Origin of the sequence: Granulosicoccus antarcticus IMCC3135 (genome assembly GCF_002215215.1) — a bacterium.
Classification (GTDB): Bacteria; Pseudomonadota; Gammaproteobacteria; order Granulosicoccales; family Granulosicoccaceae; genus Granulosicoccus; species Granulosicoccus antarcticus.
Map to the genome: position 1 here is coordinate 2863798 of NZ_CP018632.1, position 57671 is coordinate 2921468.

Here is a 57671-nt window from a genome sequence, read left to right on the forward strand (position 1 = left end):
AGAGTATTCGCGACACTCGGGTTATATCCGAGCAGATCGGTGACGCATTTACCAGCAAGCGCGTGGATCTAGCCAAGCCCTCCATATCGAATGTTTTTAATGGGGCAATAAATCTGAATGACCTTTTTTCATTTGCCGAACGTCAGGATGTTCAGACCCTTGCAGAGCTGGCGAAGGAGTTTGAAAAGCAGCGTGAGCAGATGGAGTCGCGTGAAAATTTCAACACCGCGGTGGTTGGCTCATCAATCACGTTGAGCTCGGGTTTGTCTGTGGGTTATCTGATTTATCTGATTCGTGGTGGCGCAATCGTCAGTAGCATGCTGAGTTCACTGCCCGCATGGCGCTTTGTCGATCCGTTACCGATTCTGAATTCCATGGGAAGCGGCTCAGATTCAGATGGGGAAACGCTGGCATCCATTGTCAGTCAGGACGCTGGTAAATAGTCCGGGGAGTTTCACTGTTCAAGCTGATAGGTATACTGGTTGGACGCCCGTTTCAAGAGTGTCAGTTTCATGCCTGAATTTTCAACACGTCCCATTGGTAATACCTCCATTGCGGTAACCGAGCTTGGCCTGGGGTGTGCGGCCATGGCCGGTAATCACAGGCCCGTCGAGGATGTCGATATCGCCGGTGCTATTGACGAGGCACTTGAAAACAAGGTCGGGTATGTGGACACCGCGCCATTCTATGGTTTTGGACGCTCTGAGCATTTCGTTGGTAATGGGCTTCGTCACCGGGATGACTACGTTCTTTCAACAAAAGCCGGTCGGTTGCTTGCTCCAGGCTTCCCGACGGACTCATCAGCAGGAGAGTGGCCGGGCAGCTTCCCGTTTCACCAGATTTACGATTACTCCTACGAGGGCGTCATGCGTTCCTACGAGGACAGTCTGCAGCGGCTGGGAGTGAGTCGTATCGATATTCTTCTGTTACATGATATCGGAGCCATGCAACACGGTGAAGAGGCAAACAGGGCGTTGTTCAATGACGCCATGACAGGAGGCTACCGTGCATTGGACGAGTTACGACGAGCAGGGGATATCAAGGCGATAGGCCTGGGAGTCAACGAGCAGGAAGTTTGTCTTCAGGCAATGGAACACGGACATTGGGATGCTTTCCTGTTGGCTGGACGTTACACCTTGCTGGAGCAAGCACCTCTGGACAAGTTGTTTCCAGCCTGTGCTGAAGCAGAGACGTCCATTATCCTGGGAGGTCCATTCAACTCCGGTATTCTGGTTGGTGGAGAAACCTGGAACTATGCCAAGGCACCGGCAGACGTCGTCGAAAAAGTGCGTCGGATCAACGAGATCTGCCAGTCCCACGGTGTGCCGTTGCCGGCAGCTGCATTGCAGTTCCCGTTGGGGGCCACCCAGGTTGCCAGTGTCATTCCGGGACCGCGCTCACGCAGTGATATGCGACAGATCCTGGACTGGTTCCAGCTGGATATACCAGCCAGTCTCTGGAGTGATCTGCAAAATGCGCAACTACTTGCGGAAAACGCCCCCTTACCGGGCTAAGGGATTGTTTCACGATCCCTAAGGCATAATTCCTTGTCTTGAAATGCAAGAAGCCCCGTACTGGACGGGGCTTCTTGTTGTGTCTGACTGGAAGGCTAAAACGGGGAGATCAAGTTGTTCTGCCAATCCTGTGTTCTGTCAGCTTTTTACGGTGACAAAAGACCCTGGTGCAGGTTCAATCACGTCCAGTTTGCCTGAGCCAGGAATGCGCTTGGCAACCTTCTTGCCGGAAAGTGGAGCCAGCCACTTGTCCCAATCTGTCCACCATGAACCCTTGAACTCTTCAGCACCTTCCATCCAGGCGTCCAGATCCTTGGGTTGATCTTCGTTGATCCAGTAATTGTATTTCTCGGCCGCAGGAGGATTGATGACACCTGCAATATGACCTGAGCCTGCCAGCATGAAGCGAACAGGTCCGGCATAGAGCCCTGTGGATTTGAAGACTGAGGGGTAGGGGGCGATGTGATCTTCCTTGGCAGCCTGCAGGTAAACTGGAATTGTCACTTTCGATAAATCGATGGGAATTCCTTTCAAACTTATGCCGCCTGGCTTCGAGAGATTATTGTTGATGTACATTTCGCGCAAATAGAACAGATGTGTCTTTCGCGGCATACGGGTTGAATCCGCATTCCAGTACAGCAGGTCAAACTTCATCGGCTCCTTGCCCAGCAGATAGTTGTCAACGTAGAACGACCAGATCAGGTCGTTGGCGCGCAACATATTGAAGGTTGAGGACATGGAGCTGCCGTCCAGATAGCCTTTTTCATCCATCATGCGCTCAAGGTTGTTGACTTGAGCCTCATCGGTGAAGATCTTCAGATCACCTGCTTCAGAAAAATCGGCTTGCGATGCGAAAAAGGTCGCTGCCTTGACGCGATCGTCACCCGTGGCTGCCATGTATGCCAGGGTTGCGCTCAGCAGTGTTCCGCCAATGCAGTAACCGATCATGGACACTTCACGTTCGCCAGTTGCCTCTTCAACAGCATCGAGTGCATCCAGGATGCCTTCCTGCATGTAGTCTTCAAATGTCTTGTTACCCAGCTCAGCATCCGGGTTAACCCAGGAGATGACGAAAACCGTGTATCCCTGTGACACTGCCCAGGCAATGAATGAGTTCTTGGGTTGCAGGTCAAGGATGTAGTACTTGTTGATCCAGGGTGGCGCAATAACCAGCGGTCGCTTGTGAACCTTATCGGTCGTCGGTTCATATTGAATCAGTTGAGCGAGCTCATTCTGAAAGACCACCTTGCCCGGTGTCGTTGCAATGTTTTCACCCAGCGTAAACGCATCGGGATCGCTCATCATGATGGTGAGCTGACTGGTTTTAGGATCCAGGTCACGTTGCAGGTTCTGCAGCCCCTTCATGATGCTCTGACCACCTGTGTCGAACATGGTGCGAATGGCTTCAGGATTGGTGAGCAGAAAGTTGGATGGAGAAAAGGCGTCGGCCAGCAGTTGAGAATGGAATACGATCTTTTTCTTGTCCTGCTCACTGAGTCCCTCTATGGACGTCATGGTGTTGACCATCCATCGGGACGTGATGAGGTACGACCTGCGAATGTAATCGAACATGGGGTTGTTGGTCCAGGCCTCATGCTTGAACCGGCGATCGTAATCGCCCTTGTCAGCTCCATCGCTGCCAGCACCTGTTTTCATCAGGTCTTTCATGACTTGCTGCATCAGCTCGACGTGCTCTTTCCAGAGCTCATAATTGGCCTGCATCAGCTTCATCGGATCGCTGGCCATTAACTTTGTCGCGCTGTTGAACGCGGGTCCGACATTCATCGGATCCATGCCCTTCATCGGGTCCATGGACTGTGTTGCCATCTGATGGGACTTGTTCAACAAGTCGCTCATCATGGTGGTGTTCTTTTGCCACATATCGGCAAATGAGCGAGTGATGTCTTCCATCTGGTCCTGCATGCGGTCTTCTTTATCGGTCACTATATTTCTCTGTGTCGTTGCGAGATGCTAGAGCTGATGAAAAAATACGGCGTACCATCCAGGAAGAAGCCCTGTCGTCGTAAGATTCCCGGATGCCGATAAGCCGGACAGCATCCTTGAGATCCTTTTTATTCCTTATTGTGTTCGCCGTTACCGTCTCTGCCATCGGTATTTTCGTCACCTACGGGAACAAACATGGTTTCCCAGGATTTCATATTCTTGGTTACCAATTCTCTCATAGTGTCTATGGGAGTGTTTGACAGCATATCCTGCATTTGAGTTTGCACGGTTCGTTGCTGGCTGACGAAGGTGCCGACGCTTTTTTGAAGATACTCGGCCATCATGCCTTGCATGGGATTGCCGTAGAAGCGAATCAACTGGGCAAGGAGCAGCTCGGTAAGAATGGGCTGGCCGCCTGTCTGTTCCTGCTCGACAATTATCTGGAGCAGGAGGGCACGAGTAATATCTTCTCCACTCGTGTCTTCGACTATCTGGATGTCAATGCCATCGACGATCATCTCCCGAATATTTTTCAGGGTGACGTGCTTGCTCGCTTCTGTGTCATACAGACGACGATTCGCGTACTTTTTTATTATTCTTATGGCTTTCACAACACTCTGCTACAAATTAGAGAAACTAACATTCTACACGCGCGAGTGGGCAGGGTGCCCCGTCAACTACTGGAACCCAACCCTTAAACTCGCTTTTGCAGGACTAACCGCTCGTTGGTAATATGACTACTTCGCTTTAGCGGCTGTTTTCTTGGCAGGTGCCTTCTTCTTGGCAGCAGCTGCTGAAGTAGCTGGCTTGCTAGCGGCCGCTTTGGCTGGCGCTGCAGTTTTAGGGGCAGCTGTTGTCTTCGGCTCAGCAGCTTTAGGGCTGGCAGTTTTCTTGGCTGCGGCAGCTTTAGGAGCAGTAGCTTCCTTAGCGGCGGCGGCTTTAGGAGCGGCAGTTTCCTTGGCGGCGGCAGCTTTAGGAGCAGTAGCTTCCTTGGCGGCGGCGGCTTTAGGAGCGGCAGTTTCCTTGGCGGCGGCAGCTTTAGGAGCAGTAGCTTCCTTAGGCGCGGCAGCTTTAGGAGCAGCGGCTTTAGGAGTTGCAGCCTTGGACTTGGCCATATCACCTAGTTCACCAGCAAGAGCAACATATTCTGCAGCACGTGCGTTGACTTTTTCGGCGAAAGCCTTGGTCTCAACGACACGTTGCTCGTAAGTTTCTTGAGGGTTGGAATTATTCGGAGTCTTGACTTGAGTTACCGCGTAATCAACCAGATCACCCATCAGGTCGTAGTTTTTTCGAGCAATACGCTCAAAAGCTTCGGCGGCTACAGAGTTCATGTTCTGCATTGGCTCGAGGCTGGCGAGTGCTTTTTTCTGCATTTCTGCAAATTGTTCGTTTACAGATTTCATCTGTGACTCCACGTATAGATAAGTTGTAACCAGGCTACCCGGTGATAGAGCATCACTCGGGTAGCCTAGACGCACAGTGACTAACTATGCGTGATGCTCAAGACGCTGCAGTGCAGCGTCAACAGAAAAATTACTTGCTGAAAGAAGCTGAAAGGCTTTCAGATGCTTCTTTGAACTTGGCAGAGAACTGCTGAGTCATTTCTGAGTACTCACTGGCACGGCTGTTCATCAGCTCAACAAAAGCGTTGGCTTCAGCAGTTTGTGCAGAAGTAACGTCGTTCAGGTTATCACTGGACAGTGGCAGGTGAACTTGCTTTGCAGAGAATTCAAGTACGTCACCAGCGATTGCGTAGTTCTTGCGAGCAACTTGCTCCATTGCATCAGCAGTAACAGTGGCGAAAGCGCGCATTGGCTCGAAGCCGCCAGTTTGCATGCCGCCCATCATCTGGTTGAACTGCTCAGTCATTTTGTTAGTTACTTCTTTCATGTTTTCAGTTACGTCGTTCATGCTTTCTGTTACGTTTTTCATGGTCTAGCTCCGGGTTGGTAGTGAAGGACAGTTGTCTGTCTTGTTGCAGTGCAGTATAGAGATCAATATTTTGCAATGCAACATCTGGCGGCAACTATTTTTAACAAAATAGGGGGCTTTTTTAAAATTTAATAAAAACAGATACTTGCAATGTTCACAGGTATTGTGAATATATGTAAATCAGAGGATTTTCGCTATGAACAATGCTCTATGTTGCACCGCTCAGGCATTATTGTTCTTGTGCCCAGAGTGCAGAAAAGTCTTGGGCTGCGGAGACGAGGAAAATTGCAGGTGAGAGGCGGTTCTACAGCGGTTCTACCAGCACTGGAAACGGGGCGTCAGGAGCGTTACAAGCAGGAGCGTGGGACTCTCGGTCTTATTCTGGGGCGGCGAAACACAGCCCTTGTCCGCCGACCCGCTGGCTCGAAAGCGGGTTATCCGGCGAACACAAGCCAGCTGCTTAACCGATGTGGTAGCCGCCATTCACTGACAGGTCGGTGCCTGTTATGTAGCCACTATCGGTGTTGGCCAGAAAGCTGACTGCACGCGCGATCTCTTCGGGTTCGGCAAAGCGACCGACGGGTATCTGTTTGACGATCTTTGCGCGAACGGCTTCTGGTACGGCCTGAATCATGGGGGATTGCACATAGCCTGGCGATACGCTGTTGACCGTGATGCCATCACGGGCCACTTCTCGGGCCAGGGCTTTGGTAAAGCCTGTCATGCCGGCTTTTGCGGCGGAATAGTTGGTCTGCCCAATCTGTCCACGTTGCCCATTGACTGAAGATATATTGATGATTCGGCCATATTTACGCTCGATCATGGGAGTAATCACCGGGCGACTGACGTTGTAGACACCGTCCAGGTTGGTTCTCAGAACGGATGACCACTCAGCAGGTTCCAGGTCGACCAGCTTTGCGTCTCGTGTAATACCAGCGGCGTTGACGAGGACGCTGATTGGGCCAATGTTGGCTTCAATCTCTGTCACTGAAGTCTGGCAGGCCGCCGCGTCGGTGACATCGAAGGCAAGCAGCTGGACATTGACACCTTCCGACTTCAGCGTCTTGATGACTGCAGTGCTGCGTTCGACATCAGTGGGGTGGCAGTTCGCTACAACCTTATAGCCTTCCGAGCTGAACTGTCTGCAAAGAGCTGTGCCGATTGCACCAGTTCCTCCGGTAATCAGAACGATGGTTTCACTCATGGTTTACTTTCCTTCGGATGCGCGATTGACGATGTTATTGGTGTAAATACTGCACTGCAATATACTGGAAATTATTTTTTTCGTACCGTGTGAACTTTGATGTGAAGCAATAAAATGTACAAATAACCCCTCATTGTTCACAAATAACCCCCTATTTTCACTAAATGAGTCGATTTTTGCATTATAGACACACTGTTTTATAATTCAAAAATGCTGCACTGTGCATATCGTCTATCCTTGATGTTCATGCAACGGCAAATCGCTCGGACAAAGATTATAGTGAGTGTAACCTCCAATATCGATGCCTTATTGAGTCAGGATACGAGCATCGCGCCGAAAGGCCGTTCTGTTGACTTGGTGCTACCCAAATCTGCTGGTCAGATTCGTCGTAGTCGTGACTATCGCGTATATCTTCCCGCAGGTTACGACGGTCAAACAGCCATGCCCATGGTCATGGCACTGCACGGCTGTAAGCAGAGTCATCTGGAGATTCAGGTTGTTGCCGGTTTGGATCGTATTGCCGACAGGGAAGGCTTTATCGTGGTCTACCCCAGTATCACCAGCCACACCGCATTCAGATCCAGAAACTGCTGGGGCTGGTGGATGCATCGGCAACGCATTCGTGGATCAGGTGAAGTGGGGGATCTATTGCAAATAGTTTCCGCTGTCAGCCGCGATTATGCGATCGATCAGGACCGGTTGCATGTGTGTGGTCTGTCTGCCGGCGCCGCCATGAGTGTTGTGGCTCTGGCTAATTATAGTGATGTGTGGAAAAGTGGAGCCAGTGTCGCCGGTTTGGCTTTTGGTGAAAGTGCGAGGGCTGTCAAGTACGCCAAATTCGTGCCCGTGAAATACAAGCCAATAATGATGCTGAACCGCCTGTTGAAGAGAGCACTGGTGTGCGAGGCGCCGGATCTGTTGATTATCCAGTCTGCGGCGGATAAGCAAGTAGATCTGAAGGCATCTGAAATCCTTGCGCAAACCTGGCGAACGGCAACCTCATTGAGTGATGAGCCGACAGAAACTGCCAGTGGAAAAACGCAAAACACGCCTTGGCGATATGCTCAGTACGCTGATAATGAAGGCCGTGTTCGACTCGGTTATTTTACGGTGGAGGGTATCAAACATGGCTGGATCGGAGGTAATGCCGGAAAGTACAGTACGACTGAGGGGCCGAATGTGTCCGAACTCATTTGTGCGTTTTTCAGCGCCTCACAACAGGCCCTTAGTCCAGTTGAATCGTACTGTCGTCCTTTAGTAGCTCAAGAACAACATCTGAGCGTACTTCGTTGACGTCCGGATGGGCGAGCAGTTGCTCATTGATGAAGGCTGCCAGAGCTTGCAAGTCCTTCAAGCGCACATGCAGCAGATAGTCAGCATCGCCGGTAATGGCGCAGGCAAGACGAACAGCTGCGAGTGAACTCACGAGTTCGCGAAAATTGACTGATGATGCCTTGCTGTGGGAGTGCAGTCGAACCTTCACGAAAGCGTCCAGTCCCAAGCCAACGGAGGCTGGGTTGAGTTCGGCACGGTAGCGGCTGATAACGCCCTGCGTCTCCAGCCGCGTGCGTCGCCGGGAAATCTGAGAGGCAGATAATCCAATGCGATCGCCTATGGCAGCATTGCTCATGGATGCGTCGGCTTGCAGGTGTCTTAGCAGTTCTTTGTCAAATCGGTCCATGGTGGAATTATGCCTGCAAGCAGACCGGCAGGCGGCGTTCACTGGACGTGGTGACACTGTTCTTTTGCTGGAATTCAGGCAGCCAGCAATGCACCGTCGTGTTCTACCAGCAGAAAGTGAATGTCCAGCGGCAGGCACATCAGGTAAGAACGGGCGTTCCATTCCAATGTGCTTGACTGAAAGTGACGAGAGTTACCCGGCAGTTGTCTGGCTTGCCTTTCCAGATTGCGCGTCAAACGCAGTAATTGAAGCTCGTCCTGCTGGCCGGCCTCCACGACACAATTCGGTAGATAGGATTGGGTCAATAGCAAGGCAGCCGGATGGTGAGTGTTGTTTTGACTCTCGTAGAGACGCTGGCGAATTGCCTCGCACTCAGGTGCCGTCCGGTAACCGTTACGAATGCATAGATCGTGAACGCGCTCGAGCTTCTGCTCGTAGGGCAGGCGAGTCACCATTGATGGCTGCTCTCCAACAATGATGTAGTCTGAGCGCAACACCTGCGTGCGCAGGAAGTGCCTGACAGTGCTTGATAATTCCTTGGCCATCGCGCGTGTTGAGTAAAACCAGTCCGCTTAAATCGGGTTCATTACAGACCGGATAGCGGCGTGGTAGTTCAGAAACTTTAGTCGAATCTGGCAATTCGGAATTCACTGTTTGCTCAATCTACAGACATTTCTCCAGAACCTGTACTGGGTGAAGAAGGTGCTCTTGCGTGTAATCATTGATTTGCTTGTGACAGCTGAATCCGTTGGCCACGATGACTGTCTCTTCGCTACACGAATCCAGGGCAGGTTTGAGTGCTCGTGAAAACAGAGTCTGCGCCAGGTGGCGCGTTTTTTCCCGCATGCCAAAGCTTCCTGCCATACCGCAGCAGCTACTTTCAGGTTCTGACAAGGAATCGAAGCATTTTTTCATCCAGTCGCGTTCATGCTGCTCGCCAGAGGCCTTGTCGTGACAATGCAGGTGCATGAGCCCGGTGGGCAAGGTTCTTTGCACTGGAGTGTCTCGCTGGCTTAACAGCGCAGTCAGGGTCATGGCACGGGCGTGCAGATCTGCGGCGCGTTGATCTGACGGGTATTGTCGAATCATCTCATCTCGGAAAACCGACAGGCAAGATGGTTCGATGACAACAACCGGGGCTGCATGGGGCAGGTGTGGATAGAAGTGATCAAGCATCTGGCTTAGTTGCTGGCGTGCCTTTTCAAGAAACCCATACTCGTACAACGGGCGTCCGCAGCAGAAATGTGCACGGGTGACAGCGACCTGAAAACCTGCTTTTTGCAGGACTCTGGTGGCGCTGATCAGAATATGTGAATGGTAATTGGAATTGACAGAGTCAGCCCAAAGTACCGCGGCAGGTAATGCTGCATCACCAAACCAGTTGAAATAGTCATCATGTCGATCAGCATTCTGATGGGCCCATTGTCCGAAGGACTGGCTGCTCAGTACCGGCAACGATGCTTCCTGACTGATGCCCAGTACTCTTTTAGCCAGTGCGCCTAGTGGACCTTTTTGCAACAGATTGGTCAAAGCAGGGGCTTTGGATAACCATGGCAAGGTGGTACCTATATATCCCATGGCGTAATGATGCAGAGGCCGGCGTCGCTGGTCGTAGTGTTTTTCCATGAATTCAGACTTGTAGGAAGCAATATCTACTTGTGTCGGGCACTCATGTTTGCAAGCTTTGCAGGAAAGACAATGTTCAAGAGAATCGGCGATGTCCGGATTGTCCCAGCCGTCGGTAATCAGCTCTCCACGAACCAGCTCGTGTAACAGATGTGCGCGGCCACGAGTGGAGTAGCGTTCCTCACCACTTGCCTGGTAACTTGGGCACATGGCTCCGGACTGAGACCGGCATTTTCCCATGCCGATACAGCGCTCCGAGGATCGGGCAAAACCGCCCAGATCTTCCACGAAATTGAGTGTCGTACTGATATCGGGACGTTGGTAGTCTGGTCCGAAACGCAGGTTCTCATCCATGCGGTAGGCATCGATAAGCTTTCCCGGATTCATGCGCCTTTGCGGATCCCAGATGCTCTTGAACTGCCTGAATGCCTCCATAAGGCGATCGCCGAACATGATGGGCAGAAACTCGGCCTTGGCCTGGCCATCTCCGTGTTCGCCTGACAAGGATCCACCAAACTTCACCACCAGGTGGGCAATTTCCTGGCTGAATTTACGCCACTGCGCAACGCCTTCAGTCGAGCGCGTATCAAAGGTAATACGTGCATGTATGCAACCGTCGCCAAAATGTCCATACAGGCTGGTGGTATAGCCGTAGCGATCGACGAGTGCCTGGAATTCGCGTAGATAGTTGCCCAGTTGCATAGGGTCGACGGCCGTATCCTCCCAACCGACGACAGGGTCGGGGGCATGTGGGTCAAGACTCATGGAGGTGGCCGAAGCGCCTTGCTCACGGATGCTCCATAAGGCAGCTGTATCGCCTGCGTCCGGTACTTGCAGTACTGATAGAACTCTGCTGGATTTCTGCATTGCCTGGACAAAGGTGCTGCAGTGTTCTTCGAGTGACTCCAGAGTGCTTGCTGCCAACTCCACCAGTAGCCAGGCACGTCCCTCTGGCAGCAGGGCAACTTCGCGTTCTTTGAGCTTGCGTGCCTGCAAGCCGCCGATGATGTTCCAGTCAAGCCCTTCCATGGCGATGGGTTTGAACGGCATTAACTCCGGCACACTGTCACCGGCAATGTAGATATCACTGAAGCCCAGCACCACCAGACGCTTGTGCGCAGGGTTTTCAATGAGGTTCAGACGAGCTTGCAGAATGCTGATGCAAGTCCCCTCCGAGCCCACCAGAGCACGTGCCACGTTGAAGCCGTTCTCAGGCAGTAGTTGATCAAGGTTGTAGCCGGACACGCGCCGTTTGATATTAGGATAGCGCTCCCGAATGTCTGCCGCATACTCATCACGCAGTTCCTTGAGCTGGCGGTAGATGCGCGCTCGGGCATCACTACCTGCGATGATGGTGTCCAGCTCTGCCTCGCTGGTGGGCCCTACCCAGAAATGCTCGCCTTCGCTGGTCAGAATTTCCAGTTCAAGAACATTTTCCACAGTCTTGCCTGCCAGCATGGAATGCGGTCCGCAGGAGTTGTTACCGATCATGCCACCCAGCGTGCAACGACTGTGTGTGGCGGGGTCGGGACCGAACGTCAGGCCGTGAACTTCGGCAGCCGCCTTCAGTGAATCGCAGATGATGCCAGGCTCAACCAGTGCCCAGCGAGCGTCGGTATCAATGGACAATACGCGGGTCATGAAACGTGAGCAGTCAAGAATGACGGCCTCATTGACGCATTGCCCGTTCTGGGAGGTGCCACCACCACGCATCAGAACCGGTAGATCATGTTCACGGCAAAGCGCGACTACCTTATGGATGTCCTCAGCATTTCTCGGGTAGACAACACCGAGTGGAATCTGTCGATAGTTGGACGCATCGCTGGTGTACAGCGCAACCCCTGCGGAGGAGAAATCACACTCACCTTCCAGTGTCGACATGAGTGCGGAGTGGAAGGGGGCAAGTCTTGTGTGGTGGGTTTTGTTGTGAGGCATCGTTGGATCGTGTCTGCCCGGTGTACTGGGGCAGAAGGTCTGGGTGTGTATCTGCCAGTCATGCATGCGAGATTGTCGCATCTACTTTAATGTCTACAGGCAGGGGTGCAAGGAACTCTGACACCCCAAGCCTGTTTTGTCCATATTATCCGTACCATTGCACCCCTGATGCTATCGTTTGGCAGCTACCTGTATGGCAGGATCGCTTGAGTAGTCGTCAATGTGAGGGCTAAACGGTTGCATCCTCACCCCAGATGGCCTCAAGGCGTCGGTCCCGACCACAACTGTAGCGATACGCCTTGTAGCGGATCGGGCTTTTCTTGTAGAAATCCTGATGATGAATCTCATTACCCGTGATGGGGTAGAAGGTGGTCAGTGGCAAAATAGGGGTGACGACGTTCTGGTCGGGAAAGCGCTCCACCACAAGCTGACGGGTCTGCTCTGCCAGTTCCAGCTCTGTATCGTCTGAGGTGAAGATGGCGCTCAGATAGCTGGGTCCTTTGTCACAGAACTGACCGTTCGCATCAAAGGGATCAACATTGACCCAGAAGTGATCGAGAATGTCCCGGTAACTGACAACATCCGGGTCATAGGTGATTTCCACCGCCTCATAGTGCCCAGTGTGGTCTCCACGGTAGGTGGGATTCTCGGCAGTTCCGCCCGTAAATCCACTGACTACCTCACTGACACCATCGAGTGATTCGAAGTCCTTCTCCATGCACCAGAAGCAACCGCCTGCAAGAACAGCGGTGTCGGCGTGAACGGCGACGGGCAGCACAGAGGCTGCGGCAAGAAATAGACTGGCAAGTGTGCTTTTCATCAACGGTTCCGGCTGTCGGTTGCAATGGATCTCATAGTGATACAGACCGCCTACAGCCAAGGTAGTTCTTCTGAATGCCGGAACAGACTCTCAATTAGCCCAGTCGAGGTGGGTACATTTTTGACATCCTCCCCTTCCTGAAGAAAGGGGATTCCTACGGCGTTCAAGCACATGCCTGAATCGCTTCGACGGAAGGCCGCCCCGTGGGTTCCTGCTTCACTGGGGCTGCCTTAACTGCATGTTCGTGCAATTCAGGTCTGACGTCCCCTCCACAGGCCATCACGGCGTGTCCCGCCGCTACGATATTCTTTGCCGCATTGACATCGGCGTTCTCTGCATGTCCACAAGAGACGCAGCAGAAGCTCTTCTGAATTTTGCGGTTCTCTTGCGCTATGTGACCACAGCTTGAACATTGCTGGCTGGTGTACTGAGCTGACACCACAATCAGATCACCACCTGCCCACTTGAGCTTGTAGCCCAACTGTCGACGGAACTCACTCCAACCTTGATCGAGAATTGCTCGATTGAGGCCCGATTTCGCCTTGACGTTTTTTCCTGGATCTTGTCGGGTACCGGAAGCCGAACGAGACATATTGCTGACCTTGAGGTCTTCGATGCACACCACCGCGTGATTTTGGCTAATGAGGTGTGATTTCTGATGCAGGTAGTCTGCTCGGACATTGGCGATTCGAATATACAGGCGGGCGATTTTCGCTTTCTGTTTTTTCCAATTGCGGGAATACTTGCACCGACGAGCCAGGGCTCGCTGTGCGCGTGCCAATTGTCGTCGAAGTTGTGCAAAACTGTTCTTCGGCAAATGAATGACACCGTCGCTTTGTGCTGCAAAAACGGTGATGCCCAAGTCGAGACCAATCGCTGTTGTGGATGGGTGTAGAGGAGTCTCAATCTGTTGTGCAGTCTGGACAGAAAAAAACCACTTACCCCCTCGCTCACTGACGGTGATATTACGTAGCGTGCCGATGACATTACGGCTGTTTCGGTAGCGCATCCAGCCTAACTTGGGTAGAAAAATACGATTGTTGGCCTGATCAAGCTTGAACTGTTTGGGTTCCGGAAAGCGAAAGCTATTCCCTCGGCCTTTCTTTTTGTACTTAGGGAAAGCAGCGCGTTTGGCAAAGAAATTCTGATAGGCCCGATCAAGATCTTTGAGCGATTGCTGCAGCGTTTGAGCGGGTGCGAGTTGAAGCCACAGCGTGTCTAGATCTTTACGCCAGGTTGTCAGGCTCTTGCACATCTGGACATAGCTGATGTACTTCAGTTCGGCCTTATGGTTCTCTTGCTGAAGTGCCAATGCCTTGTTGTAGACAAACCGAGAACTGCCTGCAAACTGCCACAGCTGGCGGGTTTGTTCACCATTGGGGCGTAGCTCGAATTTGAAGGCTTGTAGACGTTCCATGGAATGAAGAATACACTGGACCGATAGAGATCATGCCACAGATACTCAAAATATACTGTATTTATATACAGCCATGCAGGAATGTATAATTACTATCGAATCAGGGAAGAGAAACCTTCGAGCTAGGCGAGCAAGAGGCTTCGCCTCTAGCGCTATCCATCCCCGCCCTGAAGGACGGGGCTTTCCGCGCGTAGGGGTAAATTACTTGCTGGCAGCCTTCCGGCGAGAACGCGGCAGACGGTGGCTGATGAAGGTTGTAAACCCACTCAGGCCAATGTAGGTCATGCCAATACCGATGATTGAAAGAAATACATCATAGAGCCAGCCATCGAACCCGCCCGTATGTACGGTACGCATCGCCTGATAGGCTTTTTCTCCTAATGAGGATGTGCTCGCATCAACGCGCAAGCCCATCATGCCGTCAAATGCAGTGATGTGTACACGGCTGTTGCCGTGCTCGGCCCACTCACTTGTCGTACGCATTTGAATGACTTTATCCTCCGCGGCGCTGGGCCAGACCAGGCCTGTGATGTGGGCCTGTGGAAATACTGTCATGGCTCGCCCCAATGCCCGCTCCCAAACGGCTTCGCTTTGACCGTCGAGCGCATCCACTCCTTCACCAAAATCAGCCCCATACGTATCACTCTCCGGGGAATAGAAGAACGATCTTGATGTGTCCGGGAATGTGATTACCACGCCGCTTAGTAGAACGATGGCAAAGGGCAGGCTCGACAAAAAACCCAGATTGCGATGACTGAGCAGAATGTGTGGACGTATGAGTTTTCGGGGAATAAGTCCTACTCGCCAGTGACGGCGTTTGGGCCAATAGGCCACAAGCCCGGCCAGGATCATGAGCAGTGATGCCAGACCTGCAGCGCCGACGACATACAGGCCGGCGGTGCCGCTCAGCAATCGGTGGTGCAGGTCCAGTAGCCAATCTTCCGGACGGCCATTGGGAGCCCACTCTTCAAGCACACTGCCATCTGCCGCAATATAAGCGGCATGCTTGTTGACAAGATCTATACGGCTGATTCCAACGTTTTCGTCCCCAAAGCGGATATGGTTGATGGTATGAGCACCAAATGCGGATTCACTTGATTCAACGATACTGAGCAAATCATTCACATTGCGATCCAGCCCCTGTGCCTGTTGTGCAAACGCCAGGCGAACATAGGCGTCTTTCCAGATCAGAGCCGTACCTGTTGAGGCGATGAGAATCAGCAGCAGGGCCAGAATTGCCCCCATCCATGCATGGATAAAACGGGCGCTAGAACTCAACATTGTTGATGACCTTGCCGTCCACTGCGCGATACATCTCTTTGTGTTCACTGTAATAGCCGCTTACGGTCAGCTCGATCTGGATAGGGCCTTCTTCCAGATTCATGAAATACCAGCCGTGGTAGCCAGGGAAGGCTGCCGTGAAGGATCCGTTCTGGCCACGGCCTTCGCCCTTGCTGTAGGCCATTTCAAAACCATCCGGATAGTTGCTGGCATCCGCTGTTGAGGGATGGCCGTGAAACTCATAGAACACCCCGTCACCTTCCGGGTTCAGTAGCTTCCATGAATAGACCAGCGTGGAATTCTCGGGGATAATGAATTTGTGTTCAATCTCGCCCAGGTCATCTATCTCCAATACGATTGTTTCAGACATGAACGGCGCATCTTCCAGCTTTAGCATGCCGCGAATAGAGCGATTGATCTCCTCGGCTTCCAGGTCATACTCTTCAACATTGAAACTCAGGTTCTGTCCGAAATCAGTGCCCGCTTTTTCAACGGTAGTGCTGGCAAGAGCGTTGATTCCGGTCAGCTTGCCGAAGCCTGTCAAGTCTACGCCGTGCTCTGCTGGCAATACGAACATGACCAGTAGCGCCCCTGCCGCGGCAGCAGCCATGACAAGTTTTGGGCCATTGGATTTTTTTCGCTGTGATGACTTCGACATGATTTAGCTCAACTGAAATAGAAACCGATGCTTTGCATGCCAAACAGGAAGAGTCCGGCGCCAAAGAGAAAAATGTTGGTAGAGCGAGCAATCCGCGGAAAATCAGGCAGGCCTCGCAACCATCCGAATAACAAGATAAGTAGCGTCAGTGCGATAAACTGTCCCAGTTCGACCCCGATGTTGAACGAGATCATATTCTCCACAAGACCATCCTGAGACAAGCTGATGTCTTGCAGTTTGGTGGACAAGCCAAGGCCGTGGACAAGTCCAAAACCGAACACGGCAATTCGTGGATCGAGAAAATTGATAGACTCCAGATTCTCCAGAGCCTTGTAGCAAACCGACAGGCCGATGATGGCATCGATCAGATAGGCATTGACATCGATGCCGGAAAGCACGCCGAACAGCAAGGTAATGGAATGACCAATGGCGAACAGGCTGACGAACTTCAGCACATCCTTGAAGGCCCTCAGAAAGAAGATCACACCAGCCAGATAAAGCAGGTGATCGTAGCCTGTGACCATATGCTTGGCACCCAGGTACATATAGGGGAATATATGCACCCCTTCAGCATTGGCCAGAAAAGACTGATCACCACTGGCTACACCATGGGCGTAAGCAGGGCTGCAGGCAAACATCAGCCACACAATGGGTGCGGCTGACAAGAGTTTATTGAGGAGTCTCATTGGCAGTATGGATACTTCAGTCCTACAAGTCTTCTACGTAGGGGATAAAGCGGCCGAGTACGATGATGCTGGTCCACAGGCACAACGACAAGCCTGTCGACAGTTTGGCATTGAGGCTTAAATCACTGAAGTTATTGGCTCCGGCCTGTATTTTTGGACGCACCTTGAAAGTAAAGTAGAGGGCGTTCAGACCGGCGATGATGATAAATAGTATTTTTATCCTGAAGGCAATGTTGATGAAGTAGCGCCCCGGATCGCCCACGACAAAAAGTGCACCTGTGATGAGGTTGATGGCAAATCCGATCAGCGTTGCAATGATGAATTTGTCGACCAGTCTCAGGGAAATGTTGGGAGCAAATCCAATAACGCTCAGGTCAACGATCAATAGCGATCCCAGTAGCAGGCACAGTCCGAGAAAATGAAACATCTCCAACGTCGGCCAAACCCAGCTATGGCTGGTGATGAACTGGTTAAGCGCAGAATTGCTCAGTAATTCAATGATTGTTTCCACCGGTCAGCTCCTAGAATATGTAGCCGATGAGGCGGCCGAAAATGATCGTGACGACCCATGAACAGATTGCAGCAATTGCCAGGCGTCGATCCGTTTTGGTGACATCACTCTGGGTTCGATACCCGACCTTGACCATTCGGTAGGTCAGAAAGAGTGAAAGAAACAGGCAGGCGAACTTTGCATAAAGCGCCCAGTTATAACCGAGCGACGTTGCACTACCCATGAACAGAGCAGTGCCGGAAATCAGATTGACTACAAAGCCTGCCTGCGCAAGTCGCCAGTACGGCATGACTGCCGATCGGGGGATCGCGTCGGCGAACCCGAGGATGCGTAATGCAAGCATGACGGAGATACCGACCAGAACGCCCATTCCCAATGCATGCAGGGAGAGGGCTATTGGATAACCCCAGATGGATGATGAAATCATCATCCCGATGGAGGAATCCTCTAACGCTAGTAAAAAGTCCATAAGCCATCTCTTGCGACACGCATTGCTTGACGGTGCATATTGTCCGTATATTCAGATGTTTTGATGAGAGCTGTGGATCCCGAGGGGATCCACAGTGGGATCACTGTTCTAGCGTCCTTCTTCGACGGTCAGGTCATCGCAGTTGAATGGCGCATACTGACCATCCATTTTGACGGACTTCTGCAAGTGCGAATTGGGCTCTGCAAGGTAGACCGGATCGGTGATGGTGTATTCATGCACCAACTCGTTCTTGTCATCAACATAGAAAGTCTCGGCGATTTCCATCTGCTCGCTGTAGGGCACGGTACGTTCAGTACGGCCGCCGATCACTTCGAGAAAGCCCGGAGAAAAACCTTTGGTCATGACGTCAAGCTTGTTACCTGTCCATTTACCCACCGAATAACCGGCCATCGTAGGTTCGATCTGCTCTGGAAAGTCACCGTCGATATGAATAGTGCGTTTGGTATCCATAAAGCCATAGGTCAAGGTCACCTCGGTTGGTGTCTGCTCGATCTTGTTGACCATCTGGTCAAAACGGTAATCAAGAATGATATTGGTGGGCTGGCAGCTGAAACGCGGATTGTCTTCAGAAGTCCAGTTGCCGGATATATCCAGGGCTGCCTGGGTTAATACAAAGGCTGGTGCCGGACCTGCATAAGCCGCTGGTGGACCACTGGGGATGGGCTCTCCCCACTCGCCAACAATGGATGCCCCATCGGTGGCTGTAGCACTATCGGTCTTTTTATCGTCGCCTGTGGGAGCCTCGTCCTGTTCCGGATTGATGAACTCGCCGTTGTCACCGATTTCACCGTAACGAATGAGCGTTCTTCCATCGCTGAATGTAACGGACTCGGTATAGCAGGTCGTGGGTTCGGTGCGCGCAGGAGAACCGAAAATCTCGATTTCCGTGCCGACCTCGAACATGGACGTTTTCCAGCCCTTGCGTTTCAGCAGGCTGCCGGAGCGCAACTCACAGCGCCAGTTGACGACTTCGTTGTTTGCCTCAGGCACGTCGAAATAGACATAGGAGTGAGGGTTCGCGAATCTGACCTTGGTGACTACGCCTTTTTTTGTCAGAGTCTGCGACAAGTCGAATTGTCCGTTGACGCCGTGGTGAGCGTAGGTTGCAGCGGGAAGAGCAGTCCCCCCACACAACGCGACAATCGCACTAATCATGAGTTTCTTACGCATCGTTATTCCTCTGAAATCAACTGGAAATCGGTGGTTTTTAGCCGGGTGTAGAGAGCGTCGAGCCATTGCTTCCTGTTGTCTCTTTTCCAGAGAAATACCGGACGCGTTCGACACTGAGCATCATTTAAAACGATAATTAGTGATTTAGCAACATAATATCTATGATATTAATTAAATACATATTATTTGCACAATTGGTTTGCGTCATGATTCTGGGCTGGACTTGCAGAGCTAGGCCGCTACAGGTCACTTGAACGAGTCATAATTCCAGCAACCGATTCCAATACCTGTTTATGAGAACGTTAAAAGAACTACTGAATACCTTGCCTCAGCAAGGTCGTGTCGAATGGATCGGTGTGCGCACAGTTCGCCGTACGCCCATGACTGAGCTGAATGAAGTGAGGGCTTGCAGCGCAAGTGGGCTTGAGGGGGATCGGTATGCCGGACGTACCGGGGAGCGGCACGTAACCTTGTTGCAGGCTGAACACCTGCCAGCAATTGCCGGCTTTCTGGGCAGGCAGGAGATAGCTCCAGAGTTGTTGCGTCGCAACCTCATTGTCAGTGGCATCAATCTGTTGGCATTGAAAAACCGCTATTGCCAGATAGGCGAGGTCATACTGGAAATCACAGGTGCCTGTCACCCCTGTAGCCGGATGGAAGAACTACTGGGTGAGGGCGGGTACAACGCCGTACGGGGTCATGGCGGCATGACTGCCCGCGTGTTGCAGGACGGAATCTTGCGAAAGGGCGATACCGTGATCATGCTTGAGTCGCATGCTGATGCATCAGAACCCTGAGCTGGGCGAGTCGGCAGAAATATGACAGGCAGGGCAGACAACTCACAGTTCAGTATGATGTGTGCGTCACTCTAATAAATTCAGGAACCAAGCCATGAGTTACCAACCTGCTGACGATCGTTATGCAACTATGCCGTATCGTCGCTGCGGTCATTCAGGATTGCTGCTGCCGGCCGTTTCTCTGGGGCTTTGGCACAATTTCGGCCACGATGTTGCCTACCAGACGCAGCGTGCCATTTGTCATGCCGCCTTTGATGCGGGTATCACGCACTTTGATCTGGCCAACAACTACGGCCCGCCACCGGGCTCTGCTGAAACAGCTTTTGGTCAGATCCTGGCCAGTGATTTCAAAGGCTACCGAGATGAGCTGATCATCTCCTCCAAGGCCGGTTACAACATGTGGCCCGGACCCTATGGTGAGATGGGAAGCCGCAAGTATCTGATTGCCTCTTGTGATCAAAGCCTGAAACGCATGGGGTTGGATTATGTGGATATCTTCTATTCACACCGTTTTGATCCCAATACACCATTAGAGGAAACCATGGGTGCGCTGGATCATATCGTTCGATCCGGCAGAGCCATGTATGTGGGTATCTCATCGTACAATTCGGAACGGACGCGCGAGGCGGTAGCCATCTTGAAAAGCCTGGGTACTCCGTGCCTGATACATCAACCCAGCTACAACATTCTCAATCGCTGGGTCGAGACAGATGGTCTGAAAGATACTCTCAAGGAGTTGGGTGTCGGCTCGATCGCCTACACACCATTGGCGCAGGGGATGTTGACAGACAAGTACCTCAACGGCATTCCCGAAGGCAGTCGTGCCACTCAGGGGAAGTCTCTCAAAAAGTCATTTGTGTCCGAAAAAGCGGTAGAGAGTATTCGCGCCCTTAATGAAATAGCACTTGGTCGGGGTCAGAGCCTGGCGCAGATGGCGATTGCGTGGGTGCTACGTAACGAAGGCATCACAACAGCGTTGATTGGTGCCTCAAAGCCTGAGCAGGTGGTGCAGTGTGCAGCCGCTGTCAACAACCTTGAATTTACTCAAGAGGAGCTGACAGCTATTGATGCGAGTGCGAATGAAGAGGATATTAACCTCTGGGCAAAATCTTCAGAGTCCTGATCTCTGGGGTCGCTTCACTGGATGATGGTAGGGGCGGTGCGTGAGTGCACCGCTCTAATTCAATCTAGAGGGTCAGGTCATGGCGGGTGGTTGGTCAAAAGATGGGGCTGTACAGGATCAGATTGATGCCAGTGTCGATGAGGCCGTCAATCGGGCTCGGCAACAACTGCACAAGGGTGAGAGTCTGGTTGATTGTGAGGAATGTGGAGAGCCCATTCCGGAGGCTCGTCGGCGTGCTGTCAGTGGTGTTCGATTGTGTGTAACCTGTCAGGAAAATGCTGACGAGCATCGCAGCGAGCAAGCCGGCTTCAACCGGCGAGGCAGCAAGGACAGCCAGCTGCGTTGATCGGGCGGCACGGTATTCTGAGAGTTATTGATGAAGATTTTGATTGCCTGTGCCCCGGGTATTTTTTTACTGCTCTGGTCGGGTGGATTCACTGTGGCCAAGATAGGCATCAGCGACGCTGATCCGCTAACGTTGCTCGCCTTGCGTTATGCCTGCGTTGTCGTGATATTGCTGCCTTTTTGCCTGATCATCAAGCCGCCTTTGCCCAAGGGCAGGCAGCAATGGTTGAACCTTGCCCTGGTAGGGTTTCTGATACAGGTTGCCTATTTTGGTACGGCCTGGATGGCATTCTACAAGGGCGGTTCGGCAGGCACCGTGGCACTGATCACCTCACTGCAACCCATTCTGGTCGCCTTGATCATGCCGATGATGTCCAGCGAGCGGGTGTCTATCAAACGCTGGCTCGGCCTCGCTCTGGGGCTTGCAGGCACCAGTCTGGTATTGGCGGGCAATGCCGGGATCGAACCTATCAGCCTGACGGTGCTGGTATTCTCGACATCTGCCTTGATTGCGTTCACGATAGCGACGGTGTGGGAAAAGCGTTTTGGTGTTGCGCATCATCCGTTGACGTCAAACATGGTTCAGTACACCGTGGGACTTGCGGGTACCTTGCCGTTGGCGTTGCTATTTGAGCCCATGCATATTGAGGTGACTGTGCCGTTTCTGTTTGCACTGGCCTACCTGGTACTGGGTAACTCCCTGCTTGCCATCAGTTTGCTGCTGATGATGATTCGTCGAGGTGAGGCTACGCGTGTGTCCGCCTTGTTTTTTCTGGTGCCGCCAGTCTCTGCGCTCATCGCCTGGCTGGTTCTGGATGAGCACATGAGTTCACTGGCCTGGCTCGGTATGGCTGTGGCTGCTATCGGTGTCTGGATGACGACTCGCCGCGTGGTGTGAGCGGCAGGGAAGGGTCTGACTCAGCTCAGGACTTGCTTGTTAGCATTGATCAGTTGGCGCAACTGCCCCATGTCTATCAGTTTTATCTGTTTGCCTTGCGCCTCTATCAGCCCTTGTTCGTGAAACTTGGAAAACGTGCGTGAGACAGTTTCGAGTTTCAAACCCAGGTAGCTGCCAATCTCCTGACGAGTCATGCGTAGCACGAACTCAACGGAGGAATACCCCAGATGGCGATAACGTTCCGAGAGATTCAGAAGAAAGGCTGCTACGCGCTCTTCGGCCTTCATGGTGCCCAGTAACAGCATGACATTGTGTTCGCGCATGATTTCACGGCTCATGATGCGGTGTAGTTGGTGCTGCAAAGGTGGGAACTCGCGGGCGATGCGTTCCAGGTCGGTGTAGGGAAGGATGCAGACCTCGCTGTCTTCCAGAGCAATGGCATCGACCCCGTGCTGCTCTGTTGCTACGCCTTCAAAGCCGAGTAGCTCGCCGGGAACCTGGAAGCCGGTTATCTGGTCACGCCCATCGGTGGAGGTGATGCGTGTTTTGAAAAAACCGGCTCGCACGGCATACAGTGAATTGAAATCATCACCGACACGAAATACGTATTCTCCTCGCTTGATCCGTTTGCGCATTGACACCAGATTGTCGAGTTTTGCCAGATCAGTGGCTGGAATTCCACCCGGCACGCACAGGGTTCGGAGGCTACAGGTGGCGCAGGCGTCAGTGAGAGGCTTGTGGACGTGTATCTGAGGGCACTCATTGCACTGGGTCGAGGGATTGTTCATGTTCCTATACGTCGCTCATGTCTTTAAGCCCTTCGTCATTGATCGAAAGATCGTTGACATTAATCAAATCCGAATTTGACCACTTCGGTGATAGTACCATTATGAAAGAAGTCGACATTCGTGCCCCTAGATATACCAGTTATCCTACAGCTGACCGATTTGTCGAGGCTTTCGGGCCGGAAGACTATATCCGGCATCTGCAAGCTCGGGAAATGCGTCCGGCGGTACCGCTGTCGGTCTACGTTCACATCCCGTTCTGCAGTGCTCTTTGTTACTACTGTGCGTGCAGCAAGAAGATTACTCGCAATTACGAGAAGGCCGAACGCTATGTGAGACATCTTGTGGCAGAGTTGTCGCTGGTAGACGCCAGGCTTGGAGGTGATCGACGCCTGTTGCAACTGCACCTGGGTGGTGGCACGCCAACCTTTTTGAAAGAAAGAGAGCTGAGAATACTCATGAGTGCTCTTCGTGAGCATTATGCGCTGTCATCTTCCGGTGAATACTCCATAGAAGTGGACCCACGCACGGTTGATGATGAAAAAATGGCGCTGTTGAGCGAGCTTGGCTTCAACCGTATCAGTCTGGGGGTGCAGGATTTTGATCGTCAGGTGCAAACGGCCATCAATCGAGTGCAACCTGAAACACTGGTGCAATCTGTTCTGGATCGAGCCCGGTCACTGGGTTTTGAATCGACCAATTTCGATCTCATCTATGGCTTGCCCAGGCAGACACTGGCCGGGTTCGAGAAAACGATCGACTCTGTCATTGCCATGCGTCCCGATCGAATCGCGTTGTACAGCTATGCACACATGCCTTTAGTGTTCAAATCGCAGCGACTCATCAGTATCAATGACATGCCGAACGTTGCAACCAGTCAGGCTGTTTTTCGGATGGCCAATGAAAGGCTGGAAGCGGCAGGTTACGAGTATATCGGTATGGATCACTATGCTTTGCCGGATGACCCATTGGCAAAGGCGCATCGTAACGGCCTGTTGCACCGGAATTTTCAAGGGTATACAACACAGCCAGATTGTGACCTGGTCGCTCTGGGGTCCAGTTCCATTAGTCGCATTGGCAGTTGTTACAGTCAGAATCAAAAGAGTACCAACGATTACAACGACTGTATCTCGCAGGGCATATTGCCGACTCAAAGGGGCCTTGAGCTATCCCGCGACGATATGCTCAGACGGGCGATTATCATGGCCATCATGTGCCAGGGAGAAGTCGACAAGGAGACTTTCGAAGTTAACTACCTGATTGATTTCAATCAGTATTTTGCCGAAGAGTTGTTGGCATTGGAGCCATTGATGCAAGCCGGTATGGTTGATGATGAATCAAGCCGCATCGTGGTAACGGCAACGGGCCGGCGTGAGGCGCTGCGTCTCATCAGTGCCTGCTTCGATCGTTACCTGAGCGATCAAAAGTCAAGGGCGCGTTATTCAAAGGTGCTTTAGTCCTGCGCCTCCCGGGAAGCTGACCCAGATATGTGACATCAGTAGGTATCGGTGTGGGTATCCAGCGACAGACGATCGGGTACAAACTCTCAGTAGTCGAATTACTGAAGCAATGTTCTGGCGGGTCGCTGATAGAATAGTGACTAGACGTCGTATGTATCACCAAATGCAATGGACGCCGCCTGTTTTTTCCGGCTACCGTGCCGTGTGAGGTATGTATATGGCTAGAACATGGTTGGTACGACTTTCAATGGTACTTGCGTGTTTCTCGTTGCTTAGTTGCAAAGTTGAACCAGTATCCCGGTTGTCTGGACAATTAGAACCGTTTTACGGTAAGTACACCGGAACAAGCGAATCACCAGAAGGTAGAGGCGAGGTTGCCGATCGTGACCTGACGGTATCTATCCAGCCCTTGGAGAAGAACGGCTTTTCGGTCAACTGGACGACCGTGATTCACACTGCCGACGGGCAGAAGAAAAAGAGTGCGCCTTCCATTGATTTCTACCCGTCTTCCAGGCCCGGCCTTTTTGTATCTGCAATGAAAACCGATGTATTTGGACATACTGTGCCCTACGATCCTATCGCCAAGGACGGAAACCCCTATGTATGGGCAGGGCTGGATGACACGACACTGACGGTATCGGCGTTGTATATTCTTGATGGCGGTGGTTACGAAGTACAGGTATACAAGCGCTCGCTCAATGAATCTGGCTTATCTCTGGAATTTGAAAGGATAAAAGATGGTGAGCCAATGACCCGAATTTCCGCTCAGCTGAACCCCGTACCGCGTTGACACCTATCTCATGAAACTGAGCTGTCGGTTCTTGTGAGCATATGGGATAGAGGGTGGGGGCTCTCAGCGGCCAGCCTCATGACAAGGCTGGCCGGCGTGCTACCGCTTCAAAATATTGACTGATCCGTCAGGTTCTGCCCGACCAGCTCAGGCTTCCGGGGCGAGTTTGTCCTGTGTATTCGTATCAAAGTCGCTGGCATCGTGGCGTTCATGCAGCTGAGAAGAAGGCTCACCAAACGTGCGGTTGACCATACGACCACGCTTAACGGCTTCACGCTCAGCGATTCGTTCGGCCCATGCCATGACGTTCTTGTATGAAGGGGTGTCCAGAAATTCAGCTGCTTCATAAACAGTGTTCAGCACCAATGCGCCATACCACGGCCAGATGGCCATATCGGCGATGGAATATTCGTCGCCTGCCATGTACTCATTGTTTGCCAGATGGCGATCCAGAACATCAAGCTGGCGTTTGGTTTCCATGGTGAACCGATCGATGCAATATTCAATCTTTACCGGCGCGTAAACATAGAAATGGCCAAAGCCGCCGCCAAGGTAGGGGGCACTGCCCATGAGCCAGAACAACCAGTTCATGCACTCGGTGCGCTTGGCAAAATCTGTCGGCAGGAATGCCCCGTATTTTTCTGCCAGGTACAGAAGAATAGAGCCGGACTCGAAAACCCGGGTAGGAGGCGTGGTGGTGTGATCCATCAGAGCAGGAATTTTCGAATTCGGGTTGACGTCGACAAAACCACTGCCGAACTGGTCTCCGTCACCGATTTTGATCAGATGTGCATCGTATTCGGCGGCACTGATGCCCTTCGCCAGCAGCTCTTCGAGCATGATGGTTACTTTCACCCCATTGGGTGTAGCCATTGAATAGAGCTGCAGCGGGTGCTTGCCGATCGGCAGTTCCTTGTCTTGTGTAGGACCTGCAATCGGACGGTTGATGCTGGCCCATTTACCGCCGCTGGCGGCATCCCAGGTCCAGACCTTGGGTGGGGTGTAATCAGGTAAATCGCTCATTGTTCTGTTTGTTCTGCGTTGGAGTTTGAAGAAGCACTCAAATAGAGAGACAGACTGTAGCAGGAGCTCATGGCACTAATGAAGCTACCTTACGGCGAATTAAAGTTGCATCAGTCAGGATGTGCGTTTCGTTTGCCAGATGCTGCCACCTCGACACCAGTCTGGTTTACACTAGCGGGTTCCCCGTCACTGGCACACAGCACCGATTTCCATGAACGCAGGCGGTATTGATTTCGGCACATCCAACTCCAGTGTCGGTTATTTGAAAAGCGGTGAGCCCACCCTGTTAGCGTTTGGTGAGGACGGCTATTCCGTGCCCACAGCCATCTTCTATTCGGCAGAATCTGCTGAGGTCTACTTCGGCAAACAGGCGGTTTCGCAATACACCGAAGAGGTTGAAGGTCGGTTGTTGCGTTCCTTGAAATCCATCCTGGGTTCCTCCCTGATGGGCGAGAAGACTGCGATCCGGAACCGGCGAGTTGCTTTCAGTGACATCATTCAGGACTTCTTCGGTTTCCTTCGAGTCACCCTGGCGAGTCAGGGGCAAGCGGATATGAACCAGGTCGTGTTGGGCAGGCCTGTGCACTTCGTGGACGATAATCCGGAAATGGATCGGCTGGCAGAGCGGCAATTGCGCGAAATTGCCGAAAAGTCAGGATTCGAGCATGTGGAGTTTCAGTTCGAACCCGTCGCCGCCGCACTCACCTACGAGAGCAAGCTGCAGGATGAGCAACTGGCTCTGGTTGTCGATATTGGCGGTGGTACGGCCGATTTCAGCATTATCCGCCTGTCTCCCGAGAGGCATCGGCAGGCCGACAGGACAAGTGATATCCTGTCCACGGTGGGTATCCACATTGGTGGTACGGATTTCGACCGATTGCTGAGTCTGCATTCCCTGATGCCATTGCTGGGGATGGGGACGCTGGTCAAAGGCACCACAAGACAGTTGCCGAATTCTACCTACTACGATCTGGCTACCTGGCACCGTATTCCGCTCTTGTACAACAATGCAACTGAGCAGAAAATTCGCCAGATTCAGCTCGATGCGGCCGAAGCCGACAAGGTGCGCCTGCTTGGCGAGGTCGTATCGCGCAAACTGGGGCATGCGCTGGCAAGAAAGGTGGAGCAATCCAAGATCAAGCTGTCTGCCAGTGGCATCAGCGAATGTCTGTTACAGGGGCTATCCCGCGATTTGCAGACCGTTATCAGTCGCGATGAATTCGAAACCGCCATCGGTTCGGTGGTTGAGCGTCTGAGCCACTGTGTGTCGACAGCATTGCTTGACTCACAAATACGGCCAGAGGCCATTACCCGCGTTTTTTATACGGGAGGAACCTCTGCCGTACCTTTGCTACGGCAGCAGTTCGGTGAAATGTTTCCCTCAGCTCAACATGTGCAGGGGGATACCTTCGGCAGCGTGGGTCTGGGGTTGACTATTGATGCCGCCAGACGATTTGCCTGATTGTTTCACGAACCCTAAGAGCAGGGCTCAGGAAGCCTTTGTCAGCAGCGCGTTGATGGCGGTTGGGTCCAGTTTGAATCGATCTGCAATATCCACGATCTGACGTACTGTTTCATCATCGACTGGAATGCCATGATCGGTACGTTGCTGACGGTTCTGATGCTCTGTCTCGCCAGGCAGGAGTACCGCGGGGGTGCCAACAGCGGGTTGCCGGGATTTGATGAAGTTGTAGAACTCCTCTGTTCGCTGTTCGATAGCCTTTCTACTGTCGAAAGCGCTGGGATCGATAATGATGGAAAACATGTTGTTGATGACCCCATGGGGCAGGTGTTCCATCGTGGCTACCGTGTCGGTGCTTGACAGGGCACCTGCCAGCAGTTCGACGAATATTCCCAGTCCTGATCCCTTGTGTGCACCGAATGCGCTGAGAGATCCCTGTCTTGATTGAGCCATGGGGTCAGGGTCGAGAGTCTCCAGGCCTTGCTCATCGATCAGACAGCCAGGCGGCACTTTCTCACCCTTGTTGCTTGCAACTCGGACTTTTCCGAAGGCAACGGTACTGGTTGCAATATCCAGCAAAGGTTTGGCCTGACCTTTGAGCGGCATTGCCATGCTGATCGGATTGGTTGAGAAGCCACTTTCGCGTGCACCGAAGGGGGCAACAATAGGGGCATGGCCTACGACATTGACCATGTGAATGGAGACATAGCCACGGGCTGCGCAGTACTCTGAATAGGTGCCGACACGCGAAACATGACCTGAGTCTCGCAAAGCCAGAATAGCCACCTTGTGTTCTGGCACACACTTCATTGCATGGTCCAGTGCCAACAGAGCCATACGGTGACCGAAGCCACGTTTGGCATCGACAACGGAAATGGCGCCCATGGGAGCATGCAGCAATGGTTCCTGATTGGGGACCAGGTTGCCGTCGAGTATCTGCTCGCCATATAAGGGCAGCATGCCGATACCGTGCGAATCATGTCCGGTCAGATTGGCATCGGTGAGGTGGCTGGCAACGATGTCAGCTTCGTTCTCATTGCAACCGAATCCTTTCAATACTGCAGTGGCGAATTGTTTGACCGACTGGCTTGTATAGTTTGATGCAACAGGCATAAGGGACCCTTGAATGTAGTGTGCTTTTCAGTTCAGCAATGAGTGTACTTGTTTGCCTGTCAACAGGGACTGTCTCAAGGTACACTAGTGCTTGTTATTTTTAATGAACGCTACATGTCATTCAACGCATTTGCCATGCCCTCCAGCCTGACTCAGGTACTTGATCAGCTGGGGCTGCAAGTACCAACGCGAGTGCAGCAAGAGCTTTTTCCGGTCGTTGTCGAAGGCCGTGATGTGCTGGTATCAGCCAACACGGGCTCGGGCAAAACCCTGGCCTACTTGCTGCCACTGCTCAGTCAGGTTCTGGCGAGTGCTGGCAAACAGCGTGCCTGCACTCTGGTTGTCGTGCCTACTCGAGAACTGGTCGGTCAGCTGGCAAAAGTGCTCGGCGACTTTGCCCAGATTCCAGGTGGCTGCAAAGTGGCTACGCTGGCTGGTGGTTCTTCGATCAATACGCAACTGATGCAATTGCGTGGCGGGGCTGATTTCATTCTGGCCACACCTGGACGATTGCTTGATGTCATCAAGCACAACGGCATTGATAAAAGCAGTATCGATGTCCTGGTACTGGATGAGGCCGATCGTTTGCTCGATGAAGGCTTTCAGGATCAGCTGGATGAACTCATCGCAGAGTTTCGTCCTCGTCAACGTTTGATGGTCTCAGCAACCTACTCAAGGAAAGTTCGCGCAAAAGCGGGCTGGATATTGAAAAATCCGGTTTTTCTGGATCTGGCAACAGCGGTTGAGCAGGTGCGGCACCGAGCGGTGGAAGTTGATGAGCAGCGTCGAAAAGAATTGCTGTTGTTTCTGTTTGAACAGGACCTTGCAGCACCTGCCCTGATTTTTGCAGCTGACAGAAGAGGTGCTGAAAAGCTGGCAGAAAACCTGTCCAAGGCTTCAATAAAAGCCGCTGTATTGCATGGCAAATTGTCCATGGCGCAGCGCGCCAACGTGCTCAGACAGTTGGAAGATGGCGATTTACAGGCATTGGTCGCAACTGATCTTGCCGCGCGTGGCATCGATGTGCCCAGTCTGCCGGTGGTCATCAATTATGATCTGCCCCGATCGGTCGAGTTATATACCCATCGAATCGGACGCACGGCACGTGCAGGTCTGACGGGCGAGGCCATCAGTCTGGTCGACATTAATAGCGAGGCTCATCTGGCGTTGATCGAGAAGCGACTGAATATCAGTATTCCCCGAGAACAGATAGAAGGATTTGAACCGAAAAATGCGCTGCAAAGAGTCGTACCGCTGAACGATGGCAACGGTGGGATCAAGGGCAAGCGCATGAGCAAGAAAGACAAGTTGCGTGCCGCTGCCGCACGCTCTGCGGGCCATTCCGATGAGTCCGATTCAAACTGAAGCCGGTATGTAACTGCGGCCACTTCATTACCAGGGCCCCACCGGGCTTCCACCTACTCAAGGAGTCAGTCATGTTGAATTTTGGAATCATGTCTACCGCGAAGATCGGTAGAGATCATCTTGTTCCGGCCATCCAGCAGGCCGACGGCGCACGCCTTGAAGGCGTTGCTTCTCGCGATGGTGGGCGGGCAGCGAAGATGGCAGATCATTTCAATGCACCGCAGTCTTTTGATAGCTACGAGGCCATGCTGGAATCGAAGGATATCCATGCTGTCTATATCCCGCTGCCCACCTCACAGCATGTTGAATGGGCGCATAAAGCTATTCTTGCAGGCAAACATGTCCTGGTTGAAAAGCCACTGGCACTCAAGGCCAGCGAGATAAACAAGCTGATCAAGGCACGTGATAAAGCCGGAGTGATCGTCTCGGAGGCCTATATGGTCACCTACCATCCACAGTGGCTGAAGGTTCGTGAACTGCTCAAGAAAGGCACGATTGGTACGTTACGTCATATAGATGCCTCGTTTACCTACTTCAACACCGATGCTGGCAACATGCGTAATCAGGTTGAGCTGGGTGGTGGTGCATTGCCTGATATCGGTGTTTATCCGACCGTCTGTGCACGCTTTGCAACAGGTCTGGAGCCAGTATCAGCCACGGCTTCAGTGGAGTATGATCCGACCTTCAAGACTGATCGCTATGCCAATATTCAGCTTGAGTTCGAGAAGGTGAACATGAGTTTCTATGTCAGTACGCAGATGGCAAACCGGCAGACGATGGTCTTTCATGGTGACAAGGGCTTTATCGAACTCAGTGCACCGTTCAATTCCAATCTGTATGAAGGTGATGAGGTTCGGGTACACAATGCCAAGCATAGCGATACGCGCATCTACCGTTTCACCGGAGTGAATCAGTATCGACTGGAGATTGAGGCATTCTGTCGCGCGGTCGCAGGCAAGAAGCAAACTTGTTTCACCCTGGAAGAATCCATTCTCAATCAGAAGGTCATCGATGCAATCTACAAATCAGGCAAGAGTGGCAAGCGCGTCAAGGTTTGAGCAGAGGAATCAATAATGCAAGCCAGTGAAAGCGGTAATGCACAGGCCGAGGTAGAGGCCGTCGACCGGGTCATCAGGGCGCGCAAGACCAGCAAACTGATGTTGGAGCCGGATAACAAGGGCGAGTCCGCTGTTGTCTGGACCGAAGAGCAGGCGAAGGCCTTGCGTACGATGGTCGAAGGGGCGGCCTGGGCGCCTTTTCATAAACGTGCCGATGAGCAGGTGCATCGCCAGGGGGTTCTTGATTCAGTCGTGCCCTGGCGGTTTCACGTACTGGAGCCTGCGGCCTGTCGATCGTTGATGCAGTTTTTGCAACGCCAGTCTGACAATCAGCCAGATTCCAAATGGAGTCGGGCCTGGCAGTCCAAGATCAAGAACATGCTGGCTGCCTGTGGGGCTCTGGTGCAGGCCACCTGGCTGCCAGATCCTGGTGCCGAGGGACAGAGTCCTGAACTGTCTGCCAACAACATCGAGCATATTGCCGCCAGTGGTGCTGCCATACAGAATCTACTGCTGGCAGCTGAGGCACGAGGCTGGAGCAGCTACTGGTCCAGTGGCGGCATTCTGCGTGATGAAGAAGTATTTGATCACCTGGGAATAGGTCGCAACGAGGTGTTGCTTGGATCATTGTTTCTGGCGCCAGCCGTGGTGACAGATAGCAAGTTGATACCCGGTGGTTTGCGTGACCAGCGCGGCCCGGTGGAAGGCTGGGCACGCTGGGTCACACTAGCTGACTAAAACAACAGGCTATTGCTGGGTCAGTACGTCCCAGCAAGCTCCCATGGTGTGATAGTCAGTCTTTCCCGGTGGGGATTTCTGATTGTCGACAGCGGCACCTTCACGCGTACGGATACGAAACCAGGCGCCGTGTTTGTGATCAATCAGGTGCTGCCAGCTGTATTCCCACAAACGATTGTAATCGTCCAGGTAGCGGGACTCGCCGGTCAGTTTGTGCAGGCGCCAGGCGGCTGCAAAGGCTTCGGCGTGTACCCAGAAGTACTTGTGTGCATCACTGAATGAGCCATCCGGTGCAAACCCATAAACCAGGCCGCCATATTGATCATCCCAGCCCTTTGTCATGGCAGCGTCAAACAATTGGGCAGCACGTTGTACCCAAACAGGATTCGGACTTTCCTGATTCAGTGTCAGTAGTAGTTTGGTCCATTCAACCTGGTGGCCAGGCTGGAAGCCCCAGGGCTTGAAAAGATCATCCGGCTTGTCGATGTTGTACTGCATATCGAGTTGCCAGTTTGTATCGTAGTGCTCCCAGATGAGCCCGTCATTGATGGCTGCCAGTTCCACCGCGAAGCGTTGCGCGAGCAATTGCGCGCGTTCCAGATATCGAGCCTGCCCGGTTGCCTGGTAGGCGGCGAGCAATGCCTCACAGCTGTGCATGTTTGCATTTTGCCCACGGTAGGGGTCCAGCACTTCCAGTTCGCTGTCCAGCTCATCGGCATAAGCCCGGCCTTCGGAATCCCAGAAATTCTCTTCCATGAAGTTCCAGACTTCATCGATGGTATCGCTGGCCTCCTTGATGCCTGCCTGAACACAACTGGCAGCAGCAAGCATCACGAATGCGTGGCCATAGGCCATGGCACGCCCATCGGTTACCTGGCCGTTTTCGATGACCCAGGCGTAGCAGCCTGAGGGCTGCCGATGAACGTCTTGCAAGTATTTGAAGCCTGCTACAGCCCATTCCCGGTGCTGTTCATTGCCATGAAAACGATAGGCGGTGGCGTAGTTGAATACGAAGCGCGTTGAGCTGACCAGGTGGCGCATCTGTGGGTCATAGACGCTGCCATCATCCAGGAAACACTGGTGAAAGCCGCCATCCGGAGCGATGACGTGTGGTTCGTAGAAATTCAGAATCGACTGGATGTGCTGACGTAGAAAATCCGCTGAACTAAACTGGGGAGATTGTGGTGTATTCATAGCCTGATGAGTCGTGGATAGCTAGTTTTTTCACGAGCCCTCAGTATAGTCAACAGAACAGGAGCAGAGCCAGTGCCTTTAGCGATGAACCGGGAAGTTTTTATCACCTGCGCAATAACGGGCTCAGGATCCACCCAGGACAAGAGCCCCCATGTTCCGCGCTCGCCAGAGCAGATTGCCAACAGTGCCATCGATGCTGCGCGGGCCGGCGCCGCTATTGTGCACTGTCACGTGCGGGATCCTGAAACAGGAGCTCCCAGGCGGGATGTGGAGTTGTATCGGGAGGTCACGCAGCGTATTCGTGACAGTGAGGTCGATGTTGTATTGAACCTGACGGCTGGCATGGGCGGAGACATCGTGTTCGGCGGTGTTGAATCGCCTTTGCCTGTCGTTGCCGGCACCGACATGGTCGGCGCCACCGAGCGGGTGGCTCATATAGCCGCCTGTCTGCCGGAAATATGCACGCTGGATTGCGGCACCATGAATTTTGCCGAAGCCGATTACGTCATGACAAACACCCCCGGTATGTTGCGTGCCATGGGGAAGATGATTACGCAGTTGGGGGTCAAGCCTGAAATAGAAGCATTTGATACCGGTCACCTGTGGTTTGCCAAAGAGCTGGTTCGAGAAGGCGTTCTGGATGCCGATGCTCTGGTGCAGTTATGCATGGGCGTTCGTTGGGGGGCACCAGACGACCTGAACACCTTCCTGGCAATGGTCAACAATGTACCCTCCGGCTGGTGCTGGTCCGCTTTTGCTCTGGGTCAGAATGAATTGCCGTATGTTGCCGCATCGGTGCTCGCTGGTGGCAATGTCAGGGTCGGTCTGGAAGATAATCTGATGCTGGCTAAAGGTCAGCTCGCAACCAATGCACAATTGGTTGAGCGGGCAGTTAACATTATTGAAAACATGGGGGCCAAGGTGATCGGGCCTGCTCAGGTTCGCGAAAAACTGAATCTGACCAAGAGAGCTCCTGCATGAGCAGCGTGGTAGAGACAAAGACTCCGATAGCGGTGAACACGGCAGCTTGTATCGGTGGCGGTGTCATCGGTGCCGGATGGGTTGCGCGACTCATTGAAAACGGTCTGTCGGTCAGAGTCTACGATCCCATGCCGGATGCAGCGGCGCGCATGCAGCCAGTGCTGGACAATGCTGATCGTGCCTATGCAAAGCTGACCATGGCGCAGCGACCGAAAAAGGGAGAGCTTGTTTTCTGCGCCTCGATCGAAGCGGCGGTCAGTTCAGCTCAATGGATCATTGAAAGTGTGCCCGAGCGACTCGCGCTCAAGCAATCGATCTATGCTGAAATTGAAGAGCATGCGGCTGTGGATGCCATCATTGTCTCTTCCACCTCTGGCATCATGCCCAGCGATTTGCAAGCCCAGATGCAGCACCCGGGACGCCTGATCGTTGCACACCCATTCAATCCGGTCTATCTGTTGCCAGTGGTCGAGCTGGTTGCAGGTAAGCTAACTGATGCGGGCATCATTGATACCGCGCGAACTTTCTACAGTTCTCTGGGCATGAAGCCCATCCATGTGAAACGCGAAATCGAAGCCTTTGTTGCAGATCGATTGCTTGAGGCCATCTGGCGTGAATCTCTGTGGCTGATCAAAGATGGCATCACGACGACCGAAGATCTGGACGATATCGTTCGGTTTGGTTTCGGTCTTCGTTACGCTCAGATGGGTGTTTTTGAAACCTATCGAATTGCTGGTGGGGAGGCTGGCATGCGTCATTTTCTGGAACAGTTTGGTCCCTGCCTGACCTGGCCCTGGACAAAACTGATGGATGTGCCTGAATACAATGAGGAGCTGGTTGAGCTGATTGCCGGGCAATCAGACCAGCAATCGGGGCATAGGGGAATTCGTGAGCTTGAGAGAATTCGTGACGATAACCTGGTGGCTATTCAGCAGGCACTCAAAGCGAACAACTGGGGGGCAGGGGTCATACTTGCCGATTACGAAAAGAAGCTGTTCGACGCAGGTGCGGCTGTAGCGAATGGTGGCACAGGCGCAGAGTCCGAAATTGATTATTCGCAACCTATACGCACCACCGAACGGCGCATTCCGCCTGACTGGACTGATTACAACAATCACATGAACGAGGCGCGTTATCTACAGTGTTTCGGAGATGCGACAGATGCGTTCATGCGCATGATTGGCTGTGATGCTGAGTACATGGCGTCGGGTGGTTCGTTTTTTACCGCAGAAACCCATATACGTCATCTGGATGAAGTACGAGTCAATGAGCCTGTCTATACCCTGACCCAAGTGCTTATGGGTGAGGGCAAGAAAATGCAGCTGTTTCATGGCCTGCATCACGGCGACGGACGACTGCTGGCCACCGGTGAGCATATGCTGATCCATGTCTCACTGGAGACACGTGCAGCTTGTGTCCCTGGAGCTGCAGTGGCACAAGAACTTGCCCGGATTGTCGCACTGCAGGCCAGTTTGCCATTGCCAGAGGGGGTGGGACGGGCAGTTGGGCAGGTGCGGGTGCAAGCGCGGGTGGTTGAGCAAACACAGAATCCAACGGAAGATAATTCATGAATTTTGGTCTGAGCGAAGAGCAGGTACTGATTGTCGATACGACCCGCGCTTTCGTCGAGAAGGAGTTGTATCCACACGAGGCCCAGGTCGAGCGTACTGGCGTTCTGGAAAGAGATGTATTGGAACAGATCAAGAGCAAAGCCATCGAGGCTGGCTTGTATGCGGCTAACATTCCAGAAGAATTCGGCGGTGCCGGATTGGATACCGAGACCTGGATGCTCTATGAAAAGGAATTGGGTAAGGCCAACTATGCGCTGCATTGGACCGGCGTCGCCAGACCTTCCAATATTCTGTGTGCAGGCAATGCGGAGCAACGCGAAAAGTATTTGCTGCCGTGTGTTGCGGGTGAAAAATCGGACTGTCTGGCCATGTCAGAGCCCGGAGCCGGTTCAGATTTACGCGGCATGCAGGCCACGGCCAAGGCTGATGGTGATGACTGGATTCTCAATGGCAGCAAGCATTTCATCTCTCATGCTGACCATGCAGATTTTGCCATTTGTTTCATGGCCACGGGAGAGGAGGAAACGGCTCGTGGCAAGAAAAAACTGATCACAGCGTTTTTTGTAGACATGGGTACTCCGGGTTTTCATGTGCGTGACGGTTATCGCAATGTGTCCCATCGGGGCTATACAAACTCCATCCTCGAATTTGATAACTGTCGTATCCACAAGCGTCAGATGCTGGGAGAGGTGCATAAAGGCTTTGATGTGGCTAACAACTGGTTGGGTGCCACTCGATTGCAGGTGGGAGCCACCTGTCTGGGGCGCGCTGAACGCGCGTTTGCTCATGCCCTGGAGTATGCGGCGCAGCGCAAGCAGTTCGGTCAGAGCATCGGTAAATTTCAGGGCGTGTCCTTCAAGTTGGCCGATATGGCTACCGAGATGAAAGCGGCTGAACTCTTGATCATGCAAGCGGCCTGGGCCTATGACAACGGCACAGTCAGTGATGCGGACATGGCTATGGCCAAGTTGAAGGCAACAGAGATGCTGGCCATGGTGGCTGATGAAGCCATCCAGATTCACGGTGGTATGGGGCTTATGGACGAGTTGCCACTGGAGCGAATCTGGCGCGATGCGCGGATAGAACGCATCTGGGAAGGCACATCGGAGATACAGCGGCATATCATTTCACGCGCGCTCTTGCGTCCGTTGGGCGGCTGACACAATCATCACCTATACTGCCTGTAAACAACTTCTAAGGACGCCAGCATGAACGAATCAGAGTCGATCAAAACACGCATCCGGGGCGCCATACTCGAAGTTGTTATCGATAGACCCAAGGCCAATGCAGTGGATCTGGCAACCAGCCGTGTCATGGGCGAGGTTTTTCGCAACTTCCGTGATGACCCGGCGCTTCGAGTTGCCATTCTGACGGGCGCCGGTGAAAAATTCTTTTGCCCGGGATGGGACCTCAAGGCTGCCAACGACGGTGATGCGGTCGACGGTGACTATGGTGTGGGTGGCTTTGGTGGTTTGCAGGAGCTGCCGCATCTGAACAAACCTGTCATCGCAGCCGTTAATGGCATTTGCTGCGGTGGCGGTCTGGAGATCGCATTGTCTTGCGATATCATTCTGGCCGCTGAGGGTGCCAGCTTTGCATTACCTGAGATCAATTCGGGCACCGTGGCAGACGCGGCCTCCATCAAGCTGCCAAAGCGCATTCCCTATCACGTGGCGATGGAAATGTTGCTGACGGGACGCTGGTTCGATGTTGTCGAGGCTCAACGCTGGGGAATAGTGAATCATGTCTATCCTGCCGGAGAGTTACTGAACGAGGCCTGGGAGCTGGCTGAGCGTCTGGCTGCGGGGCCGCCACTGGTTTTTGCGGCCATCAAGGAGATTGTTCGGGATGCCGAAGACAGCAATTTTCAGGATTCGATGAACCGCATCACTAAGCGTCAGCTGAAAACGGTCGATACCCTCTATGGATCAGAGGATGCGGCAGAGGGAAGCAGAGCATTCAGCGAGAAACGGGATCCTGTCTGGAAAGGTGTTTGAGGCGTAGTACACGTTTTCAGATATCTAACCACGCGGGAACGACTGTTCGACTCTGCAAAGGCGGGCGGTAGTCACAGATGCACAAGACTGACAGAGACAACCAGACGTGAATAAATCGGTAAGCGATCGAACGACGACCAATAAGGCCCTGCGCCTGAATCTGGATGAGAAGAAGTACGGCACGATTGCAGAGATCGGCGCAGGGCAGGAAGTGGCTCGGCATTTTTTTCTGGCAGGTGCCGCGGCCGGAACGATCGCCAAAACGATCTCAGCCTACGATATGCAGTTCTCGGATGCCATTTATGGCACTCAGGAAGGTGGGCGTTATGTCAGCCAGGCGCGCGTCAAGGCCATGCTGGACAAGGAGTTTGCTCTGGTAGTCTCGCGGGTGGGGACTTCGCGCTCGCGTTCCTCACGTTTTTTCTCCTACGCGACAACGGTATCGGCCAAAAGCTTTAACAGAGACAACGAGTGTCATGCCTGGTGTGGCATTCGCATACAGATGTATCCCGGTGCTGAACCTTCCGACATTACCGTGCATGTGCGCATGCTGGAGAATACGGCCGAGCAGCAACAGGACACACTGGGTATTCTGGGTGTCAATCTGATCTATGCCTCGTTCTATTATTTCGAGGATCCGCGCAAGATCATAGACTCACTCACTGATGGCTTGAACCCGGAAAGTATCGAAGTGGATTCGATCGAATTTCTCGGTCCTTATTTCGAGGATCTGGATAACAGAGGCATGAACCTGCACTTGATCCGCAGCTGGAAAACGCGAGCCATCATGTTCAAACCGGACGGGCAGATTGCGGTGCCTGCCGAACTGCTCTACAAGAAAAACGTACTGACCACTCGTGGCTCATTCAAGCCGGTAACCCGACTGAATGTGGACATGATCGAACAGGGGTTCGAAGCGTTCAAGCAACACGACGGTGTGGGTGAAGATAATTCCATCGTGCTGGCCGAAATATCACTCAACGATGCTTACGGCAAGGATTTGATGGTGCCGGAAGAGGATTTGCTGGCCAGAGTCAGTCTGCTTAACTCTTTGGGTTACAGCGTCATGGTCTCGGATTACACGCGATACTTTTCGTTAAGAGCCTACTTCCGCCAGTTCACCGCATTGCAGATCGGCATTGTGTTGGGAATGATCAACGTCAAGGAGATCTTTGACGAAAAGCGTTATGTCGGTGTCGAAGGTGGAATGCTGGAAGGCTTTGGCAAGTTGTTCCCTGATCACACACGTCTGTTCGTTTATCCAGAGTTGAGCAACTCGGGTGAGCTGGCGGATTTCACGACTATCGAAGTGGGCGCGACCATGCGCTATCTGTACAAGCATCTGCTCGAGAATCAGTTCATATTCGGCATCAATTGCAGTGATACGGATCTGTTGAAAATCTACTCGCGCGATATTCTTGCCAAAATCCCCGGCGGACGCGGAGACTGGGAAAATCTTGTGCCTGAAACTGCAGCGGCCCTGATCATGGAAAACCGATTATTCGGTTTTCGCGGCTGACGGGCTGACAGAGTCAGCCCCCAGGGCCTTGGCTGCGGCAAATGTGATCAGCTGTTCACATCGACCACGACACGGCCCTTGACCTGACCCTTCAGGATCTGTTCTCCCAGTGCTGGCAAGTCCGACAAGGTGGCAGGCTGAATCATGGCTTCAAGTTTATCCATGGGCAGATCTGTGGATAGACGTTTCCAGGCTTGCAGCCTGTTCTCATACGGTTGCATGACCGAATCGATGCCCAGCAGGTTGACGCCACGCAGTAGAAAAGGGATGACGGTGGCAGGCAGGCTTGCTCCACCCGCCAGACCAACAGCGGCGGCGCTGGCACCATACTTCAACTGGCCCAGAATACGTGCGAGCATGGGGCCTCCCGCGACATCGATACAGCCAGCCCAGGCTTCAGCCTCGAGTGGACGTTTGACGGTTTCCTGCAACTCCTCTCGCGCCACAACCGTGGCGGCACCCAGGTTCTTGAGATAGTCAGCGGACTCAGGTCGACCTGTGACTGCTGCCACCTCATAACCCAGGGTGTGCAAAACGGCAGTCGCAATCGAACCGACGCCGCCAGCAGCGCCCGTGACCAGTACCGGTCCGGTGCCGGGTTTTAATCCATGCGTCTCCAGTGCCATGACAGCCAGCATGGCAGCAATGCCGGCCGTGCCAATGGCCATAGCCTGACGTGTGGTGAGTCCGTCGGGCAGGGGCACGAGCCAATCAGCCTTTACCGATGCCTTCTGCGAATAACCGCCCCACCAGGCTTCACCAACGCGCCAGCCAGTGAGAACAACCTTGTCACCGGCCTTGTAACGTGGGTCTGTTGAGGTTTCGACAGTGCCAGCAAAGTCGATTCCCGGAACGTGAGGGTAATTTCGTACCAGGCCACCGCCCGGGCCGACACACAGACCGTCTTTGTAGTTGACCGTGGAATACTCCACGGCAACCGTCACATCACCCTCTGGCAATTGTGCATCTTCAAGCTGTTCGATGGCGGCTGATGTTTTGCCATCGTCGTCCCGAGTGACTAGTAATGCCTGAAAGCTCATGTTTTTTCCCCTTGTTATTCGGCTCTGAAGAGGATGGTAAAACAAACCTTCAGACAAGTCGCGCTGTTAAACTGATGATCCCCCTCTACGGCCCTCAGTGGTAGTCAAGCGATGACAGATTCGCCCATCATCAATCTTTCAGGATACCGTTTCGTGCACCTGGACGACACGCAGGATATTCAGCAAAGGATGAAGCAGGCATTGAGCGATATCGGTGTGCAGGGTTCCATCATGCTGGCATCTGAAGGCATCAATGTGTCCATGGCGGGTACCGAGGAGCAGATGATTGCGGCTCGCAACTGGTTCAATGAAGACAGCCGCTTTGCCGGTTTATGGTTAAAGCAAAGCCTGTCTCGTCTTGTTCCCTATCGCCGTTTGCGTGTGCGGGTTCGCACTGAAATCATTGCCTTCGATGGGCAGGATTCTGAGGCACTGCAGGCGCAACGGCCACAGGCTCCTTCTATCTCTCCGGATACACTCAGCCAATGGCTGGATGAAGCCCGTGATATCACTTTGCTGGATACCAGAAACGATTACGAGATTGTTTCAGGAACGTTCCCGGCCTCTGTGCATATGGATATCAAGCATTTTCGGAATTTCAAGGCAGCCGTGACAAAGGCGCTGGAGGCGGGCACACTGGATAAGGAAAAACCGATGGTGACCTATTGTACGGGGGGGATTCGTTGTGAAAAAGCCGCCCCGTGGTTGCTGGAAAACGGATTTCGCGAGGTCTACCAGATAGAGGGCGGTCTGTTGAATTATCTGGAAACTTGCGGTTCACGCCACTGGCAGGGTGACTGTTTTGTATTTGATGAACGCGTCGAACTGACCCCCGAGCTTGTGCCTACCGGTGCCGGCCTGTGTTATCACTGTCAGCTGGCAGTGCCTGCGGGTACACAGTGTCGATGTCAGTTGGGCACGCACTAGACGGCTCTTATGGGGGGCTCAAGGCAGGCTGACAATACCCAGTTTTACCACTTCCTTCGGTTGGGCGGCTACGACTCGGTTGCGCCCTTTGTGCTTGGCCTCATACAGCCTGTCATCGCCACGTTTCGCCCATGCAGCCCAACTTTCGTCCTGGAGGTGTTCTGCCACGCCTGTGCTGATTGTCACTGCTGAGTTGATGCCGTAATCGTGTTCGCCAATCTGTCGCCGTATTCTTTCGGCTGTTTCAATGGCCGCACGTTCATTGGCATTGATGAGAATGACCGTGAACTCTTCACCGCCCATGCGAAAGACATTGTCCTCTTCACGCAGGGCGTTCTTTAGTAGCAGGCCGATCTGACTGAGAACATAATCGCCCACTGCATGACCGTGATGGTCATTCAATTTCTTGAAATTATCGACATCAATCGCCAACAGGCTGATTCGCTTGCCGTGTTGTTCGTGCTCATGGACAGCTTGTTCCATGCGTTTGGTGTAGGTCAGTCGATTCAGCAGCCCGGTCAGTGGGTCCAGCGTCAATTGCATTTCCAGCATGCGGCGTTGATCGTCAATCACCCAGACCAGTATGGCTGCAAAGATACTGGTGGCTACCAACGTGGTGGTCACACGAAAAGCGTAGGTGGGGTCAAGTGTTAGCCAGACCATGGGCAATGCCAACAGCAAGATGACGGCATTGGCGAACCAGGCCCTGCGCTCGGATAACATGCAGTATGCCGCCAGCACAATGGGGTAGCACCACAGGCTGGCAATGAGGCCGTCCATCTGGAAAATACTCGTCATGAAAACCATGCCGGCGGGTATCAGGCCATATTGCGTCAGTCTCTGATGACAGCGACCCTGCAGGACAATCCAGGCGTTGGCGCTGAGAATGAAGACGACGCAAAATGCACCAATCCCAATTGCCAGCTCACCTTTCAGCAGATCAAGAAGAACGGCAGGCAGTAACAGCAATACCGCTGTTATTGCGACTCCTAACGTTGCCTTGGATCGGAAATCCGACCCGGTTTCCTCTGTGTCATGACTGAATATTCGCGGCATTGCCCACCTTTTCCCTGTAACTTACTGCGCCCTCTCTCGTGTCCTGATCCTGGACAACGGGCTCACTGCTTTGGGTAGTAAAGCAGTAAAAAGGAGCTAGCAGACGTTATTTGGATTAAATCATGAGTAGTTGGTAATGTTTTCCTACACTGTAAAACTAACGGATAGCCACGTATCCTGATCAAAAGTATGGTTTTGTAAAAAAGTGTTCGAATTTATGGCGTCAGGCACGGTTTGTACCGTCGCCGTCACAGTGATGTATTACTCTGAAATCCTGGATATGGAATCTATCCAGACGTTAGAAATCAATTAATTTCCGTGCTGAAAGAGGTAGCGAGCTTGATTCAAGAAAACGCGTCAGTGAGTGAAACATCAGCCGAAGAGGCTGTGCAGGTATCGGCGTTCCGGCATCGGCACGCCCACCTGATGACCGCCGGTGCGTTGGCATGTCTGGAGAGAGCCAGTAAAGCACTTGATGAGGCTTTGTCAGATCTGGTAGCGCGTGACCAGCAACTTTTCCGATTGCGTCTGGCGCGCTGGTTTCAGAACCTGTATGACGGACTTTTGCCGGTTTATGGTCAGCGTGAAGATTTTGACGACTTCATGCAACGGCTGGTGCTGCTGATGGCACATTACTACGTAATGCGACCTGAAGAGCTCAAGGTCCTTGATGTCGAGCGTGATCTGGAGCCTGACTGGTTTCAACACGAGAGCATGCTGGGGTACGTTTTCTATGTAGAGCAATTTTCCGGTCGCCTGGACAAGGTTCACGATCATCTCGACTATCTGGAAGAGATGGGAGTCAGCTACGTACACCTCATGAAGGTCATGCAGTCACGTGAGGGCGAGAATGATGGTGGTTATGCTGTCACCGATTATCGAAAGGTTGATGCCGCATTGGGAAGCAATGAGGATCTTGAAGCCTTGTGCACCAAATTCCGTGCTCGTGGCATGTCGGTGTGCATTGACCTGGTGTTGAATCATTGTGCACAGGAACATCCCTGGGCAAAGGCGGCCCAGGCAGGTGACGAACGTTATCAGCAATACTTCTATATGTTCGAAGACCGTGTCTTGCCCGATGCATTCGAGCGCACGTTGCCCGAGGTTTTCCCCGAATTTGCCCCGGGCAATTTTACTCTGGATAAACAAAGCGGCAAATGGGTATGGACGACCTTCAATCATTTTCAGTGGGATTTGAACTGGTCGAATCCGGAAGTCTTTCTCGAAATTGTCGATGTCATGTTCGAGCTTGCCAATCTGGGCGTCGAAGTCTTCCGCCTTGATGCGGTTGCATTCATGTGGAAGCGCATGGGGACCGATTCTCAGAATCAGGAAGAGGTCTTCGATCTGATGCAGGCTCTTCGAACCTGCTCGCGCATCGCCTCGCCAGCTGTTGCACACAAAGCGGAGGCCATCGTTGCCCCTGATGACCTTATTCGCTATTTCGGTGTTGGGCGTCATCATGGCAAAGTGTCAAATTTCGCCTATCACAATTCTTTGATGGTGCAGTTCTGGAGCTCGTTAGCCAGTCGGGATACGAAACTGATGACACAGGCCTTGAGCGAGTTCCCCAGAACGCCCAGTTCCATTGCCTGGGGCACTTATATACGCTGCCATGATGATATCGGCTGGGCCATCGCCGATGATGATGCGGATGCGGTGGGACTCAATGGCGCCGCGCATCGTCAGTTTCTATCCAGTTTCTACTCTGGAGAGTTCCAGGGCAGCTTTGCCCGTGGGGGTGTTTTCCAGTTCAACAGGCAGAACGGAGATCGGCGAATCAATGGAACCCTGGCGAGCCTGTCCGGCTTGGAGCAAGCCGTCGAATGGGGCAATGATCAACTGATCGATCTGGCTATCGAACGTATTCTGCTGGGCCATGCACTCATATGCGGCTTTGGTGGTATTCCCTTGATTTACATGGGGGACGAGCTTGGCTTGCTGAATGATTACAGCTACTCGGACAATCCCGAGCACGCAGCCGATAGCCGCTGGCTGCATCGTCCCGTGATGGACTGGGACAAGGTGGCGAACCGGCATGACACCGAATCGATTGAAGGCAGGCTCTACACCGGATTTTCCCGCATTGTGGCGACCCGTCGCAAGACGGCTCAGTTGAATGCCAGATATGACACCGATATTCTGGATGTCGGTCACCCGCATCTGTTCACTATCGCCAATCGGCACCCTCAGGGAACACTGGCTTGCGTCTATAACTTCAGTGACAGTACGCAACATCTTAATGTTCAGCCACTCTATGAAAGCGGTATCGTTGAGCTGTACGATAAACTGACGGGGCGGGAGATCAGTGTCAGTAATGATGTTATTGAGCTGGCTCCCTATGCGCGGTTATGGTTGATATGAATTTACGCTCAGGGAAGCAGACATGAACAACAAGACAATACTCATTACCGTTGCCGGCCCTGATCGACCGGGCATGGTCAGCGCGCTTGCTGAAGTCGTTGCGGGTCACGACGGTAATTGGCTGGAGAGCCGAATGGCCAACCTGGGAGGCCAGTTTGCCGGAATACTGCGTGTCGAGGTGAATGAAGCTCGCCAGGAGGCACTGCTGACAGCCGTGCAATCTCTGGACTCCGCCTCATTACACGTCACACTACTGCCTGTTGAAGATGCGGTTGCGCCGACAACAGGCCGTGATGTCGAGCTGGAGCTACTTGGTCAGGATCAGCCGGGCATCGTGCGCGACATCAGTCGTGTTCTATCTGATGTGGGTGTCAGCGTGCAGGCCTTCGATACCTTTCTTGAAGAGGCATCCATGGCAGGTGGCATGCTTTTTCATGCTCATGCCCAACTGAGTGTGCCAACCAGTCTGAGCACCGAGGAATTGCATGAACGTCTGCAGGAGCTGTCTGACAGTCTGATGATCGATATCAACCTGGCAGATCTGGAGTAGCGGAAGCGGTACGACGCCGCTACTGTTTAGGTAGCGGATGTCTCTAGGGGGAATGGCTGCGTATCAAGGGATGGAGGTTGCAGTCCACGGCCACCACTGTGGCAAAGAAGTTTATGAAGATTTGATCAGTTAGTTGGAGCTATCGCATGCCGCAAGAATTTGCGCGTCGAACAATCCAGCATTTTTCAAGGCTAGGAACTGTTCTGTAGTGCATGACGTGAGCGGTTTTACGACTTCTGGCTTAAGAGTTCGGTCGTCTTCAACAATTGCAGGTGTGGTAACCGTTCACGGTCCTGCATGCGGGGTGTAGGAACCGCAACTGATTCTTTCAGCTAGTCGCTAACCGAGGCGCATCAAACGGGAAGCGCACTTTCACCTCGCCCTCAATCATCGACTGGTGACACGCGATGCGGATAAACTGATAGCTTGAGATCCCTATCCGTTGTGCAGTGCCCACGATGCTCAGTATCAAAGGACGAAACTGATCGCCTTGATACGATTGAGTGGCAAAACTCAACTTGCGCCAGATCACATAGGGCCGAAGCGCACGCTCAGCGCTATTGTTGTCTAGCGGGATTCTGTGATCTTTGAGAAAGGTCCAACACATCGATTCTCGCTTGAGAAGATGTTGGCATTGACGTTTGGTTCGCCCATCGATTCGTAGCCGGGCACCTCGCTCCAGCGTCTGGTGAAAGCTGCGGCGTAGTCGCTGCATTCGCCGGTAATAAACGGCCTCGTCGATGAGTTGATCTTGCCATCGATGTCGGGTGCGGATAACCGCGTGGGCAAGTAATAAAAGTCGGCGTCCGATCTTGCCGCCATTGCTTACCCGTCCAGCAATATCGATGAATTTTCGAATCAGGTGCGGCCAACACAGTTGACGACGATTTTCCGGTACACGGTTATAACCCACGTAGTCATCAGTGACCAAATACCCTGTGAATTCGCCTAACAGCCTATCGGCAGCCTCTTTGCCGCGCGAGGCCTGTGTCAGGAAATAGCAAGCTTGGACACACACTAACGACCACAGCCAACGGCACTCATTGCCGCGAAAATGCCGTGTTTCATCGGCATGCGCCACGGGTTGTTGGCGAACAAAATCGCCAATCTGTCGGTACGGGTCGCCTAATGCGCTCGTCGCTTTTGCCTGAGCCTGAGAGATGGCACCGAGACTGAAATGCAACTGCCAGTGCTCAACCAGATAATCCTGAATATTACGAATCGACAAATGATAACGCCCGGACAGATGAGCGATAAGTGCCACCAGATTGGGGCCCATCTGCCCCGAAGGCACGCTATCGGGAGTCTGGGCGCAATGATGTTTGCCACACCCGTTGCACTGCCCACCGAACAGCTGATGCTCAATCACTGAAAAACGCACCACCGGGATATCAAACACCTGGTGACGACAGCGTGGCTCGGGATCAACAAAAATAGAGCCACCACAGCCACAGGCCGCGGTCGGAAAATAGCGCTGAATCTGATCGACATCACTTTCGGGTACCAGCGGGCGTTCGTGCTTTTCATGACCCGGCTGCGCACCCTTTCGTTTTGTAGATTTGGGTTTCTTTTTTCGGTTGGCTCGTTGCGAGGTGGAGTCTGAAGAGGGTGGACGGGAGGAGTTACGCGAGCTTTTGCCCATGCGTTCGTTCAGCTCTCGAACCTGTTCAACAAGCTCCTCATTCTGCGCTTTAAGATCTGAGGTTATCGATTCTAACTGACCAACCACATCCCACAATTGCTCGATCTGAGTGCGAGCCTCATCAAGCGTTTGGGGTGGATTTGATAGATGAGGATCGGGCACGATGATGGCTAATAAACTCGCGGGGCCTTTTCTTCAGAATAGCCTACATAGTCAGAAAACGCTATTGCAACGCCGTGAACGCTTACGCAGGTGTGTTGGTTTCTAATTGCTCTGAACTCAATAGATTAATCGCATTGAAAATAGCAGGGTTGAGCAATATTTTTCCTAGCGCGTCACCTTTGGCCTTTTGATACCAGCGTCCGGTTTTTCGTTTTGCACCAGAGCCAGGGTCCGGGTTAATTATAGAATTAGTGCCCTTAACATCTTCCTGAGCGACTATTTGGCCGGCCTGATCAATCACTTTAGCCCTTAGATCGTAATGAAGTAAGCCGGTGCCAACAGCGGGAGTGTCTGTCTTCCATTCGTAAAATTGAATGAATAAGACAGGGGAGCGGGTTGACTCGTCTAACGCTACGGATAGCCCATCTTCATCGATACCTATTGACTTTCTTTTGATGCCGAATATTGAAGATTCGTCTTCTATGAGAAGACTCACGTATTCGATAATATCGTTCGATGCGCTGACAGGGCCGGATTGGCTATATGGTATGCCAAATAAAGATCTGGTGAGTCCGTAGAATAATTCCGTTTTGTTTCCAGAGAGCACATATGGCCTTTGGTCTTGAGAAGCTACGATCAAAGGGCTACTTAATTTGTAAGTTTTCTCGTAAGTAGGTTTCAGTTCTTTGTAATAAGGATCCCAAGCAGTCGTACTACAGCCAGACATGGCAATCAGAATTGTGGCAAGCAATACAAAATTTCTCATTCCCTTAACCTTGTCCGAATTCATAGTTCTTTCGTAGGAGTCAGCTGTTTCGATGGTGAGAATGTCGCAGCACTTGCAGTTGTCCCTTTTTACTTTTTCTGGCTTTTGATGGAAGAACATTTGTCAGTGCCGCCCGGTCTTTTCAGGCAGCAAGCCGCGCGGACTGAATCGCAGGGTGAGCAATAGAATGATGCCCATGGTCATCAGTCGCATATGCTGTGCAGAATCAATAAGGTGCGAACGCAGAGCATTGCCTTCACCCATTTGCGATGTCAGTACATCCATCAACCAGATGCCCATGGGTTCGGACATGATCCAGAAGAACCAGATCACGAATCCACCCAGTACCGCGCCCCAGTTGTTGCCTGAACCACCGACGATGACCATGACCCACACCAGAAAGGTGAATCGCAGCGGCTGGTAACTTGAGGGGGTCAACTGACCATCAAGCGTTGTCAGCATGGCTCCTGCAATACCCACGACGACGGAGCCCAGTACGAATACCTGCAAATGTCTGGCGGTGATGTTCTTGCCCATGGCATTGGCCGACACTTCGTTATCGCGGATGGCTCGCATCATGCGGCCCCAGGGAGAGCGAAGCGCTTTTTCGGACAAGTACAGAATGATCAGCAATACAACGGTGAACAGGCCGGCATAACAAAGCTTGACGAAGATACTGGAGAAGGCAACCGGGTCAGTGTCAAATCGACCAGAGAGCTGGATGAACCAGTCACTTTGCTGCAGATTGATTTCGTAGGGCACGGGACGCGGCAGTCCAACAACATTTTTTACGCCACGTGTCATCCAGTCCTCATTCTTGAGCATGGCAACGATGATCTCTGAGATACCCAGTGTGGCGATCGCCAGATAATCGGTACGCAGTCCCAGTGTGATCTTGCCGACCACCCAGGCCGCCGCACCTGCCAGTATGCCGCCCAGAGGCCAGGCGAGCAGAATAGGCAATCCCATACCGCCCAGGTAGCCGGATGTTGCCGGGTTCACTTTCTCGATGGCATCAGTGGCCGGGTCAAACAAGCTACGCATGATGAAGTAGCCGCCAATGCTGATTAGTACGACAATGGCTGTGCGAAAGGGCCGGCCTTTCATTTTCCGGTAACTGAATACAGCGGCAACCACCGTAGCAATCAAAGCCACAATTCCTGTGAAGATGCCAAAGCCTCCTGCTGACCATGCCTCGTGTACCGGCGGCATGGAAACCACGATGGCAGCCAATCCACCCAATGCTGCAAAGCCCATGATGCCGGCGTTGAACAGTCCCGCATATCCCCACTGCATATTCACACCCAGGGCCATGATGGAGGAGATGATGCAAAGATTGACGATCGACAGCGCCAGGTTCCAGCTCTGGAATTCTCCTACCAGAACAATCAGGGCTGTCATTATCAGAAAATAGATGACGTTGCGCATCGAACTCATGTCCCTGTCCCCTTGAAGATTCCGTTAGGTCTGATCAGTAATACCAGCAAGAGAATCATGAAACTGACAGCGAATTTGTAGTCGGTTGACAGCAGTTGAACCAGACCATCAGGGACCCAGTCGCCGGGGATCATATAGGCGACGACCCGTTTGTAGGCATAGGTGATCATGATCTCGGAAAAGGCGATGACAAAACCCCCTGCGATGGCACCCAGTGGGTTGCCCAATCCACCCACGATGGCCGAGGCAAAGATGGGTAGCAATAGCTGAAAATAGGTGAATGGCTTGAAGGACTTGTCGAGGCCGTAGAGTGTGCCTGCAATGGTCGCCAGCGCGGCAGCCAGAATCCAGGTGATGGCAACCACCCTGTCAGGATTGATGCCAGAGAGAAGCGCCAGGTCTTCATTATCTGAGTAGGCACGCATCGATTTGCCAGAGCGGGTTCGGTTGAGGAACCAGAACAGCAGTGCCACAACGATAACCATGGTCACTACCGTGATGCCCTGTGATGCCTTGATGGAAACACCTTCGCTCAGGCCGGTTAATTTCTTGAATTCGCCCGCCTTGATGATGAAGCGTTCGCCATCGGCAAAGTTCTGATCATCCGGTCCGATGATGAAGCGCACGACGCCGTTGGTGACGAACATGATGCCGACCGAGGCTATCAGGTAGATGACAGGGTCAGCTCGCTTGTGTCGATAGAAGCGATAGATGACGCGATCGGTCAGTAGCACATAAGCGGCGCAGAAAACAATGCCGAACGGCAAGGCCAGCAGTGCTGTTGGCAACGGGCCCAGGTGGAGCCCCATGGATTGAAACCACCAGGTGAACAAGATGGTGACCATGGTGCCAAAGGCCATGGTGTCGCCATGCGCAAAGTTGGAGAAGCGCAGAATTCCGAATACCAGTGTGACACCCAGCGCTCCCAGGGCGAGCTGACTGCCGTAGGCCAGTGCAGGTACCAGCACGTAGTTTGACAACAAGGCCAATGCATTTAGCAGTTCCATGATCAGCCTCCCAGAAAGCTCTTGCGGACTTCGGGATCGTTCATCAGTGCCTGCCCGGTATCGGTAAAACGGTTTCTGCCCTGGACCAGAACGTAGCCTTTGTCCGCTATATTCAAAGCCTGGCGTGCGTTCTGCTCGACCATCAGGATCGACAGGCCGGTGCGGGCTATATCGATAATGAGATCGAAGAGTTCGTCCATGACAATGGGGGATACGCCCGCCGTGGGTTCGTCCAGCATCAGCAGTTTGGGCTGGGTCATGAGTGCACGGCCGACGGCGACTTGCTGTCGTTGTCCGCCGGATAGCTCGCCGGCATTCTGCTTGCGTTTGTCGCCCAGGATAGGGAACAGGCTGTAGACCTCTTCAATGGTCTTGTTGATGTCATCGCGGCGCAGAAAGGCGCCCATTTCCAGATTCTGTTCAACCGACATGGACGGGAACACATTGTTGGTCTGTGGCACAAAGGCCATGCCTTTGGCGACGCGATCCTGTGGGCTCAGCTTTGTGATGTCCTCACCGTCCAGAAACACATTGCCCGTATGGATGTTGAGCATACCGAACACGGCCTTCATGGCCGTGGATTTACCCGCACCGTTGGGGCCGACGATAACGGCTATTTCGCCTTTTTCGACAGCGATGGTGCAGTCATGCAGGATGTCGACACTGCCGTAACCGCCGGTCATGCCTTGCGCTAGCAGAAAGCTCATTTAGCCACCTTGTTTTTCAGGCCTGTGCCCAGATAAGCTTCGATCACGTGTTCATTTGCCTTGATCTCAGCCAGTGTGCCTTCGGCCAGTACGGCGCCTTCGGCCATGACGATGACCGGATCGCACAGCTTGTCTATGAAGTCCATATCGTGCTCTATGACGCAGAAGGTATAGCCACGTTCCTGATTCAGACGAATGATGGCATCGCCAATCGTATTCAGCAAAGTGCGGTTTACACCCGCGCCTACCTCATCCAGAAACACGACTTTGGCATCGACCATCATGGTTCGGCCCAATTCCAGAAGTTTTTTCTGGCCGCCCGACAGGTTGCCCGCCAGTTCATCAGCGACATGGGAGATCTCGAGAAAATCGATGACCTCTTCAGCCTTTTCCTTGACCTTGCGTTCCTGCTCCTGAACCTTCTTGCCATGGAACCAGACGTCCATCAGTGTCTCGCCGGCCTGGGCCGGAGGCACCATCATGAGGTTTTCGCGAACCGTCAGTGTCGAGAACTCGTGGGCTATCTGAAAGGTTCTGAGCATGCCTTTGTGAAAGAGCTCATGTGGCGGTAGTCCAGTGATATCTTCACCATCAAGCAGTACCGTGCCAGAGCTGGGTTTATGCACTCCTGCAATGACATTGAACAGGGTGGTCTTGCCAGCGCCATTGGGACCGATGAGTCCGGTAATGGAGCCTTTGCGTATTGCCAGAGATGCCTGGTTGACGGCTGTAAAGCCACCAAACTTCTTGGTCAGGTTGTCTACCTTGATCATGATTATTCTGTGTCGGGCGCCAGTTCCGGGTAGGTGGTCTCAGGGTGCTTGTCAGACAGGAACAATAAAAAAGGGCAGCCAATGAATTGGCTGCCCCTTAGTCTGTCAAAGCACCTTGCATGGACGTCGTCGGACAATGCCTGTTGGTCTCGCAAAACACGTCGACAACAGGCAAGGGATCCTAGTGATAACCAACCGTGGATATCGCGCCGTCCTTGATCTCGATTTCGCGATAGTTGCCTGCACTTTCACCAGCGCCAATCAATTCGACGTTGGAGGCACCGACGTAATCAACGTCACCGCCATCGGCAAGAATCTCCAGAGCCTTGCCCAGCTCACCCGGATAGATTTTTTCACCTGGTGCATTGGCGACACTCATGATGGTGTCCTTGTATTTCTGTGGATCAGTGGAGCCCGCTGCCTGCATGGCCAGCATGATCAGAGCGGCGGCATCATAGCTTTCAGCTGCAAAAGGTGATGTGGCATCGTAGCCGTCCTTCGCCAGTTCAACCAGCTTGCCTGCACCTTCGCTGTCTGTTCCCGGAGCTTGTCCGAATGAGCCATCCAGATCGGATCCGATAGCCTCTGGCAAGGCTGTGCCAACCATGCCATCGGGCAATACGAAGGTATCAAATGCGCCAGTGTCCAGAGACGCCTGAATCATGCCTTTGCCGCCTTGGTCAAGATAGCCTGCAACCACCAGTACTTCGCCACCGGCAGCGGCCAGAGCTCCAACTTCTGCCGAGTAGTCAGCCTTGCCATCTTCATGGGAAGTGCTGATGGTGACCGATCCGCCAGCTGCTTCGAATGCTTCCTGGAAGGAGTCGGCCAGACCCTTGCCATAGTCGTTGTTCGTGTAGGTGAGGGCGACTTCATTAAAGCCGCGGCTCATGATGATGTCGCTCATCACTACACCCTGACGAGCATCGGAAGGTGCTGTACGGAAGAAAAGGCCATTGTCTTCAACTGTTGTCAAAGACGGGGAGGTGGCCGATGGGGACACCATCACCATGCCATTTGGAACGGCAACATTGGTCAAAGCGGCTGTGGTTACACCCGAGCAGTCACCACCGACAACACCGGCGACCTTGTCAACGGTAATGAGGCGTTCGATGGCTGAGCTGGCAGCAGCTGCATCAATACAAGTTGTATCTGCACGCACAGCGGTAACGGTACTGCCGTCGAGTAATTTGCCGGAAGCACTGACTTCTGCAACGGCTAGCTCGGCACTGGGCGCCATATTGGCAACCAGCGACTCAAGAGGGCCTGTCAAGCCCAGAAACACACCAATCTTGATCTCTTCTGCTGATGCAGCTGCACTACCCAGACTCATGGCTACGGCAGTACTGATGAGAAGTTTCTTCATTTACTGTGGCTCCTGCATTTGTGAGGTTTCGGGAGGACAGCACCTTCGTGAACGATGCGTTTCCCATTGGTCTTGTTTCGGTTTTCGCCTGACTACATACCGACTGTACCCAACCGGTTTGGTATGTATCGTCATGAAACTTTTTCCAAGATGAGCAGAGTATACCTTCGAGAATTGGAACAAGGTTCCGTCCGCACTAAATTCCTTTGCGTGGGAGCCTGATTATTCACCCGGTTTGTGACGTAGTCAGTCGTCGAAGTAGTCTGCGTGATCCCGCTGCACATGATCCACGGTGCTATCGAGTCGGTGTTGATGCCGGGTGGTCACTTGGCAAAGGCGTTCGATATCCTTGTCTTGCAGGCTGTTCAGAATGGCGTGGTGATCGGTCAGTATTTGTCTTGCCGCCTCGACATCCGTCAGAGCTAGCAGGCACAGACGATCTACCTGCATCTTGCATTGCTGAATGATGTCAACTGCCATCAGACAATCAGCCGCGGTGCAGAGCAGGTTGTGAAATGTCTTATCCAGCGCGTTGAATCGATCCAGGCTGCCGCTGTCCAGAACGGCATTTTGCTGTTCAAGATTCTGTTGAAATTGTTCATCGAGTTCACCGTGGTAAAGCTCGCAGGCGCGCCGCGCTATTTCCAGTTCCACTGAGAGACGTGTAAAGCGAGCCTGCTTGATGGCAGATCTGGATATGCGACGAACGATGGTGGCCTTTTGCGGTTGAATTTCCACCAGCTTCAGGTGATCCAGCCGAATCAATGCTTCGCGAACTGGCTGTCGGGAGACACTGTACTGGCGAGCCACATTGGCTTCGGAAAGTTTGGTTCCCGGCACCAGAGTCAGATTTTCAATATCTGTACGCAGCAGATCAAACAACTCGTCAGCGGTCGTTCTGCGTACCTGGTTGATATCCAGGTTAGAGCTGTTCATGCGTTATCCCGTTCAGTTGTGAAATCAGCGATTAGTCGTCGACACTTTACCATTGCGATTATTGTGCTTACATCTTATAAACTACCATACAAGATTATCTGCAGTAGCTTGCAGCCTATCGCAAACTGGCCGACGACTCAACTTTTGAGGGTGCCAGCTCAGAGTCTTCATTCATGACAGGCACTAATCTCGACATCAATGGCGGGCTGTTGTTCTCTTGATACTCGACGGCATCAAGGTTTGCTGAGCCCTTAGAGCTGCAGTTCAACCGCTGCCCGAGTATCATCATGCTCGGGCAGCCGTTGCCCTGTTGCCGATCGACTGTAAATATAAATGAATAGTGGAAGCACAGGCAGCATGCCTGGACCTTGCGATGGATTCCGGTTGCATCGCTGGCCGCGGGTTCAGAACGACCCTCTGCAGGCCTGGGATGCGGCAGATGAATTTGTTCTGCAACATGTCGCTACGTTGGAACTGCCACAATCGCCCCGTGTTCTGTTGATCAATGATTCCTACGGTGCGCTGGCGACCTGTCTGCACCACTACTCACCCGTGAGCTGGTCAGATTCGAGTTTAAGCCATCGTGCAGCCGCCGAAAATCTGCTGAACAACGATATCGACACACCCTTGAGAGCTTTGCCCTCTACCGAGGCGCCTCAAGGGATGTTTGACCTGGTGCTGATACGGGTTCCCAAAACGACTGCTTTGCTCGAAGACCAGCTAGCACGACTGCGTCCCCATGTGCATGCCGGTACGATCATCGTTGCTGGCGCCATGATCAAGCATCTGCAAAAATCGGCCTTTGCCTGCTTCGAACAATATCTTGGGCCAGTGACAACCTCATTGGGTGTCAAGAAAGCACGTTTGATATTTGCAACAATCGACGAGACTCTGGCGGCGCCCGAATCGCCCTATCCGACGCAGTTTCATGATGCTGAGATGCAGATTGCCCTGTTCAACCATGCCAACGTGTTTTCCCGAGATCATCTGGATCACGGTGCCCGCTTTCTGCTCTCCCAATATGATCAGCTGCCTCGGGTTGATGACGCAATCGATCTGGGTTGTGGCAATGGTGTTCTGGGAATCAGGTTGCAGCAGCGCCAGCCCGAGGCAAAAGTTCAGTTTATCGACGAGTCCTACTCGGCGGTGGCGTCTGCCATCTTGAATTATCAGACATTGATTCCGGGCGAGTCATCGGAGCTTGAGTCAGGAGTTGGGTCAGAGACTGAATCCGGATCAGCGCCGAGCTTTGTGGTGGCCGATAGTCTGGAACATCGCGCAGCCGAGTCGACCAAACTGGTGCTCTGCAATCCACCATTTCACCAGCAACACGTACTGGGGGATCGAATCGCTCAGGCTATGTTCCTCGACAGTAAGCGTTGTCTGGAGCAGGGCGGAGAGCTCTGGGTGGTATCAAACCGGCACCTTGACTACGGCTCGAGCCTGCAGCGTCTTTTTGGTCACTGCAGGACCGTTGCCTCCAACAAGAAATTCGTGGTTTTCAGGGCTGTGAAGCGCTGATAAGCGTGGATTCAATGCTCGTTCAACAAGCGCCACAAGACATTGGCAATAATGTCTGCGATTGCGGTCAGATTTGATCTTGTGTAGTGCTGCTCTTTCTTGGCATCGACGACGATATAACCCAGATGACTGGAGCCTGCGCACAAGGGTTCCAGTATGAGAGAGCCGACGATATTGTATTGCAGGTAGTCCCCTGGCAGAACGTCAGCGCTGGGGAACAAGGTATCGGTGTCAAGGCTTGAGTTGGGAGGGTATTGATATAAAAGCCTGGCCATCTCGTCCGGCTGATTACCACTCTGTTTGTAGAGGCAGATGAACCAGGCATTGACCGTGGATTGTGAGGGCGTTGACTTTAGAACAGTCAGTAGCTCGCCCATGTTGTTTACCCGGTTCAGGCTGCTTTGCATTCGGTTGACACTCTCAAAGTGCCGTTCGTTCTCCAGTTTGATTGCATTCTCGACGTTCCAGATCGTTGTCTGGATCTGTCCCAGAATCGAGGCCGTATGCGCCAGGGCATCGGCAGACAGACCTTCGCTGCCATGCAGCTGCAGGTTCGTTGTTAATTGCTGAAGCAAGTGGCGCCACCAGTAGATATGCGCAGGTCGATTGTGCAATTCGAGTAAGGCAGTATGCAGGCGTGTGCCGCTGTAATCTGCACCATTGACCAGCATGGAGACCACATCGCTGACGACGATCTCGGGGTCCAGGCCATCGGGTGTCTCAAGGTTCTTCAAACTACGTAACAGTGATTCACGAAATTCCATTGCCTCGAAGACTCTGGGTGTCGGCACATGACGTCTGGTTGGTAGCAAGGCGGGTTCGGTTGATCCACGAATCACGAGTTGCGCTGGTGGGCAAACCGTCGTGTTGTCGGCACTGAGGAAAATACCGGACTTTATTTGAGTCAGCAAACTCTCTACAGCCAATCCGCAGAAGCTGTCCATCGAGTATTTGACGCTGGTTAGCGATGGCCCCGATGAGGCTGTCTCCGAACGGTTATCAAAACCAGAGACAATAACGTCTTCGGGAATTCGTAATCCGTGCTTGGTGAGTGCATGAATGGCGCTCTGTGCCATCACATCATTGGCGGCAACCACCGCGTGAATGTCGTGTGTTCGCTTCAGTAGCTTATCCATTGCATAATAGGCATCAACGCCTTGAAAGCTGCCATCGATAAACAATGATTCATCAATGGCGATCTGATGTTTGTTCAATGCGTTGCGAAACGCAGCTTCGCGTGATTGCGAGTTGGGGCTGTTGGCATAGCCACGAATGAAGACAAAACGTCGGCGTGATGGATCTTGAGTCATATGATTCATCAGCTGTGTCACGAGTGCGTAATTGTCCATGGAGACGCATGACAGATTTGCTACTGAAGAGCCCAGGCAGACGATGGGCTTATGGGTGAATCGTTGTGCAAATTCAGCTAATTGTGTTGCATCAGCATGGTTGCCAACTGCGCTGCTGAGAACGACAAAGCCTGCAACCGGAAAGTCTCTCGCCAGGGTATAGATTGCATTGCGGGACACAGGTCTGCTGGAATCCCAATCAGCAGTGGGCCTGAGAGCTCCACCACAGGCATAGAGCAAACCATAGCCTGAGCGTTTGAGCAGGCGATGCATGCTGGCCACGATTGGCTTCTGGTAGGTAGAGTATTGATCGCCGATCATGGCAATGAGTGGTCGTGCTTGCATCGATTTTTGAATGTCCGGACTCCGTTCAAACATTTTCGGTCTGATTTAAAACGCCTCGAACTGCGAGTAACAAGGCTTCACTGTTAAAAGGTTTTTGTAGATGCGGGTGCTGCTGTCTAAGTTTCTCTGCTCGACTGGTGCTGCCTGTAATGAATAGAGCAGGGATGGATGTACCCTGACTGATGATCTTGTCGTAGGCCTGATAACCATTCATGCGTGGCATGATGACATCAAACAGGCACAAGTCGATCTGGCCATGATAAGTACTCACAATATTGATGGCATGCTGACCATCGTTCGCAACAAGTACCCGGTAACCTGAGGAGGTTAAAAACGACTTGGCTAAATCCCGAATGGCAATTTCATCTTCGGTCAGCAAAATGGTTTCACCGTTACCTGTCAGTTGCAAGATAGCAGCTTTAGTGTCTTCTACAAGAGTGTCGGGTGGCAAGGGAAAGTCGATATGCATTTTCGTGAATTTGCCAGGTTGAGTCTCTATGCTCACCTGCGCACCGTGTTTTTGTACGATGCCATAGACTGTTGCCAGGCCTAGTCCGCAGCCTTCACCGACTGGTTTGGTCGTATAAAAGGGCTCGAACGCACGTCGTAGCGTTTGTGTGTCCATGCCGTAT

Annotated in this window: 54 protein-coding genes (2 of these 54 only partly in view); 22 read left to right on the plus strand and 32 right to left on the minus strand. The window is 52.7% G+C overall.

From position 1 onward, the window contains the following. Window positions 1-443, plus strand: partial view of a cadherin-like domain-containing protein gene (locus IMCC3135_RS12415; RefSeq protein WP_088917905.1) — the final stretch only. It extends 9595 nt beyond the left edge of the window; 443 of the gene's 10038 nt are visible here — the last part of the coding sequence; the start codon falls outside the window, past its left edge; it ends in the stop codon at window positions 441-443. A gap of 69 nt (window positions 444-512) precedes the next feature. Further along, window positions 513-1514, plus strand: coding sequence for an aldo/keto reductase (locus IMCC3135_RS12420; RefSeq protein WP_088917906.1), 1002 nt, complete (start codon window positions 513-515; stop codon window positions 1512-1514). 138 nt (window positions 1515-1652) lie between these two features. Here the strand turns inward: IMCC3135_RS12420 and IMCC3135_RS12425 are convergent, their stop codons facing one another. The 5 genes from IMCC3135_RS12425 to phbB form a co-directional block, all read right to left on the minus strand. Continuing rightward, window positions 1653-3458 carry a PHA/PHB synthase family protein gene (locus IMCC3135_RS12425; protein ID WP_205738017.1) on the minus strand — a complete coding sequence of 602 codons (1806 nt, stop codon included), beginning with the start codon at window positions 3456-3458 and terminating at the stop codon, window positions 1653-1655. Between the two features lie 128 nt (window positions 3459-3586). After that, on the minus strand, window positions 3587-4069 hold the full coding sequence (gene phaR, locus IMCC3135_RS12430; protein ID WP_088917907.1) for a polyhydroxyalkanoate synthesis repressor PhaR: 483 nt from the start codon (window positions 4067-4069) through the stop codon (window positions 3587-3589). 126 nt (window positions 4070-4195) lie between these two features. Further along, a complete protein-coding gene (locus IMCC3135_RS34710) occupies window positions 4196-4864 on the minus strand; it encodes a hypothetical protein (RefSeq protein WP_205738018.1) in 669 nt (222 codons plus the stop codon). Window positions 4865-4994: 130 nt separating this feature from the next. Continuing rightward, window positions 4995-5393, minus strand: coding sequence for a phasin family protein (locus tag IMCC3135_RS12440; RefSeq protein WP_088917908.1), 399 nt, complete (start codon window positions 5391-5393; stop codon window positions 4995-4997). Window positions 5394-5853: 460 nt separating this feature from the next. Next, the gene (gene phbB, locus IMCC3135_RS12445; protein ID WP_088917909.1) at window positions 5854-6597 is read right to left on the minus strand and encodes an acetoacetyl-CoA reductase; all 744 of its coding nucleotides are present in this window, start codon (window positions 6595-6597) and stop codon (window positions 5854-5856) included. Window positions 6598-6876: 279 nt separating this feature from the next. Between phbB and IMCC3135_RS12450 the strand changes: the two genes are divergently transcribed. After that, complete coding sequence (locus tag IMCC3135_RS12450; protein WP_157735945.1) at window positions 6877-7890, plus strand: extracellular catalytic domain type 1 short-chain-length polyhydroxyalkanoate depolymerase; 1014 nt, start codon at window positions 6877-6879, stop codon at window positions 7888-7890. Here IMCC3135_RS12450 and IMCC3135_RS12455 read toward each other — a convergent pair. The 11 genes from IMCC3135_RS12455 to IMCC3135_RS12500 all read right to left on the minus strand — a co-directional run bounded on the left by IMCC3135_RS12455 (window position 7823) and on the right by IMCC3135_RS12500 (window position 18872). Beyond that, window positions 7823-8278 carry an Lrp/AsnC family transcriptional regulator gene (locus IMCC3135_RS12455; protein ID WP_169727453.1) on the minus strand — a complete coding sequence of 152 codons (456 nt, stop codon included), beginning with the start codon at window positions 8276-8278 and terminating at the stop codon, window positions 7823-7825. The two genes, IMCC3135_RS12450 and IMCC3135_RS12455, sit on opposite strands and share 68 nt — an antisense overlap. A 74-nt stretch (window positions 8279-8352) precedes the next feature. After that, the gene (locus tag IMCC3135_RS34035) at window positions 8353-8823 is read right to left on the minus strand and encodes a hypothetical protein (RefSeq protein ID WP_157735946.1); all 471 of its coding nucleotides are present in this window, start codon (window positions 8821-8823) and stop codon (window positions 8353-8355) included. A 118-nt stretch (window positions 8824-8941) separates the two neighbouring features. Next, entirely contained in the window at window positions 8942-11839 is a 2898-nt protein-coding gene (locus IMCC3135_RS12460) for an FAD-binding and (Fe-S)-binding domain-containing protein (protein WP_169727454.1), read from the minus strand. Between the two features lie 229 nt (window positions 11840-12068). Continuing rightward, complete coding sequence (msrA, locus tag IMCC3135_RS12465; protein WP_088921820.1) at window positions 12069-12659, minus strand: peptide-methionine (S)-S-oxide reductase MsrA; 591 nt, start codon at window positions 12657-12659, stop codon at window positions 12069-12071. A gap of 163 nt (window positions 12660-12822) precedes the next feature. After that, complete coding sequence (locus IMCC3135_RS12470; protein ID WP_205738019.1) at window positions 12823-14076, minus strand: RNA-guided endonuclease InsQ/TnpB family protein; 1254 nt, start codon at window positions 14074-14076, stop codon at window positions 12823-12825. Between the two features lie 201 nt (window positions 14077-14277). Beyond that, the gene (locus tag IMCC3135_RS12475) at window positions 14278-15357 is read right to left on the minus strand and encodes a PepSY-associated TM helix domain-containing protein (RefSeq protein ID WP_088917913.1); all 1080 of its coding nucleotides are present in this window, start codon (window positions 15355-15357) and stop codon (window positions 14278-14280) included. Beyond that, window positions 15344-16015 (minus strand): hypothetical protein, encoded by a 672-nt coding sequence (locus IMCC3135_RS12480; RefSeq protein WP_088917914.1) that lies wholly within the window; start codon window positions 16013-16015, stop codon window positions 15344-15346. The genes IMCC3135_RS12475 and IMCC3135_RS12480 overlap by 14 nt, the downstream gene beginning before the upstream one ends. 8 nt (window positions 16016-16023) lie before the next feature. Then, on the minus strand, window positions 16024-16701 hold the full coding sequence (locus IMCC3135_RS12485) for a HupE/UreJ family protein (protein WP_088917915.1): 678 nt from the start codon (window positions 16699-16701) through the stop codon (window positions 16024-16026). Between the two features lie 22 nt (window positions 16702-16723). After that, entirely contained in the window at window positions 16724-17212 is a 489-nt protein-coding gene (locus IMCC3135_RS12490) for a hypothetical protein (protein ID WP_088917916.1), read from the minus strand. 10 nt (window positions 17213-17222) lie between these two features. Next, complete coding sequence (locus tag IMCC3135_RS12495; RefSeq protein WP_157735947.1) at window positions 17223-17681, minus strand: hypothetical protein; 459 nt, start codon at window positions 17679-17681, stop codon at window positions 17223-17225. Between the two features lie 108 nt (window positions 17682-17789). Beyond that, window positions 17790-18872 (minus strand): DUF6152 family protein, encoded by a 1083-nt coding sequence (locus tag IMCC3135_RS12500; protein ID WP_088917918.1) that lies wholly within the window; start codon window positions 18870-18872, stop codon window positions 17790-17792. Between the two features lie 293 nt (window positions 18873-19165). On the opposite strand from IMCC3135_RS12500, the gene IMCC3135_RS12505 reads away from it, so the two are divergent. The 4 genes from IMCC3135_RS12505 (at window position 19166) to IMCC3135_RS12520 (ending at window position 22035) form a co-directional block, all read left to right on the plus strand. Beyond that, entirely contained in the window at window positions 19166-19669 is a 504-nt protein-coding gene (locus IMCC3135_RS12505; protein ID WP_088917919.1) for an MOSC domain-containing protein, read from the plus strand. 94 nt (window positions 19670-19763) lie between these two features. Further along, entirely contained in the window at window positions 19764-20792 is a 1029-nt protein-coding gene (gene mgrA / locus IMCC3135_RS12510) for an L-glyceraldehyde 3-phosphate reductase (protein WP_088917920.1), read from the plus strand. Between the two features lie 79 nt (window positions 20793-20871). Then, window positions 20872-21138: a DksA/TraR family C4-type zinc finger protein gene (locus tag IMCC3135_RS12515; RefSeq protein WP_088917921.1), complete on the plus strand. Its 267-nt coding sequence runs from the start codon at window positions 20872-20874 to the stop codon at window positions 21136-21138. Window positions 21139-21168: 30 nt separating this feature from the next. Next, the gene (locus IMCC3135_RS12520) at window positions 21169-22035 is read left to right on the plus strand and encodes a DMT family transporter (RefSeq protein WP_088917922.1); all 867 of its coding nucleotides are present in this window, start codon (window positions 21169-21171) and stop codon (window positions 22033-22035) included. A gap of 20 nt (window positions 22036-22055) precedes the next feature. Here IMCC3135_RS12520 and fnr read toward each other — a convergent pair whose 3' ends face one another. Further along, complete coding sequence (fnr, locus tag IMCC3135_RS12525; RefSeq protein WP_088917923.1) at window positions 22056-22823, minus strand: fumarate/nitrate reduction transcriptional regulator Fnr; 768 nt, start codon at window positions 22821-22823, stop codon at window positions 22056-22058. 101 nt (window positions 22824-22924) lie between these two features. Here fnr and hemN point away from each other — a divergent pair, with 101 nt between their 5' ends. Both hemN and IMCC3135_RS12535 read left to right on the plus strand, forming a co-directional pair. Then, window positions 22925-24277 carry an oxygen-independent coproporphyrinogen III oxidase gene (gene hemN / locus IMCC3135_RS12530; protein ID WP_205738020.1) on the plus strand — a complete coding sequence of 451 codons (1353 nt, stop codon included), beginning with the start codon at window positions 22925-22927 and terminating at the stop codon, window positions 24275-24277. A gap of 304 nt (window positions 24278-24581) precedes the next feature. Further along, window positions 24582-25070, plus strand: a complete 489-nt coding sequence (locus IMCC3135_RS12535; protein WP_088917925.1) for a hypothetical protein — start codon at window positions 24582-24584, stop codon at window positions 25068-25070. Between the two features lie 147 nt (window positions 25071-25217). On the opposite strand, the gene yghU is transcribed toward IMCC3135_RS12535, so the two are convergent. Next, entirely contained in the window at window positions 25218-26093 is an 876-nt protein-coding gene (gene yghU / locus IMCC3135_RS12540; protein ID WP_088917926.1) for a glutathione-dependent disulfide-bond oxidoreductase, read from the minus strand. A gap of 211 nt (window positions 26094-26304) precedes the next feature. Between yghU and IMCC3135_RS12545 the strand changes: the two genes are divergently transcribed. Further along, on the plus strand, window positions 26305-27555 hold the full coding sequence (locus tag IMCC3135_RS12545; protein ID WP_205738021.1) for an Hsp70 family protein: 1251 nt from the start codon (window positions 26305-26307) through the stop codon (window positions 27553-27555). Window positions 27556-27582: 27 nt separating this feature from the next. Here IMCC3135_RS12545 and IMCC3135_RS12550 read toward each other — a convergent pair whose 3' ends face one another. Next, window positions 27583-28668: a malate/lactate/ureidoglycolate dehydrogenase gene (locus IMCC3135_RS12550; RefSeq protein ID WP_088917928.1), complete on the minus strand. Its 1086-nt coding sequence runs from the start codon at window positions 28666-28668 to the stop codon at window positions 27583-27585. 114 nt (window positions 28669-28782) lie between these two features. Here IMCC3135_RS12550 and IMCC3135_RS12555 point away from each other — a divergent pair, with 114 nt between their 5' ends. The 3 genes from IMCC3135_RS12555 to IMCC3135_RS12565 all read left to right on the plus strand — a co-directional run bounded on the left by IMCC3135_RS12555 (window position 28783) and on the right by IMCC3135_RS12565 (window position 31829). Beyond that, window positions 28783-30033 carry a DEAD/DEAH box helicase gene (locus tag IMCC3135_RS12555; RefSeq protein ID WP_088921821.1) on the plus strand — a complete coding sequence of 417 codons (1251 nt, stop codon included), beginning with the start codon at window positions 28783-28785 and terminating at the stop codon, window positions 30031-30033. Between the two features lie 71 nt (window positions 30034-30104). Continuing rightward, entirely contained in the window at window positions 30105-31091 is a 987-nt protein-coding gene (locus IMCC3135_RS12560) for a Gfo/Idh/MocA family protein (RefSeq protein WP_088917929.1), read from the plus strand. A gap of 15 nt (window positions 31092-31106) precedes the next feature. Continuing rightward, window positions 31107-31829, plus strand: a complete 723-nt coding sequence (locus IMCC3135_RS12565; RefSeq protein ID WP_088917930.1) for a nitroreductase family protein — start codon at window positions 31107-31109, stop codon at window positions 31827-31829. A 9-nt stretch (window positions 31830-31838) separates the two neighbouring features. Here IMCC3135_RS12565 and IMCC3135_RS12570 read toward each other — a convergent pair whose 3' ends face one another. Continuing rightward, a complete protein-coding gene (locus IMCC3135_RS12570) occupies window positions 31839-33023 on the minus strand; it encodes an AGE family epimerase/isomerase (RefSeq protein ID WP_088917931.1) in 1185 nt (394 codons plus the stop codon). Between the two features lie 72 nt (window positions 33024-33095). On the opposite strand from IMCC3135_RS12570, the gene bcoG reads away from it, so the two are divergent. The 5 genes from bcoG (at window position 33096) to IMCC3135_RS12595 (ending at window position 39091) form a co-directional block, all read left to right on the plus strand. Next, a complete protein-coding gene (gene bcoG / locus IMCC3135_RS12575; RefSeq protein WP_088917932.1) occupies window positions 33096-34004 on the plus strand; it encodes a 3-dehydrocarnitine:acetyl-CoA trimethylamine transferase BcoG in 909 nt (302 codons plus the stop codon). Next, on the plus strand, window positions 34001-35575 hold the full coding sequence (locus tag IMCC3135_RS12580) for a carnitine 3-dehydrogenase (RefSeq protein ID WP_088917933.1): 1575 nt from the start codon (window positions 34001-34003) through the stop codon (window positions 35573-35575). The genes bcoG and IMCC3135_RS12580 overlap by 4 nt, the downstream gene beginning before the upstream one ends. Then, entirely contained in the window at window positions 35572-36735 is a 1164-nt protein-coding gene (locus IMCC3135_RS12585) for an acyl-CoA dehydrogenase family protein (RefSeq protein WP_088917934.1), read from the plus strand. The genes IMCC3135_RS12580 and IMCC3135_RS12585 overlap by 4 nt, the downstream gene beginning before the upstream one ends. A 48-nt stretch (window positions 36736-36783) precedes the next feature. After that, complete coding sequence (locus tag IMCC3135_RS12590; protein WP_088917935.1) at window positions 36784-37572, plus strand: carnitinyl-CoA dehydratase; 789 nt, start codon at window positions 36784-36786, stop codon at window positions 37570-37572. A 106-nt stretch (window positions 37573-37678) separates the two neighbouring features. Further along, on the plus strand, window positions 37679-39091 hold the full coding sequence (locus tag IMCC3135_RS12595; RefSeq protein WP_088917936.1) for a nicotinate-nucleotide adenylyltransferase: 1413 nt from the start codon (window positions 37679-37681) through the stop codon (window positions 39089-39091). A 47-nt stretch (window positions 39092-39138) separates the two neighbouring features. On the opposite strand, the gene IMCC3135_RS12600 is transcribed toward IMCC3135_RS12595, so the two are convergent. Next, window positions 39139-40131 (minus strand): MDR family oxidoreductase, encoded by a 993-nt coding sequence (locus tag IMCC3135_RS12600; RefSeq protein ID WP_088917937.1) that lies wholly within the window; start codon window positions 40129-40131, stop codon window positions 39139-39141. A gap of 111 nt (window positions 40132-40242) precedes the next feature. On the opposite strand from IMCC3135_RS12600, the gene trhO reads away from it, so the two are divergent. Next, entirely contained in the window at window positions 40243-41058 is an 816-nt protein-coding gene (gene trhO / locus IMCC3135_RS12605) for an oxygen-dependent tRNA uridine(34) hydroxylase TrhO (protein WP_088917938.1), read from the plus strand. 18 nt (window positions 41059-41076) lie between these two features. Here the strand turns inward: trhO and IMCC3135_RS12610 are convergent, their stop codons facing one another. Then, complete coding sequence (locus tag IMCC3135_RS12610) at window positions 41077-42114, minus strand: GGDEF domain-containing protein (RefSeq protein WP_088917939.1); 1038 nt, start codon at window positions 42112-42114, stop codon at window positions 41077-41079. Window positions 42115-42474: 360 nt separating this feature from the next. Between IMCC3135_RS12610 and IMCC3135_RS12615 the strand changes: the two genes are divergently transcribed. Together IMCC3135_RS12615 and IMCC3135_RS12620 are read left to right on the plus strand one after the other, a co-directional pair. Then, on the plus strand, window positions 42475-44478 hold the full coding sequence (locus tag IMCC3135_RS12615; protein WP_205738022.1) for an alpha-amylase family protein: 2004 nt from the start codon (window positions 42475-42477) through the stop codon (window positions 44476-44478). A 22-nt stretch (window positions 44479-44500) separates the two neighbouring features. Continuing rightward, window positions 44501-45028 carry a glycine cleavage system transcriptional repressor gene (locus IMCC3135_RS12620; protein WP_088917940.1) on the plus strand — a complete coding sequence of 176 codons (528 nt, stop codon included), beginning with the start codon at window positions 44501-44503 and terminating at the stop codon, window positions 45026-45028. Window positions 45029-45356: 328 nt separating this feature from the next. Here the strand turns inward: IMCC3135_RS12620 and tnpC are convergent, their stop codons facing one another. From tnpC to IMCC3135_RS12660, 8 genes are all read right to left on the minus strand, one after another. Beyond that, window positions 45357-46832, minus strand: a complete 1476-nt coding sequence (gene tnpC, locus IMCC3135_RS12625; protein WP_088917941.1) for an IS66 family transposase — start codon at window positions 46830-46832, stop codon at window positions 45357-45359. A gap of 82 nt (window positions 46833-46914) precedes the next feature. Then, on the minus strand, window positions 46915-47718 hold the full coding sequence (locus tag IMCC3135_RS12630) for a hypothetical protein (protein WP_088917942.1): 804 nt from the start codon (window positions 47716-47718) through the stop codon (window positions 46915-46917). Between the two features lie 3 nt (window positions 47719-47721). Then, window positions 47722-49035, minus strand: coding sequence for a branched-chain amino acid ABC transporter permease (locus IMCC3135_RS12635; RefSeq protein WP_088917943.1), 1314 nt, complete (start codon window positions 49033-49035; stop codon window positions 47722-47724). Further along, window positions 49032-50042 (minus strand): branched-chain amino acid ABC transporter permease, encoded by a 1011-nt coding sequence (locus IMCC3135_RS12640; RefSeq protein WP_088917944.1) that lies wholly within the window; start codon window positions 50040-50042, stop codon window positions 49032-49034. Before IMCC3135_RS12640 ends, IMCC3135_RS12635 begins: the two co-directional genes overlap by 4 nt. A gap of 2 nt (window positions 50043-50044) precedes the next feature. Then, window positions 50045-50749, minus strand: coding sequence for an ABC transporter ATP-binding protein (locus IMCC3135_RS12645; RefSeq protein WP_088917945.1), 705 nt, complete (start codon window positions 50747-50749; stop codon window positions 50045-50047). Further along, the gene (locus IMCC3135_RS12650) at window positions 50746-51522 is read right to left on the minus strand and encodes an ABC transporter ATP-binding protein (protein ID WP_088917946.1); all 777 of its coding nucleotides are present in this window, start codon (window positions 51520-51522) and stop codon (window positions 50746-50748) included. The genes IMCC3135_RS12645 and IMCC3135_RS12650 overlap by 4 nt, the downstream gene beginning before the upstream one ends. A 181-nt stretch (window positions 51523-51703) precedes the next feature. Beyond that, entirely contained in the window at window positions 51704-52888 is a 1185-nt protein-coding gene (locus IMCC3135_RS12655) for an ABC transporter substrate-binding protein (protein WP_088917947.1), read from the minus strand. Between the two features lie 246 nt (window positions 52889-53134). Continuing rightward, a complete protein-coding gene (locus IMCC3135_RS12660) occupies window positions 53135-53824 on the minus strand; it encodes a GntR family transcriptional regulator (protein ID WP_088917948.1) in 690 nt (229 codons plus the stop codon). Window positions 53825-54181: 357 nt separating this feature from the next. Between IMCC3135_RS12660 and IMCC3135_RS12665 the strand changes: the two genes are divergently transcribed. Further along, window positions 54182-55345 carry a methyltransferase gene (locus IMCC3135_RS12665; protein WP_088917949.1) on the plus strand — a complete coding sequence of 388 codons (1164 nt, stop codon included), beginning with the start codon at window positions 54182-54184 and terminating at the stop codon, window positions 55343-55345. 11 nt (window positions 55346-55356) lie between these two features. Here the strand turns inward: IMCC3135_RS12665 and IMCC3135_RS12670 are convergent, their stop codons facing one another. Both IMCC3135_RS12670 and IMCC3135_RS12675 read right to left on the minus strand, forming a co-directional pair. Then, window positions 55357-57039 carry a LacI family DNA-binding transcriptional regulator gene (locus IMCC3135_RS12670; RefSeq protein ID WP_157735948.1) on the minus strand — a complete coding sequence of 561 codons (1683 nt, stop codon included), beginning with the start codon at window positions 57037-57039 and terminating at the stop codon, window positions 55357-55359. Between the two features lie 25 nt (window positions 57040-57064). Beyond that, window positions 57065-57671, minus strand: partial view of an ATP-binding protein gene (locus IMCC3135_RS12675; RefSeq protein ID WP_088917951.1) — the 3' end only. 1271 nt of this gene lie beyond the right edge of the window; the window shows 607 of its 1878 coding nt (coding positions 1272-1878); its start codon lies off the right edge, out of view; the stop codon is at window positions 57065-57067.

Excerpts from the sequence above, each read along its gene's own strand:
- IMCC3135_RS12420 (WP_088917906.1), top strand. The coding sequence starts at position 513 with ATGCCTGAATTTTCAACACGTCCCATTGGTAATACCTCCATTGCGGTA.
- IMCC3135_RS34710 (WP_205738018.1), bottom strand. The coding sequence starts at position 4,864 with ATGAAATCTGTAAACGAACAATTTGCAGAAATGCAGAAAAAAGCACTC.
- IMCC3135_RS12440 (WP_088917908.1), bottom strand. The coding sequence starts at position 5,393 with ATGAAAAACGTAACAGAAAGCATGAACGACGTAACTGAAAACATGAAA.
- phbB (WP_088917909.1), bottom strand. The coding sequence starts at position 6,597 with ATGAGTGAAACCATCGTTCTGATTACCGGAGGAACTGGTGCAATCGGC.
- IMCC3135_RS12455 (WP_169727453.1), bottom strand. The coding sequence starts at position 8,278 with ATGGACCGATTTGACAAAGAACTGCTAAGACACCTGCAAGCCGACGCA.
- IMCC3135_RS34035 (WP_157735946.1), bottom strand. The coding sequence starts at position 8,823 with ATGGCCAAGGAATTATCAAGCACTGTCAGGCACTTCCTGCGCACGCAG.
- IMCC3135_RS12460 (WP_169727454.1), bottom strand. The coding sequence starts at position 11,839 with ATGCCTCACAACAAAACCCACCACACAAGACTTGCCCCCTTCCACTCC.
- msrA (WP_088921820.1), bottom strand. The coding sequence starts at position 12,659 with ATGAAAAGCACACTTGCCAGTCTATTTCTTGCCGCAGCCTCTGTGCTG.
- IMCC3135_RS12470 (WP_205738019.1), bottom strand. The coding sequence starts at position 14,076 with ATGGAACGTCTACAAGCCTTCAAATTCGAGCTACGCCCCAATGGTGAA.
- IMCC3135_RS12475 (WP_088917913.1), bottom strand. The coding sequence starts at position 15,357 with ATGTTGAGTTCTAGCGCCCGTTTTATCCATGCATGGATGGGGGCAATT.
- IMCC3135_RS12480 (WP_088917914.1), bottom strand. The coding sequence starts at position 16,015 with ATGTCGAAGTCATCACAGCGAAAAAAATCCAATGGCCCAAAACTTGTC.
- IMCC3135_RS12485 (WP_088917915.1), bottom strand. The coding sequence starts at position 16,701 with ATGAGACTCCTCAATAAACTCTTGTCAGCCGCACCCATTGTGTGGCTG.
- IMCC3135_RS12495 (WP_157735947.1), bottom strand. The coding sequence starts at position 17,681 with ATGGACTTTTTACTAGCGTTAGAGGATTCCTCCATCGGGATGATGATT.
- IMCC3135_RS12500 (WP_088917918.1), bottom strand. The coding sequence starts at position 18,872 with ATGCGTAAGAAACTCATGATTAGTGCGATTGTCGCGTTGTGTGGGGGG.
- IMCC3135_RS12505 (WP_088917919.1), top strand. The coding sequence starts at position 19,166 with ATGAGAACGTTAAAAGAACTACTGAATACCTTGCCTCAGCAAGGTCGT.
- mgrA (WP_088917920.1), top strand. The coding sequence starts at position 19,764 with ATGAGTTACCAACCTGCTGACGATCGTTATGCAACTATGCCGTATCGT.
- IMCC3135_RS12515 (WP_088917921.1), top strand. The coding sequence starts at position 20,872 with ATGGCGGGTGGTTGGTCAAAAGATGGGGCTGTACAGGATCAGATTGAT.
- IMCC3135_RS12520 (WP_088917922.1), top strand. The coding sequence starts at position 21,169 with ATGAAGATTTTGATTGCCTGTGCCCCGGGTATTTTTTTACTGCTCTGG.
- fnr (WP_088917923.1), bottom strand. The coding sequence starts at position 22,823 with ATGAACAATCCCTCGACCCAGTGCAATGAGTGCCCTCAGATACACGTC.
- hemN (WP_205738020.1), top strand. The coding sequence starts at position 22,925 with ATGAAAGAAGTCGACATTCGTGCCCCTAGATATACCAGTTATCCTACA.
- yghU (WP_088917926.1), bottom strand. The coding sequence starts at position 26,093 with ATGAGCGATTTACCTGATTACACCCCACCCAAGGTCTGGACCTGGGAT.
- IMCC3135_RS12545 (WP_205738021.1), top strand. The coding sequence starts at position 26,305 with ATGAACGCAGGCGGTATTGATTTCGGCACATCCAACTCCAGTGTCGGT.
- IMCC3135_RS12550 (WP_088917928.1), bottom strand. The coding sequence starts at position 28,668 with ATGCCTGTTGCATCAAACTATACAAGCCAGTCGGTCAAACAATTCGCC.
- IMCC3135_RS12555 (WP_088921821.1), top strand. The coding sequence starts at position 28,783 with ATGTCATTCAACGCATTTGCCATGCCCTCCAGCCTGACTCAGGTACTT.
- IMCC3135_RS12560 (WP_088917929.1), top strand. The coding sequence starts at position 30,105 with ATGTTGAATTTTGGAATCATGTCTACCGCGAAGATCGGTAGAGATCAT.
- IMCC3135_RS12565 (WP_088917930.1), top strand. The coding sequence starts at position 31,107 with ATGCAAGCCAGTGAAAGCGGTAATGCACAGGCCGAGGTAGAGGCCGTC.
- IMCC3135_RS12570 (WP_088917931.1), bottom strand. The coding sequence starts at position 33,023 with ATGAATACACCACAATCTCCCCAGTTTAGTTCAGCGGATTTTCTACGT.
- IMCC3135_RS12580 (WP_088917933.1), top strand. The coding sequence starts at position 34,001 with ATGAGCAGCGTGGTAGAGACAAAGACTCCGATAGCGGTGAACACGGCA.
- IMCC3135_RS12585 (WP_088917934.1), top strand. The coding sequence starts at position 35,572 with ATGAATTTTGGTCTGAGCGAAGAGCAGGTACTGATTGTCGATACGACC.
- IMCC3135_RS12590 (WP_088917935.1), top strand. The coding sequence starts at position 36,784 with ATGAACGAATCAGAGTCGATCAAAACACGCATCCGGGGCGCCATACTC.
- IMCC3135_RS12600 (WP_088917937.1), bottom strand. The coding sequence starts at position 40,131 with ATGAGCTTTCAGGCATTACTAGTCACTCGGGACGACGATGGCAAAACA.
- trhO (WP_088917938.1), top strand. The coding sequence starts at position 40,243 with ATGACAGATTCGCCCATCATCAATCTTTCAGGATACCGTTTCGTGCAC.
- IMCC3135_RS12610 (WP_088917939.1), bottom strand. The coding sequence starts at position 42,114 with ATGCCGCGAATATTCAGTCATGACACAGAGGAAACCGGGTCGGATTTC.
- IMCC3135_RS12620 (WP_088917940.1), top strand. The coding sequence starts at position 44,501 with ATGAACAACAAGACAATACTCATTACCGTTGCCGGCCCTGATCGACCG.
- IMCC3135_RS12630 (WP_088917942.1), bottom strand. The coding sequence starts at position 47,718 with ATGTTCTTCCATCAAAAGCCAGAAAAAGTAAAAAGGGACAACTGCAAG.
- IMCC3135_RS12635 (WP_088917943.1), bottom strand. The coding sequence starts at position 49,035 with ATGAGTTCGATGCGCAACGTCATCTATTTTCTGATAATGACAGCCCTG.
- IMCC3135_RS12640 (WP_088917944.1), bottom strand. The coding sequence starts at position 50,042 with ATGGAACTGCTAAATGCATTGGCCTTGTTGTCAAACTACGTGCTGGTA.
- IMCC3135_RS12645 (WP_088917945.1), bottom strand. The coding sequence starts at position 50,749 with ATGAGCTTTCTGCTAGCGCAAGGCATGACCGGCGGTTACGGCAGTGTC.
- IMCC3135_RS12650 (WP_088917946.1), bottom strand. The coding sequence starts at position 51,522 with ATGATCAAGGTAGACAACCTGACCAAGAAGTTTGGTGGCTTTACAGCC.
- IMCC3135_RS12655 (WP_088917947.1), bottom strand. The coding sequence starts at position 52,888 with ATGAAGAAACTTCTCATCAGTACTGCCGTAGCCATGAGTCTGGGTAGT.
- IMCC3135_RS12660 (WP_088917948.1), bottom strand. The coding sequence starts at position 53,824 with ATGAACAGCTCTAACCTGGATATCAACCAGGTACGCAGAACGACCGCT.
- IMCC3135_RS12665 (WP_088917949.1), top strand. The coding sequence starts at position 54,182 with ATGCCTGGACCTTGCGATGGATTCCGGTTGCATCGCTGGCCGCGGGTT.
- IMCC3135_RS12670 (WP_157735948.1), bottom strand. The coding sequence starts at position 57,039 with ATGCAAGCACGACCACTCATTGCCATGATCGGCGATCAATACTCTACC.